Annotated in this window: 49 protein-coding genes and 1 pseudogene (1 of these 50 cut by a window edge); 34 read left to right on the top strand and 16 right to left on the bottom strand. The window is 58.7% G+C overall.

The annotated features are described in order from the left end of the window. Positions 1 to 105 precede the first annotated feature (105 nt). Together dcd and HMPREF1206_RS01195 are read left to right on the top strand one after the other, a co-directional pair. Positions 106 to 687, top strand: a complete 582-nt coding sequence (gene dcd / locus HMPREF1206_RS01200) for a dCTP deaminase (protein ID WP_042388964.1) — start codon at positions 106 to 108, stop codon at positions 685 to 687. 188 nt (positions 688 to 875) lie between these two features. Continuing rightward, positions 876 to 2,258: a UDP-glucose/GDP-mannose dehydrogenase family protein gene (locus HMPREF1206_RS01195; RefSeq protein WP_016421581.1), complete on the top strand. Its 1,383-nt coding sequence runs from the start codon at positions 876 to 878 to the stop codon at positions 2,256 to 2,258. Here the strand turns inward: HMPREF1206_RS01195 and HMPREF1206_RS01190 are convergent. The 3 genes from HMPREF1206_RS01190 to HMPREF1206_RS01180 all read right to left on the bottom strand — a co-directional run bounded on the left by HMPREF1206_RS01190 (position 2,255) and on the right by HMPREF1206_RS01180 (position 6,308). Continuing rightward, entirely contained in the window at positions 2,255 to 3,757 is a 1,503-nt protein-coding gene (locus HMPREF1206_RS01190) for a YibE/F family protein (protein WP_016421580.1), read from the bottom strand. The two genes, HMPREF1206_RS01195 and HMPREF1206_RS01190, sit on opposite strands and share 4 nt — an antisense overlap. A gap of 496 nt (positions 3,758 to 4,253) precedes the next feature. Beyond that, positions 4,254 to 5,624, bottom strand: a complete 1,371-nt coding sequence (locus tag HMPREF1206_RS01185; RefSeq protein ID WP_304412132.1) for a pyridoxal phosphate-dependent aminotransferase — start codon at positions 5,622 to 5,624, stop codon at positions 4,254 to 4,256. A 147-nt stretch (positions 5,625 to 5,771) separates the two neighbouring features. Continuing rightward, positions 5,772 to 6,308, bottom strand: a complete 537-nt coding sequence (locus HMPREF1206_RS01180; protein WP_016421578.1) for a YceI family protein — start codon at positions 6,306 to 6,308, stop codon at positions 5,772 to 5,774. Between the two features lie 138 nt (positions 6,309 to 6,446). Between HMPREF1206_RS01180 and HMPREF1206_RS01175 the strand changes: the two genes are divergently transcribed. After that, positions 6,447 to 7,571, top strand: a complete 1,125-nt coding sequence (locus HMPREF1206_RS01175) for a CE1758 family FMN-dependent luciferase-like monooxygenase (RefSeq protein WP_016421577.1) — start codon at positions 6,447 to 6,449, stop codon at positions 7,569 to 7,571. Then, positions 7,568 to 7,973 (top strand): annotated as a pseudogene (locus HMPREF1206_RS01170) (CE1759 family FMN reductase); the annotation flags it as partial. The gene HMPREF1206_RS01175 and the pseudogene HMPREF1206_RS01170, both read left to right, overlap by 4 nt. Here HMPREF1206_RS01170 and HMPREF1206_RS01165 read toward each other — a convergent pair. Further along, the gene (locus HMPREF1206_RS01165; protein WP_016421575.1) at positions 7,969 to 8,166 is read right to left on the bottom strand and encodes a hypothetical protein; all 198 of its coding nucleotides are present in this window, start codon (positions 8,164 to 8,166) and stop codon (positions 7,969 to 7,971) included. The pseudogene HMPREF1206_RS01170 and the gene HMPREF1206_RS01165 overlap by 5 nt on opposite strands. Positions 8,167 to 8,684: 518 nt before the next feature. Here HMPREF1206_RS01165 and HMPREF1206_RS01160 point away from each other — a divergent pair. The 3 genes from HMPREF1206_RS01160 to HMPREF1206_RS01150 are packed head-to-tail and all read left to right on the top strand — an operon-like array spanning position 8,685 to position 10,608. Further along, positions 8,685 to 9,278, top strand: a complete 594-nt coding sequence (locus tag HMPREF1206_RS01160) for a hypothetical protein (protein WP_016421574.1) — start codon at positions 8,685 to 8,687, stop codon at positions 9,276 to 9,278. A gap of 47 nt (positions 9,279 to 9,325) precedes the next feature. Then, entirely contained in the window at positions 9,326 to 10,000 is a 675-nt protein-coding gene (locus HMPREF1206_RS01155) for a hypothetical protein (RefSeq protein ID WP_016421573.1), read from the top strand. A gap of 8 nt (positions 10,001 to 10,008) precedes the next feature. Continuing rightward, positions 10,009 to 10,608 (top strand): hypothetical protein, encoded by a 600-nt coding sequence (locus tag HMPREF1206_RS01150; protein ID WP_016421572.1) that lies wholly within the window; start codon positions 10,009 to 10,011, stop codon positions 10,606 to 10,608. Between the two features lie 140 nt (positions 10,609 to 10,748). Here the strand turns inward: HMPREF1206_RS01150 and HMPREF1206_RS01145 are convergent, their stop codons facing one another. From HMPREF1206_RS01145 to HMPREF1206_RS01135, 3 genes are all read right to left on the bottom strand, one after another. Beyond that, a complete protein-coding gene (locus HMPREF1206_RS01145) occupies positions 10,749 to 11,402 on the bottom strand; it encodes a response regulator transcription factor (protein WP_016421571.1) in 654 nt (217 codons plus the stop codon). Between the two features lie 133 nt (positions 11,403 to 11,535). Continuing rightward, on the bottom strand, positions 11,536 to 12,642 hold the full coding sequence (locus tag HMPREF1206_RS01140) for a histidine kinase (RefSeq protein ID WP_222865557.1): 1,107 nt from the start codon (positions 12,640 to 12,642) through the stop codon (positions 11,536 to 11,538). Positions 12,643 to 12,905: 263 nt separating this feature from the next. Continuing rightward, entirely contained in the window at positions 12,906 to 16,310 is a 3,405-nt protein-coding gene (locus HMPREF1206_RS01135) for a heterodisulfide reductase-related iron-sulfur binding cluster (protein WP_016421569.1), read from the bottom strand. 790 nt (positions 16,311 to 17,100) lie between these two features. Between HMPREF1206_RS01135 and HMPREF1206_RS01130 the strand changes: the two genes are divergently transcribed. Beyond that, positions 17,101 to 17,709: a YdcF family protein gene (locus HMPREF1206_RS01130; RefSeq protein WP_016421568.1), complete on the top strand. Its 609-nt coding sequence runs from the start codon at positions 17,101 to 17,103 to the stop codon at positions 17,707 to 17,709. A 6-nt stretch (positions 17,710 to 17,715) separates the two neighbouring features. Here HMPREF1206_RS01130 and HMPREF1206_RS01125 read toward each other — a convergent pair whose 3' ends face one another. After that, positions 17,716 to 18,492, bottom strand: a complete 777-nt coding sequence (locus HMPREF1206_RS01125) for an enoyl-CoA hydratase (RefSeq protein WP_016421567.1) — start codon at positions 18,490 to 18,492, stop codon at positions 17,716 to 17,718. A gap of 381 nt (positions 18,493 to 18,873) precedes the next feature. Here HMPREF1206_RS01125 and HMPREF1206_RS01120 point away from each other — a divergent pair, with 381 nt between their 5' ends. Next, positions 18,874 to 19,932, top strand: coding sequence for a hypothetical protein (locus HMPREF1206_RS01120; RefSeq protein ID WP_016421566.1), 1,059 nt, complete (start codon positions 18,874 to 18,876; stop codon positions 19,930 to 19,932). A gap of 223 nt (positions 19,933 to 20,155) precedes the next feature. Here HMPREF1206_RS01120 and HMPREF1206_RS01115 read toward each other — a convergent pair whose 3' ends face one another. Then, a complete protein-coding gene (locus HMPREF1206_RS01115) occupies positions 20,156 to 20,887 on the bottom strand; it encodes a YcnI family protein (RefSeq protein WP_016421565.1) in 732 nt (243 codons plus the stop codon). 512 nt (positions 20,888 to 21,399) lie between these two features. On the opposite strand from HMPREF1206_RS01115, the gene dnaK reads away from it, so the two are divergent. The 4 genes from dnaK to HMPREF1206_RS01095 are packed head-to-tail and all read left to right on the top strand — an operon-like array spanning position 21,400 to position 25,498. Further along, positions 21,400 to 23,241 carry a molecular chaperone DnaK gene (dnaK, locus tag HMPREF1206_RS01110; RefSeq protein ID WP_016421564.1) on the top strand — a complete coding sequence of 614 codons (1,842 nt, stop codon included), beginning with the start codon at positions 21,400 to 21,402 and terminating at the stop codon, positions 23,239 to 23,241. 2 nt (positions 23,242 to 23,243) lie between these two features. Next, the gene (gene grpE, locus HMPREF1206_RS01105) at positions 23,244 to 23,831 is read left to right on the top strand and encodes a nucleotide exchange factor GrpE (protein ID WP_016421563.1); all 588 of its coding nucleotides are present in this window, start codon (positions 23,244 to 23,246) and stop codon (positions 23,829 to 23,831) included. 60 nt (positions 23,832 to 23,891) lie between these two features. Beyond that, positions 23,892 to 25,088, top strand: coding sequence for a molecular chaperone DnaJ (dnaJ, locus tag HMPREF1206_RS01100; protein WP_005511752.1), 1,197 nt, complete (start codon positions 23,892 to 23,894; stop codon positions 25,086 to 25,088). Beyond that, complete coding sequence (locus HMPREF1206_RS01095) at positions 25,088 to 25,498, top strand: heat shock protein transcriptional repressor HspR (protein WP_016421562.1); 411 nt, start codon at positions 25,088 to 25,090, stop codon at positions 25,496 to 25,498. Before dnaJ ends, HMPREF1206_RS01095 begins: the two co-directional genes overlap by 1 nt. 108 nt (positions 25,499 to 25,606) lie before the next feature. Here the strand turns inward: HMPREF1206_RS01095 and HMPREF1206_RS01090 are convergent, their stop codons facing one another. Both HMPREF1206_RS01090 and HMPREF1206_RS01085 read right to left on the bottom strand, forming a co-directional pair. Then, positions 25,607 to 27,169 (bottom strand): alpha/beta hydrolase, encoded by a 1,563-nt coding sequence (locus HMPREF1206_RS01090; RefSeq protein WP_016421561.1) that lies wholly within the window; start codon positions 27,167 to 27,169, stop codon positions 25,607 to 25,609. After that, positions 27,157 to 27,474, bottom strand: a complete 318-nt coding sequence (locus tag HMPREF1206_RS01085) for a hypothetical protein (RefSeq protein ID WP_016421560.1) — start codon at positions 27,472 to 27,474, stop codon at positions 27,157 to 27,159. The genes HMPREF1206_RS01090 and HMPREF1206_RS01085 overlap by 13 nt, the downstream gene beginning before the upstream one ends. 143 nt (positions 27,475 to 27,617) lie before the next feature. On the opposite strand from HMPREF1206_RS01085, the gene HMPREF1206_RS01080 reads away from it, so the two are divergent. The 3 genes from HMPREF1206_RS01080 to HMPREF1206_RS01070 all read left to right on the top strand — a co-directional run bounded on the left by HMPREF1206_RS01080 (position 27,618) and on the right by HMPREF1206_RS01070 (position 29,905). Then, entirely contained in the window at positions 27,618 to 28,466 is an 849-nt protein-coding gene (locus HMPREF1206_RS01080; protein WP_016421559.1) for a nitrilase-related carbon-nitrogen hydrolase, read from the top strand. Positions 28,467 to 28,565: 99 nt separating this feature from the next. Further along, positions 28,566 to 29,183, top strand: a complete 618-nt coding sequence (locus HMPREF1206_RS01075) for a trimeric intracellular cation channel family protein (RefSeq protein WP_016421558.1) — start codon at positions 28,566 to 28,568, stop codon at positions 29,181 to 29,183. 83 nt (positions 29,184 to 29,266) lie between these two features. Beyond that, positions 29,267 to 29,905, top strand: a complete 639-nt coding sequence (locus HMPREF1206_RS01070; protein WP_016421557.1) for a DedA family protein — start codon at positions 29,267 to 29,269, stop codon at positions 29,903 to 29,905. A 131-nt stretch (positions 29,906 to 30,036) separates the two neighbouring features. On the opposite strand, the gene HMPREF1206_RS01065 is transcribed toward HMPREF1206_RS01070, so the two are convergent. Beyond that, positions 30,037 to 30,924 (bottom strand): fructose bisphosphate aldolase, encoded by an 888-nt coding sequence (locus tag HMPREF1206_RS01065; protein ID WP_016421556.1) that lies wholly within the window; start codon positions 30,922 to 30,924, stop codon positions 30,037 to 30,039. 359 nt (positions 30,925 to 31,283) lie between these two features. Here HMPREF1206_RS01065 and clpB point away from each other — a divergent pair, with 359 nt between their 5' ends. From clpB to HMPREF1206_RS01010, 11 genes are all read left to right on the top strand, one after another. Next, on the top strand, positions 31,284 to 33,863 hold the full coding sequence (gene clpB / locus HMPREF1206_RS01060) for an ATP-dependent chaperone ClpB (RefSeq protein WP_016421555.1): 2,580 nt from the start codon (positions 31,284 to 31,286) through the stop codon (positions 33,861 to 33,863). Positions 33,864 to 34,049: 186 nt separating this feature from the next. Continuing rightward, entirely contained in the window at positions 34,050 to 34,697 is a 648-nt protein-coding gene (locus HMPREF1206_RS01055) for a GNAT family N-acetyltransferase (protein WP_016421554.1), read from the top strand. A 266-nt stretch (positions 34,698 to 34,963) separates the two neighbouring features. Beyond that, a complete protein-coding gene (locus HMPREF1206_RS01050; protein ID WP_016421553.1) occupies positions 34,964 to 36,502 on the top strand; it encodes an HNH endonuclease signature motif containing protein in 1,539 nt (512 codons plus the stop codon). Between the two features lie 265 nt (positions 36,503 to 36,767). Next, positions 36,768 to 37,598, top strand: a complete 831-nt coding sequence (locus HMPREF1206_RS01045; protein WP_016421551.1) for a sulfurtransferase — start codon at positions 36,768 to 36,770, stop codon at positions 37,596 to 37,598. Positions 37,599 to 37,786: 188 nt separating this feature from the next. Then, a complete protein-coding gene (locus HMPREF1206_RS01040) occupies positions 37,787 to 39,814 on the top strand; it encodes a hypothetical protein (RefSeq protein WP_016421550.1) in 2,028 nt (675 codons plus the stop codon). Positions 39,815 to 39,865: 51 nt separating this feature from the next. Continuing rightward, a complete protein-coding gene (gene pyrE / locus HMPREF1206_RS01035; protein ID WP_016421549.1) occupies positions 39,866 to 40,426 on the top strand; it encodes an orotate phosphoribosyltransferase in 561 nt (186 codons plus the stop codon). Positions 40,427 to 40,524: 98 nt separating this feature from the next. After that, a complete protein-coding gene (locus HMPREF1206_RS01030; RefSeq protein WP_016421548.1) occupies positions 40,525 to 41,370 on the top strand; it encodes a lysoplasmalogenase in 846 nt (281 codons plus the stop codon). Then, on the top strand, positions 41,357 to 42,028 hold the full coding sequence (locus HMPREF1206_RS01025; protein ID WP_016421547.1) for an RNA methyltransferase: 672 nt from the start codon (positions 41,357 to 41,359) through the stop codon (positions 42,026 to 42,028). The genes HMPREF1206_RS01030 and HMPREF1206_RS01025 overlap by 14 nt, the downstream gene beginning before the upstream one ends. A 69-nt stretch (positions 42,029 to 42,097) precedes the next feature. After that, the gene (locus HMPREF1206_RS01020) at positions 42,098 to 43,315 is read left to right on the top strand and encodes a glycoside hydrolase family 76 protein (RefSeq protein ID WP_016421546.1); all 1,218 of its coding nucleotides are present in this window, start codon (positions 42,098 to 42,100) and stop codon (positions 43,313 to 43,315) included. A 132-nt stretch (positions 43,316 to 43,447) separates the two neighbouring features. Further along, complete coding sequence (locus tag HMPREF1206_RS01015; protein ID WP_016421545.1) at positions 43,448 to 43,858, top strand: DUF3151 domain-containing protein; 411 nt, start codon at positions 43,448 to 43,450, stop codon at positions 43,856 to 43,858. Positions 43,859 to 43,955: 97 nt separating this feature from the next. Further along, the gene (locus HMPREF1206_RS01010; RefSeq protein WP_005510217.1) at positions 43,956 to 45,359 is read left to right on the top strand and encodes an aromatic acid exporter family protein; all 1,404 of its coding nucleotides are present in this window, start codon (positions 43,956 to 43,958) and stop codon (positions 45,357 to 45,359) included. 57 nt (positions 45,360 to 45,416) lie between these two features. Here the strand turns inward: HMPREF1206_RS01010 and HMPREF1206_RS01005 are convergent, their stop codons facing one another. Further along, positions 45,417 to 46,109, bottom strand: coding sequence for a DUF1707 domain-containing protein (locus tag HMPREF1206_RS01005; protein WP_016421544.1), 693 nt, complete (start codon positions 46,107 to 46,109; stop codon positions 45,417 to 45,419). A 134-nt stretch (positions 46,110 to 46,243) separates the two neighbouring features. Further along, entirely contained in the window at positions 46,244 to 47,188 is a 945-nt protein-coding gene (locus HMPREF1206_RS01000) for a hypothetical protein (RefSeq protein WP_231367155.1), read from the bottom strand. Between the two features lie 51 nt (positions 47,189 to 47,239). Here HMPREF1206_RS01000 and HMPREF1206_RS00995 point away from each other — a divergent pair, with 51 nt between their 5' ends. The 6 genes from HMPREF1206_RS00995 (at position 47,240) to purT (ending at position 54,101) form a co-directional block, all read left to right on the top strand. After that, positions 47,240 to 48,529, top strand: coding sequence for an adenylosuccinate synthase (locus tag HMPREF1206_RS00995; protein WP_016421542.1), 1,290 nt, complete (start codon positions 47,240 to 47,242; stop codon positions 48,527 to 48,529). A gap of 272 nt (positions 48,530 to 48,801) precedes the next feature. Beyond that, complete coding sequence (locus HMPREF1206_RS00990; protein ID WP_016421541.1) at positions 48,802 to 49,386, top strand: LppP/LprE family lipoprotein; 585 nt, start codon at positions 48,802 to 48,804, stop codon at positions 49,384 to 49,386. A gap of 162 nt (positions 49,387 to 49,548) precedes the next feature. After that, positions 49,549 to 50,187: an LppP/LprE family lipoprotein gene (locus HMPREF1206_RS00985; RefSeq protein ID WP_016421540.1), complete on the top strand. Its 639-nt coding sequence runs from the start codon at positions 49,549 to 49,551 to the stop codon at positions 50,185 to 50,187. A 192-nt stretch (positions 50,188 to 50,379) separates the two neighbouring features. Further along, entirely contained in the window at positions 50,380 to 51,636 is a 1,257-nt protein-coding gene (locus HMPREF1206_RS00980) for a glycerophosphodiester phosphodiesterase family protein (RefSeq protein WP_016421539.1), read from the top strand. 96 nt (positions 51,637 to 51,732) lie between these two features. Then, a complete protein-coding gene (locus tag HMPREF1206_RS00975) occupies positions 51,733 to 52,764 on the top strand; it encodes a nucleoside hydrolase (protein ID WP_016421538.1) in 1,032 nt (343 codons plus the stop codon). Positions 52,765 to 52,880: 116 nt separating this feature from the next. Continuing rightward, positions 52,881 to 54,101: a formate-dependent phosphoribosylglycinamide formyltransferase gene (gene purT, locus HMPREF1206_RS00970; protein ID WP_016421537.1), complete on the top strand. Its 1,221-nt coding sequence runs from the start codon at positions 52,881 to 52,883 to the stop codon at positions 54,099 to 54,101. A 91-nt stretch (positions 54,102 to 54,192) separates the two neighbouring features. On the opposite strand, the gene HMPREF1206_RS00965 is transcribed toward purT, so the two are convergent. Continuing rightward, on the bottom strand, positions 54,193 to 54,696 hold the full coding sequence (locus HMPREF1206_RS00965) for a phosphoribosyltransferase (protein ID WP_016421536.1): 504 nt from the start codon (positions 54,694 to 54,696) through the stop codon (positions 54,193 to 54,195). 64 nt (positions 54,697 to 54,760) lie between these two features. Continuing rightward, positions 54,761 to 56,266 carry an FAD-dependent oxidoreductase gene (locus HMPREF1206_RS00960; RefSeq protein WP_016421535.1) on the bottom strand — a complete coding sequence of 502 codons (1,506 nt, stop codon included), beginning with the start codon at positions 56,264 to 56,266 and terminating at the stop codon, positions 54,761 to 54,763. A gap of 252 nt (positions 56,267 to 56,518) precedes the next feature. On the opposite strand from HMPREF1206_RS00960, the gene HMPREF1206_RS00955 reads away from it, so the two are divergent. Beyond that, on the top strand, positions 56,519 to 57,275 hold the 5' portion of the coding sequence (locus HMPREF1206_RS00955) for a sulfite exporter TauE/SafE family protein (protein ID WP_016421534.1). 269 nt of this gene lie beyond the right edge of the window; only the first 757 of its 1,026 coding nucleotides appear in the window; the start codon lies at positions 56,519 to 56,521; its stop codon lies beyond the right edge, outside the window.

Here is a 57,275-nt window from a genome sequence, read left to right as displayed (position 1 = left end):
GATTCGCGTCGAAAAAATTGGTTGGCAGCCGTTCCACTGAATTTAGTGGGGTTTATCCTGCAACCGACACACGCTGTGCATTACAGAGCGGTTAAGCTGGTCTATGTGTTGCTCTCAGATCGTGATATTCGTGCCGCTATCGATGCCGAAGGCTCCGACCATCTCGGCATTGATCCTTTCGACCCGAAGATGATTCAGCCTTCGTCTATCGACGTGCGCCTGGATAAGTTCTTCCGAGTCTTCAACAACTCCCAATACACGCACATCGATCCGAAGCTGCCACAGGAAGAGCTGACATCCCCACACGAGGTTCCAGAAGGGCAGCCCTTCATTCTTCACCCGGGCGAGTTCGTCCTGGCATCGACCTTGGAGTACTTCACCATTCCGCCGAATTTGGCAGGCCGTCTGGAGGGGAAGTCCTCGCTGGGGCGTCTGGGCTTGGCAACGCACTCGACAGCCGGCTTTATTGACCCAGGATTTTCTGGCCACATCACGCTGGAGCTGTCCAACGTCGCAAACTTGCCCATTGCACTGTGGCCGAACATGAAGGTCGGCCAGCTGGCGTTGTTCAAGATGTCCTCGCCGGCGGAGGTGCCTTACGGTTCCGGCAAGCTCGGTTCGAAGTACCAGGGGCAGCGCGGTCCGACGCCGTCGCGTGCGTACCTCAACTTCCGTGATGAGGAATAAGACTTCGGGACCTCGGGACATAAATGAATTGCGAATAGCCCCGAGTGAATTCTCGGTGAAGAAACGGAAACAATTGTTCGATAAAGAGTTTTCGCAGGTGGAAAGCCTAAAGATGAGCCTTTAGTTCACACCATTTAAGGGTTAAATCGGCTTGAAGGCCTTTTATCTTTCGATAAATAATAGCCCTCATGCGTATTACGGTTATTGGTACGGGTTACCTTGGTGCCACTCACGCCGCAGCAATGGCGGAGTTGGGTCACGAGGTTCTCGGCGTAGATGTTGATCCCGCCAAGATTGAGGCATTGTCCGCAGGTCAAGTTCCTTTCTTCGAGCCTGGTTTGCCCGAACTGCTGAAGAAGCACGTTGAGTCGGGGCGTCTACGTTTCACCACTGACTACGACGAGGCCGTTGAATTTGCGAACGTCCACTTTGTAGGCGTGGGAACTCCGCAGATTAAGGGCTCTTACGCTGCTGACGTTCGCTATGTGGACGCCGCTGTAACCGAATTGGCTAAGCGCGTCGTCGGCAAGCACTTGGTGTTTGGTAAGTCCACTGTGCCCGTCGGTACCGCGCCGCGCCTACAGGAACTGGCTGCGGAGATAATCAGCGAGCGCGCCGCATCTGGTGATGAGCAGTTGAAGAACACCAGCCTCGAGATCGCCTGGAACCCGGAGTTCCTGCGTGAGGGCTTCGCGGTAAAGGACACCCTGGAGCCGGACCGTGTGGTGCTGGGTGTGCAGAAGCCGGGCATGATCCTCAATGGTGCAGGTCAGGAAGTTGAATCCATCGCAGAGGACGGCCTGCGCGAGTGCTTCGGCCCCATCATCGAGCGCGAGACGCCGTTCATCGTCGCGGACACCGCCACCGCAGAGCTGGTGAAGGTGTCGGCGAACGCATTCCTCGCCACCAAGATTTCCTTCATCAACGCGGTCTCCGAAATCTGTGAGGTCACAGGTGCGGATATCACTACGCTTGCCGACGCCATCGGTATGGACGCCCGAATTGGCCGCCGCTTCCTCAATGCGGGACTGGGCTTCGGTGGCGGTTGCCTGCCGAAGGATATCCGCGCATTCATGGCCCGCGCCGGTGAGCTGGGCGTTGACCAGGCGTTGACCTTCCTGCGCGAGGTCGATGCAATTAACATGCGTCGCCGTGAAAAGACCGTTGACCTGGTGCGTGGCAGCTTCGGCGGCTCGCTGCTCGGTCACACTGTGACTGTGTTGGGTGCGGCCTTTAAGCCAAACTCAGACGATGTGCGTGACTCTCCGGCGCTGTCGATTGCCGGTTCGCTGTCTCTGGCAGGCGCTTCGGTGAGTGTTTATGACCCGCAGGCCATGGAGAATGCCAAAAAGAATTTCCCAACCTTGGAGTACGCACCGAGCATCGAAGCAGCCCTGGAAGGCTCGGAGATGGTCGTCGTCGCCACCGAGTGGCAGCAGTTCCGCGAGATCGACCCGGTAGCTGCGAAGAAGCTGGTCAAGCGCGCAGCGGTTCTCGATGGCCGCAACTGCCTGCCAGCCGACGAGTGGCGTGCCGCAGGCTGGGACGTCACCTGCCTCGGTCGCGGCTAAATGCTTGCCGCTCTCGAGCGCTTCGGGAACTTCATGCCCTCCGGCGCCACGGTATAGGCGGCGATGAGGGTGGTAATCGGCACCGCGAGTACCAAGGCCACCGCACCGATGATGGAACGCAGCAGCTCAGTGGCCACCACGTCGGAGGTCAACGACTGCATTAGCGGCCGGTCGGAGACGCTTAACAAAATCGACAGCGGCAGTGCGGTGCCGAGGTACGCCAGTACCAGCGTGTAGACCATCGACGCGATGTGGTCGCGGCCGACGCGCATTGCCGAGCGGAAGACCTCCATAGGCCGCGACCGCGGAGCTGCTTCGTAGAGCTCCTGGACGGTCGAGGCCTGGGCGATGGTGACGTCGTTAAGCACACCCAACGCGCCAATGATGAAGCCCGCCAGAAGCAAGCCCGTGACGGAGACGTCAGGCAGGTAGAGCTGAATGAGCAGGTTGTCCTCATTGCCGAGACCACGCAGCTGCGACGTCGAGATCGCGAGGTTGGCCAAGCCCGCCGCCAGCACCATCGTGGTGAGCGTCCCCGCCAGCGCGGAAGCTGACTTCCAATTGATGCCATGCACGAGGAAGAGCACCGGGAAGAGAATCGCCGCGCCCGTCGTGATAGCCAAGGCCACCGGGTCGCCGCCGCGTAGCAACGCCGGAACGAGGAATCCCATCACTGCGGCCAGCGTGATGCCGAGACCGAGGAGGCTTAAGACACCGCGGGTCATGCCGACTAGGACGATGAGCAGCACCGCCGCGCCGAGCCACAACCAGATCGTCGTGGTGCGGTCCATGTCCAGGAAGGCGTAAGTGTTGCCGATGTCAGCGGTGTCGGCAACCTGATGAGGTGCGAGGTCGACGATGTTGGTGTCGGCAACGGGAGCAGCAGGGGCAGCGGGGGTGTCTGCACCGGGCTCAGACGCTGGTTCCTGCTCGGGTGCTGGAGCCGGTGGTGCTTCGGGAACATGTTCCGGAGCCGGTGCGGGAGTCTCTGGGGCTGGTGCAGGCGCATCCTCTGCGCCCTCAGGGGCAGGCGCGGGAATAATGCCGGGAGGTGGTGCCATCAACCCAGGATCCGGCACAACACCATTGTCAAAAGCTCCGGTACCAGCCGCGTTCGGACGGTGAATTGCCAAGACGACCTTGTCGCCCTCCTTCAGCTCAATCTCGCCGGGCAAGCCGGATGCCTCCAGCAGCGTCTTCTTGCCCTCGTCCGGGCCCGAGGTCAGTTCAATGACCGAGAGCTGGCACTTCGGCGCAGCTGAGTCGTTGAGAGAAGCCGTCAGCCCTGGTCGCGGCTGGTCGTCGAAGACACGACCGTTGTCAGGCGAATTGCACGCACCGACGCTGTGCTTTACGACGGATCCTTTGACCGTCTCTGCAGCTGACGTCTGTGACTGTAGGAATCCCGGCCCCGGACTCGGAGCCTCGCCCGATGGCCAGAGCCCAATCACTGCGAGGAAAGTCGCAATGCCAGCAACTGTAAGAACTGTGGCCAGCAAGCGACGTGCTCTTGTGGGGTTGTGTCGTGGTTTCGTCAGTTTTGATTCGGCTTGTGCAGGTGCGGTTTGCGGTGCCGGTGCTGGTTTTGAATGTGCGGCAGGTTCCGCATGTCGTGCTGGGGCAGCCGAGGTTTCAGAGTTGGGTTGATTCGCGGCATTGACAGCCCGGAACCGGCCGGTAGGGGAGCCGCTGTTCGAGTTCTTCAGTACGTCGAGATGCGCACCTATGTCGGAACCCGCCGAAACGCGAAAAGGTTGCTGGTTACCAGAGTTCATTGAATCTTTTGAATGCCTGCCCACTCTTAATAACCTAATCGCTGTGCCAGCACCGGAAGGCGTACCGCCATTCCGGCGCGCCGAGCCGGGGCTATCAGCGCTATGGCCCACCTATCGATGCAATACTCACTCATCGATGCGCTCCAGTGTGGCCATAAGTGAATAGCGCATCGATATGTGAGAAGGGCAGAACCAGCAGCGTGCGCAACCTTAAGTCCTGCTACTGCTTGTAGCTGGCCAGGAAGTTACCCAGGCGCTCGATGGCTTCCTTCAGGTCGCGTGCCCAGGGCAGCGTAACAATGCGGAAGTGATCCGGGGTCGGGTAGTTGAAGCCAGAGCCGCCGACCATCAGAATCTTCTCTTCACGCAGGATGTCGAGCATCAGCTTTTCGTCGTCGTGGATTTCGTAGACGTTTGGATCCAGCTTCGGGAATGCGTACATCGCGCCCATCGGCTTCACGCAGCTCACACCCGGAATTGAGGTCAGCCCCTCGTAGGCGACATTGCGCTGCTCCAGTAGGCGACCGCCCGGCAGGACGAGGTCGTTGATGGACTGGTAGCCGCCAAGCGCGACCTGAATGCCGTGCTGAGCAGGAACATTCGGGCACAGACGAGTACTGGCCAGCAGGTTGATGCCCTCGATGAAACCCTCTGCGTGGCGCTTCGGGCCAGTCAGCACCATCCAGCCCGCGCGGTAACCGGCCACGCGGTAGGTCTTGGACAGACCGTTGAAGGTGATGCAGAGCAGATCCGGAGCCAGCGAAGCAGTGGAAATATGCTGTGCATCATCGTAGAGGATACGGTCGTAGATTTCGTCGGAAAGCAGCAGGAGTGAGTGCTCACGAGCGATATCGACGATGGCTTCGAGTGTCTGGCGTGTGTAGACCGCGCCGGTCGGATTGTTCGGGTTGATGATGACAATCGCCTTCGTGCGATCCGTCACCTTCGAGCGAATGTCTTCGACATCCGGAGCCCAGTTATTCTCCTCATCACACGTGTAGTGGACGGCCTTACCGCCGGCGAGGGTGGTTGCTGCCGTCCAGAGCGGGTAATCCGGAGCTGGAATGAGGACCTCATCGCCCTCGTTGAGCAGCGCCTGCGTGGTGATGGAAATCAGCTCGGAGACGCCGTTGCCCAGCCAGACGTCGTTGACGTCGAAACGGGGGAAATCCGGGTCCATCTCATAGCGCGTGACGACGGCACGGCGTGCGGAGTAAATACCCTTGGACTCGGAGTAGCCCTGTGCGTGGGGGAGGGCCCGGACCATGTCCTGCACGATGGTGTCAGGTGCATCAAAGCCGAACTTCGCCGGATTGCCAGTGTTGAGCATCATGATGCGGTGGCCGTCGGCCTCCATCTGCTCGGCGAGAGTAGTCACCGGACCGCGAATGTCGTAGAGGACGTTCTGCAGCTTGGAGGATTGGTCCAGTGTCTTCAGCGGAGTGCGGCGAGGTGCCTTGATGTTTCCACGACGGGCGGCAACGCGGGCGGCGCGGGACTGCTCGGCCTGAGCGGCCTGCGCAGTCTGAGCGTCCTGCGTTGTCTCGTTGGTGGTTTCGGTGCCCTGGGAAGTGTCTTTACTGGAACTCACCTGTCTAAGCATGCCACTTTTTTGCTCCCGCACCATGCTTTTCTCACAGCGGGGGCAGATTAATTGCACATTGATTGCGCAAAAGCGCCCTGCATGAGGATGCAGGACGCTTTTCTGGGGTTCTGGCTGCTGGGTTCCGGCTGCTAGTTACTGCTTGACTGCGGAGCCGTCGATCTGCAGGGAAATCTCATTGCCAAGGAGCAGGCCGCCAGTCTTAATAGGAGCGTTGTAATCGATACCGAAATCGGTGCGGTCAATCTTGGTAGCTGCCTCGAAGCCAACGCGAGTCTGACCCCATGGGTCTTCAGCGGAGCCGAAAATGTCGACATCCAGGGTGACCGGCTTGGTAATACCGTTGATGGTCAGGTCGCCGGTAACGGTGGCCTTTTCTTCGCTCTGGAGCTCGATAGCGGTGGAAACGAACTCGAAGGTCGGGTTTTCGTCGGTGCCGAAGAAGTCCTTCGAGCGCAGGTGGTTGTCGCGCTCTTCATTGTTGGTGTTGATGGAGTTCGCCTGAATGGTCGCCTTTGCCGTGGAATTCTCCGGCTTGTCGGCATCAAAATTAATAACGGACTCAAACTCAGTGAACTGACCGTGGACCTTAGTGATCATAGCGTGACGAACGGTGAATCCAACGGTGGAGTGCTGTGCATCAAGAACGTAGTTACCAGACTGAAGAGCCATAGTGAATCTCCTAAAAGTTAAAAGTATCTCGAATGTTTCGAAGTATTTTTGTCCGCCGGAACCAACTCCCGGTGTTGACGTGTCAACTATAAGCCGGTGAGGGATGACGTGTCAACAAAAAGGTCTTAATATGGAGCCATGCAATTCGGAGTTTTTACAATTGGCGACGTCACAAAAGATCCCACGACCGGACAAATCCCTACTGAACATGAGCGAATTAAGGCAACTGTCGCGCTAGCGAAGAAGGCTGAAGAGGTTGGCCTCGATGTCTTTTCTACCGGCCAGCACCACAATCCACCGTTTGTGGCCCCGGCGAACCCGCCGATTCTGCTGGCAAACCTCGCAGCGCAGACCGAAAATCTGATTCTGTCGACCTCGACAACGCTGATTACCACCACCGACCCCGTGCGCATCGCCGAGGATTACGCCTACCTCCAGCACCTTTCCGAAGGCCGCATGGATCTCATGATGGGCCGCGGCAACACCGGGCCGGTTTATCCGTGGTTTGGCAAGGATATCCGCAAGGGGATTCCGCTGGCCATTGAGAATTACCACCTATTGCGCACCCTTTGGCGTGAGGAAAATGTGGATTGGCAAGGTCAATTCCGCACTCCGCTGCAGTCCTTTACGTCCACTCCGCGTCCGCTCGACGGGGTAGCGCCTTTCGTGTGGCATGGCTCAATCCGGTCCACCGAGATTGCTGAGCAGGCCGCCTTCTATGGGGACGGCTTCTTCCATAACCACATTTTCTGGAATATCGAGCACACCACAGCCATGGTCAATCTCTACCGCCAGCGCTTTGAGCACTACGGTCATGGTGCTGCTGATCAGGCAATTGTCGGACTTGGTGGGCAGGTCTTCGCCGCTGAGACGGAGAAGAAAGCCAAGGAAATTTTCCGCCCCTACTTCGACAATGCCCCGGTCTATGGACATGGGCCATCGTTGGAAGAATTCGAGAACATCACTCCACTGACCGTCGGCACGCCTGAGCAAATCATCGAACGTTACCTGGGCTATGCAGATGCCGTTGGTGACTACCAGCGCCAGCTTTTCCTCATCGATCACGCCGGCCTGCCGCTGGAGATGGCGTTGGAGCAGGTTGAGATCCTGGGAACCGAAATCGTTCCGGTCCTGCGTGAAGAGTTCGAGCGCCGCCGTCCGGCACACGTGCCCTCCGACCCGCCGACGCACGCCTCGCTCGTCGCCGAAGGCGCAGATTCCCCGCACCTGCTGGTCCGCCCGGCGGAAAGGAATCAGCAGTGAGAAAGCTTGTCGTAGTAAGCGCTGGCGTTTCCGACCCATCGACCACGCGCATCCTCGCGAATCGCATCGCGGAAGCTGTTGACGTGCAGGTCTCCAAGCGCGGCGAAGGTCTCGAGATCGAGTACATTGAGCTGCGCGAACTCGCTGTCAGTCTCGGCACTGTGATGTCCACAGGGCTTTACGACGAAAAATTGCGCACCGCCCTCGATACTGTCAGCTGTGCTGATGGGTTGATTGCCGCGACCCCAGTGTTCGCGGCATCCTACTCGGGGGCTTTTCAAGATGTTTTTCGACGCCCTGGATAAGGATGCGCTGACCTCCATGCCGGTCATTATTGCTGCGACGGCTGGCACAGCGCGGCATTCATTGGTGCTGGAGTATGCGATGCGTCCGCTGTTTAGCGGCACCACGGAAGGTTGTAGTAGTCGCAAGAGAAGGTATCGGAAAGAGCGTATTCCTTGACCTGTAGTTCATCGCTGCTGGTTGCGGTTGTCGGTGCAGCGGTAGCGGCAGCGGCCGGGGTGCCGGTCAGCGCGCCTAGGGAAAGTGCTGCGGATGCAATGGTGGTAGCAAGAACAGAAGAGCGTCGAAACATTAGGTAGTACTCCGAAAGATATCTGCCTCGGCAAAGTGTCAGGGCTTTGTGGACTGCCGGACTTCGCCAGTGATTAATAAAGAAATCATAACTATTTAATCAAGAGTGTGAAGCGTGAGGGGCCCTTCGTCTGCCCGCTCCCGGGGGTGGCCATTCGGCTACTCTATGGTGTCTTTATGTAGGTGGGGTAGTGGCCGAAATGTTGATTGCCCAATATCAAGTGGTCGACCAAGGCATTTTTGAATTGGTTCAAAAGGCGTAGTTCTAATGCGATTAAATTAATCGCTGAAATCTTATTGTGGCGCTCATAATCACTGGTCAAACGCTGTTATATACCGTATTTTCGCAAGGTAGAAATCGGTGGGATTCCATTTTTACTATGTGGATAATCGCTGTGGCCGTCGTAAAGCGAGTCGAAAATTTTCCATTACAAAAGGCTGAATTTCGACTTACCTTAGCAGGTGTTAGTTCAAGTATTTCCTTACGAGTTGCTCGTCACACCCTGAAAGGATTTCGCCGTGAAGAAGACCCTGCTCTCCGGCTCCATTGCAGCCCTGGTTACCATGTCCTCGCTGGCTGTCGCCCCGATGGCCGAAGCTGCCCCAGCCCCCACCCCGGGCACCGTCGGTGGCACTTGCTCCGTTGAAGGCCAGTCCGGCCAGTCTCTGAAGATCACCGGCTCGAAGTTCGAGGTCGAAGGTACCGCCACCGTCGCTAACTACGGCGATACCGACCTGCCGCTGACCCAGACCCTCAAGGAAGGCAAGACCAAGTCCTGGAACGTCGGCGGTTCGGTCGACTTCGACCTGCTCAAGCTCTTCCATGTCACCTTCAGCGCCGGCTACCAGTCCACTCAGACCTGGGAAGTTGGCCAGACCCTCGGCCCGTACCCGGTCAAGCCGGGCTACACCGGTGTTCTGGAGTATGGCTTCCTGAACCAGTCCTTCGAAGGCACTCACCTGACCTGCAAGGGTGGAAAGTGGATTGACGCAGGTCGTCCGTACTGGGGCACCATCCCGAAGGAGCGTCACATTCGCGTTTCCATGCGCGCCAACGAAGCTGATCGCTCCGTGGACGGTGCTGCTCCGCAGGTCAAGGAGTACGCCGTCTAAGACGGGCTGAGCCTCTTTAAGACCTCGAAGTAGAAGGAAGTTTCTCCATGTTGAGCCTGAAAAAGAAGGCCCTGGCCTGCGCGGTGATGGGTGCAAGTCTTCTTGCACCAGGCATCGTCGGACAGGTCGCGGCGACCCCGCTGACCCAGACCCCCGACCAGGATGAGCACCACACCGGTTTCACCAATACGGATAAATGTGACCCGGTCAAGGATGCCAAGCGTCACCCCTGGGAACAGTGGATTACCGACGAATGGGACCGCTACAACGGCACTAACTCATTCACCAACCGCACTGACCGCCCGATTCAGTACACCCTCGAGGTGACAGAGGGGGTCAACGAGTCCGTGAAGGCCATGAGCTCCGGAAATATGTGGGACGTGTTCCTCCACGGGGTGAAGAACAAGTACGGCATCGTCGAGGTCAGTCAGTGGTCGGTTGGCGACAAGCTGGGCCCGGTGACCGTCAACCCTGGTGAGACCGTTCGCGCAGACTACGGCGTGCACATGAAATCCTTTATTGGCCGTGTCCGCACCTGCGATCAGAAGACCGGCCTGTGGCGCGGTGAGCCCTACTTCGGTGAGTACAACGGCAAGGGGCCGTCGACTCGCTTCGTGGTCTGGCACAAGACCACCAAGGAGGGCGAGCACCGTCAGCAGTGGGCGCCTGTCAGCGGCAACTCCGGTGACGGCGGCCCGGCATCCGCCACGATTAACGACTAGGAGCAGTTATGAAAAAGCGTGTTGTCGCCATGTGCTTGACGACGGTCTTTGCGCTCGGACTCGGTGCTCCGACAGCGGTGGCCGCCCCGAATCCAGGAGCCGGTGAACCGTTCGCGCCGGAGGAGTGGGTACCAGTGCCCAAGCCGGCGGCAGTTGACCGCGGTCCGGCACCGGGAACCACTTGTGAAGCTCCGGGTTCGGTGGCTGAGTTCGTGGAAATCACCGGCTCTCGCTACGACGTTGAGGGCGTTGTTTCTACGAAGAATGACATCGGTGATGAGCCGATTCCGCTGACGCAGACCATCAAGGAGTCCAAGACCAAGAAGTGGTGGACCAATATCTCTGTCAGTGTGAAGGTCAGCAAGGAGCTCAACCGCAAGTACTCCTGGGAATACTCCCGAGAGATGGTTTGGAGCCTCGGGCAGAAGATCGGGCCATACGAAGTACGCAAGGGTGAAACTGGTCGTCTGAGCTGGGGATTCCTGGTTGACGAGTTCGCCGGACAGACTGTTCGCTGCAACGCCAACTCGAAGACGTGGGAGCCAATTGGGCGCACCTACTTCGGTGTGGCTCCGCGCGAGCGACATGTCGAGGTGACCATCCAGTAGTTACACAGTTCTCTCTCCACACTCAGCACGGGTAAAAGGGGCATATTCGCGAAAGTGAATATGCCCCTTTTTGCTATCCATCTCGGGCCTGCAAAGGCTCAATTCAGAGCCGCTAACCGGCCAAATCTCAGAGCCCCTGGTTATTCTGCGGCAGCGGATGCCGGCGGGTGGAAGCCTGCGTCTATTGCTTTCAGCGCCAGGTCCAGGCGAGAGGTAGCTCCAAACTTATTGAACATGCTGGAGAGGTGCTTCTTGATAGTGCCCGGCGACTTGCCGAGTTCCTTGGCGATGTCGTGGTTTGACTTACCGCGGCAGATCAGGCCGAGAACCTCTCGCTCGGCTTGAGTGATCTTGTACGAGGAAATGTTGCGGGACGGCAGGGTTTTAATCAGCCGAGTCGCAGAAATCGGTGAGATGACGGTGCCGCCCTGGAAAACATCTTCAACGGTGCCAATGACGGATTCCGGGCGGGCAGTTTTGAGAATGTAGCCATTTCCGCCGAGACTCAAGATTTTCAGCATTGTTTCATCGGTATCAAATGAGGTGATAGCGATGAATTTCGGTGGATTCTCCACCTTCTTAATGCGCTCAAGTAGCTCAACGCCGTCCATGTTAGGCATATGAATATCGGTCAAAACTACGTCAACGCCACCACGGGCAATAATGTTGAGAGCCTCGTGGCCATCGCTGGCTTCATCGACCACGGTGATATGCGGTGCCTTCTTGAAATAGGTTCGCAGCGTCGAGAGTACAAGTGGGTCGTCATCGACAATGAGAACCTTAATGTCAGACATCCGCGAACCTTTCATAGAAGTTATAAAAACCGAACAATATCTGTCATCGTGTGATATTACTACGCTAACCAGGACTTTTCGAGAGATATCTTCGTCACAGGCGGCTACTACATCAATCTTACGCTAGCGTAACCTACTGGTTGGTAGGTGGCATGTGGAGTTTGCAATTCCACACATTTCCTTCTCGTTCTGACGTGATGGAACCGTCCCACGGTCGCACTCGCCGATGCAGTGAGGAAAGCCCCAAACCGCTCGAGAGCATCGCCCGCGGCAGAAAATGCGGTAGCGCCTTCGATATCTGATTGCTGATGTCGAGCGTGAAGCCATCTTCCTCATTGCTCAGCGCCAGAATGTGAACGTTCGTTTGCGGTTCGCCGTACTTCTGAATGTTCGTGCAGAACTCCGACAGCGCCGGCGAGATAACCTCTGAAATCTGCGTCAAAGAGGGCTCGGTTTCAATCTTCGTGGCCAGCGAAACGTTAAACCCAGCTTCCTGCAGTTCATCCTTGGCCTGTTGGAGCACCTTGTTCATGCTGGGAACTCGCTCATCCTGGCCGATAGCTGAGGTCAAAGAACTCTCGTCGTCAGCTGATTTCAGCAATGAAAGCAACTGGCGAAGCTGTAGCAGGCCTTCTCGGGAGGTCTCTGCGATGTCCTCCAGGGATTCTTCAAGTTTTTCATCGGTCCCTTCTCGCTCGATGGCGAGCGCCTGCGCCAGCATGGTTACGCGAGTAAAGGACTTGGCAGTGGAGTCGTGCAGTACGGTCGCCAACTCAAGGCGTTGCTCTTCCAGAGCGCGGTTAGATTCAATCGTTGCCCGCCGGCGTTGTTCTTTGTAGCGACTGCGCATCATGCCGATGGCGTAGGCAATTACAAAAAGCAGTGTTGTCACAAAGGTCGCGACATGGTCACGTGCGAAAGTACTTGTGTTGACGTCGTAGTTTGAGATCACCAACAAGAGCAACGCAGTGATTCTCGCCGGCATCTTGTTGTTGTTAGCACGCATCACTTCCACGATGAGAAGCGCGCAGAAAATCTGCATTGGAGCCTGCTCTGTGGGAAGGAAAGTCAATGCCAAGAAATTCGCTGGGACAACCACCATGGCAAAAAGTGGCAGATAGGTCGCCACTGCAACAAGAATGACCTGAAGGCCACCGATAATGGTCGGCAACAACAGATCAGAGTTGCTCTCGCGGAAAATTAGCGCATCGAGAGCCGTGAGAACCAGCGCAATGACCATCTCCACTGACCCCGGAGTCCTCAGAAAGTCCCTTATCTGTGACAGCGATTTCTTAATCACTACGCCAAGACCTCTTTCCACACCACAACGCGGTCATCTCTAACGGGATGCAGTAATCAATATGCAGTAATCAATATATTGTCAGTGCGGTTGAGAGTGCCATTTGCATGATTAATGCCGTGGCGCAGGGGTCGTCGTAAAGCACAAAAAATCCGCCCGGGAAGAATAACCTCTCGGGCGGATTCTGGCTTACTTAGCGAGCGTTACTTACGTCGCGCCGATCCTGGCAGCGGAACTCCGTGCTGGTTGCGCGGAAGGTTCTTAGCGCTTGCCGACGGTGCCTGCGTCTCCTCGGCAGGAGCATCAGCGGCCTGCTCGGTGGAAGTAGCACCTTCCGCCGACTGCTGTTCGGTAACCTCTGGCTGAGCAGGAGCCTCCTCTGCCTCTGGCTGCGCCGGAGCCTCCTGAACTTCGGTTTCCTCGACTGCCGGGGCAGGGGCGCTAGCGACTGGCTTGGCCTTGCGTGCGCCACCTGGGATTGGAGCGCCCTTGCGTGCGCCGCCCGGAACCGGAGCACCGGATGCGGTCTTCGGCTGCTCAGCTGCTGGCTGCTCGGACTCGGTGGCCGCTACTTCAGCAGCGGCTTCCTCGGCGGGAGCGGTTTTCTCGGCCTTCGGCTTCGCGGCCGGAGCTGCCTTCTTAGCGCCACCCGGAACCGGAGCGCCCTTGCGTGCGCCACCCGGAATCGGAGCGCCCTTCGTTGCCTTCGGAGCCTCAGTCGGAGCTTCGGTTTCTGCAGCTGCTGGCTCTGCCTGCGCGGCCGGTTTAGCGGCCTTGGCGCCGCCCGGAACTGGAGCGCCCTTCTTGGCGCCGCCTGGAACCGGGGCACCGCCCTTGGCACCGCCTGGCTTCGGAGCGCCGCCCGGAGCTGGAGCACCCTTCTTGGCACCGCCTGGGGTCGGGGCGCCGCCCTTTGCACCACCTGGAACCGGTGCGCCGGCCTTGGCACCGCCTGGCTTCGGAGCGCCACCCGGAGCAGGAGCACCCTTCTTGGCGCCACCCGGAGTTGGTGCGCCGGCCTTGGCACCGCCTGGCTTTGGAGCACCACCTGGAGCTGGAGCGCCCTTCTTGGCACCACCTGGGGTCGGTGCGCCGCCCTTGGCGCCACCCGGCTTCGGAGCACCACCCGGCTTCGGAGCACCACCCGGCTTCGGAGCACCACCCGGCTTCGGAGCACCACCCTTGGCAGCAGCGCCTGCAGCAGCACCAGCAGCTGCGGCACCAGCGCCGGCAGCGGAAGCCTTCTCTGCCTTCTTCTTCTCGGCAGCCTCAGCCTTCTTGCGCTTAGCTTCCTCTTCCTCGAGGCGCTGACGCTCTTCCTCTTCAGCCTTCTTTGGATCGACCCAGCCACGCTCCGGCTGCTCAATCCACTCCGGTTCGCGTGCCTGCGGCAGCTCGCCGTCGACCTTCACGGAGTCGCGGAGCATCTGGGCGATGTCCAGGACCTCCGGCTTCTTCTCGTCGTCCTCGATGACGTTGTTGACGCCATCGTTCATCATCGTCTTACAGAACGGGCAGCCGATGGCAATTGCCTCAGCGCCGGTTCCGACAGCCTCTTCGGTGCGGTTTACGTTGATGCGCTGACCGATGGTCTCTTCCATCCACATGCGAGCGCCACCAGCACCACAGCAGAAGCCGGTGTTCTTATTACGAGGCATTTCGACGAGGTTGGCGCCGGACGCGCCAATCAGCTCACGCGGAGCCTCGAATATCTTGTTGTGGCGGCCCAGGAAGCATGGGTCGTGGTAGGTGACCTGGCGGCCCTGACCCGAAGCAACCGGCTGCAGGCGGTTAGCACGAACCAGCTTGTTCAGCAGCTGGGTGTGGTGGACAACTTCGTACTGTCCACCCAGCTCCGGGTACTCGTTCTTGAAGGTGTTGAAGCAGTGCGCACAGGTGACGACAATCTTGCGCTGCTTCGGCGGCACACCGTCGAAGACCTCGTCGAGCTGCTCGATGTTCTGCTCAGCCAACACCTGGAAGAGGAACTCGTTACCAGCACGGCGAGCGGAGTCGCCAGTACAACCCTCGGCCTGGGAGAGCACAGCGTACTTCACACCTGCGGTGTAAAGCATCTCTGCAACAGCCTTGGTGGTCTTCTTCGCATTGTCGTCGTAAGCACCGGCACAACCGACCCAGAACAGGTACTCGGTGTCGTCGAAGCTCTCGACATCCTCGCCCCAAATCGGGACAACGACGCCGTCCTTGCGGACCTCATTAATCCAGTCGGCACGAGTGGAAGCGTTCTGGCCCCACGGGTTGCCCTTGGTTTCAAGGTTCTTGAACAGGCCAGCCAGCTCGGTCGGGAAGTCCGACTCAACCAGAACCTGGTAACGACGCATATCGACGATGTGGTCGATGTGCTCAATGTCAACCGGGCACTGCTCCACACAGGCACCACAGTTGGTGCAGGACCACAGAACGTCCTGGTCGATGATGCCCTCATCGCCGTCGCCAACCAGTGGCTTGGTCAGGAGTGCTGCGCCAGCGCCTTCGCCCTCGCGAGCGGTTTCGATGGTCTCGCCAGCCAACAGGTACGGGGCAGAAGCGTAAGCGTGGTCACGCAGCTGGTTAACCAGCAGCTTCGGGGACAGCGGCTTGGAAGTGTTCCAGGCCGGGCACTGCTCCTGGCAGCGACCACACTCGGTACAAGAGGTGAAGTCCAGCAGAGCCTTCCAGGAGTGGTCGGTGACCACACCGGTACCCATGGAGTCAACCTCCGGGTCAGCCTCTTCCAGGTTCAGGATCTCGCCGTTAGAGGTCATCGGCTTAGCCCCAGCGAGGGCGTTGTAGCCATCAGCGTTGCGCTTGAGCAGGATGTTGGCGAACGCCAGGAAGCGGTGCCATGCGACACCCCAAGTGAGGTTGCGGCCAACAACGAAGAGCCAGACCATACCGGACAGCAGCTTAATCAGCGCGAAGATGGACACCATGACTTCGGAGGCCGGCAGAATCTGTGCGATACCACCGGTGACGAAGTTCGCCCAGGTCCAGACCTCGGCGCCAGTGTGACCGTGGTCGCCGTAGGTAGCCAGCTTGGCAGCCTTGACGAACATCATGCCCAGGCCCTCGATGAGGACGACGGCCTCAACGAAGTAGGCAGCCTTGGCGTTGGATCCGTAGAAGCGGCTCAGACGCTCCTTGCCCAGGTTGGTCTGGCGGACGAGAATCAGTGCCAGGATGCCCAGGGTGGTGCCCAGGCCGAGCAGTTCGTCGATGAAGTGCCAGGCCGTCAGATTCCTGAGGATTGGCCAACCACCGGCTGGCCAGAAGGTCTGAATGTACGCCTCGAACCACACTAGGGAACCGAGGAGGAAGCCCACCATGACGAACCAGTGAGCCACAGCAACGCCGGGCTTCTTGGCCATCTTGGTGTGACCGACGATCTCTCGGATCATGGTCCAAATACGGGTTCCCCATTCACCGGTGTGACCGTACGTCTTTTGGCCCACCATGATGGTCTTCACCATATGGGTGAATCCCTTAATAAAGATGAACCAGCAGGGCAGGGACAACAGGACGCCAATAACGCCGACTGCGACGGTGAATCCGGTAGATTCCGGAATCGCCGTGTCAGCCGTCGCCGCGGCGAGGTTGAGCACGCTCATAATGTTCCTTCTAGGCTGGCTCAGCCAGGGTGATGGCTGAGTGAAAATAGTTCTCTTGTGAGTTCTATCACGAGCCGCGGACGCTTACCTAACTAATGTGCAAAATAGTGCTGAATTCATCGATACACGGTGTAACCAGCGGTTATTTGACGAATTACGCAAAAAAATCGTTGTTTTATTCGAGAGGGTTTCGACGGGTTTTAACGCCTTCGCTTAACGACGGCGCGCGGCACTTTCGTCGTCACGCTTTTATGGGCGGAAGTGGCGGCGGCGTTGCGTGTATGTAGTTGTCGAGTGTTGCCGATTCGATGTTTTGCGGACGCATTGTGGGGGTAGTGCCGGAGTGTCGGGGCGGGACTGTGTCGCGAGACGGAGGGGGTGCTCGGTGGTGTGTTGGCCTTCGAAAATTGACTGAAGCAGACATGTATTCACATGCGTTACATTCTTAACATAAATAACAATAGTGACTTCTGTACCTGTGTTTTGGTGGATAATTTGCTATTGGATCCCGGGATTTGCTGGCAGTTAACGAAAAAGTCATTAAATGTAACTCACTTTTATGAATCCCAAGTGGATTTAAAAGCCTCTACGTCCGCAATTTACCTGGTACGCGGCGTGCTATTTTGGTGGCGAAGAGAGTGCCTGGCCACCCCCGCGTAATTCTTATGTAGGCGCCATTTTGTGTAGCGCCTAGTATTAGCAGCGTGATACTGCGGATTTATCCGCCTGATTCTAAATGGCATGTGGAGTGTGGATTTCTCCGTGCCACTTTTTCTTGAGAGGGACTTTAATGGCGCGATCTTTCCGTGCAATCGCTATGGCTGGAGCAGGCCTTATTCTTACTGCGAGTGCGGTCTTTGGCTCGGGTGTAGTGGCAAACGCCAATCCGGTCAGTGCGGTCGCAGTCAAGGCGTTCAATAGCTCGCTTGTGACTCCAGTGGTGGTGTCCCCGGTCGGACGTGCAGCTGCGGAGACTGCGTTACTTGATCCTCAGGTGCCGATTATTGTGCTCGGGGCCCGTCTTAATCCCGACTGCAGTGCTCCTGCTGTTTTGACGTCCCGATTGGAAACTGCACGTTCGCTGGCGCTGCGTCATCCGCTTAACCCGGTCGTCGTCACGGGTGGTCGTACTCAGCCGGGCTGCCAGACTGAGGCTGAGTACATGCGTGATGCGCTTGCATCTATGGGAGTGTGGAAGCGACGAATCACGATGGAAACAAACTCAGACTCCACCGTTGAAAACGCGGCAGGCACTGCATACCTTGCAGGATCGGGAGCCCGTGGCGTTCGTGCTGCTGTCATTGTGACTTCTCCAACGCACACACCGCGTGCACGAGACACCTATGCTGCCGCCGACAACTCGGCTCTGTGGCTGGCAGTCCCGTCGACTGTGAACTAGCAGTTTCTAGGAATTGGTGAAGTTTGCCTCGCGCTTTTCAGTGAAAGCGGCCATGCCTTCCTTCTGGTCATTGGAGGAGAACAGGGAGTGGAAGGTGCGACGCTCAAAGAGCAGTCCCTGCGACAGCGTCATTTCGTAGGCCTGGTTGATCTGTTCCTTAATCTGAGTAGTGGCTACCAGTGACTTCGACGCAATGGTGTCGGCGACCTTCAGGGCCTCGTCGAGAAGCGCCTCCGGCTCGACGACGCGGGCGACCAGACCTGCGCACTCAGCTTCCTCGGCACCCATCATGCGGCCGGTGAGGCACATCTCCATTGCCTTAGCCTTGCCGATTGCGCGGGTGAGACGCTGCGAGCCGCCCATGCCCGGAGAGATGCCGAGGTTAACCTCAGGCTGACCGAACTTGGCCTTAGCGCCAGCGATGATGAAGTCCGCCATCATAGCGACCTCGCAGCCACCGCCCAGGGCGTAGCCGTTGACGGCGGCGATAACTGGAGTTCGGACGGAAGTCAGAACATCCCAACGTGCGAACCAGTCAGAGACATACATCTCGGTGCCGGACTTGTCCGCCATCTCCTTAATGTCCGCACCTGCGGCAAACGCCTTCTCGGAGCCGGTGATGATAATCGCGCCGATTCCCGAGTCGTTGTCGAAAGCGGTGGCTGCTGCGCCGATCTCTTCCATGGTCTTGTGGTTCAGGGCGTTCAGTGCCTTCGGGCGGTTCAGGGTGATAATGCCGACGCGACCTCGGGTTTCGGTAAGGATGTTGGTGTACTCGGACATATTCGTGTCTCCAAAGCGGTAATAGAAATCAGGTTGTAAGCGAGGTTACCCGTGGGGCCGGATTTGGGTGGGGCTTTACGACGATTACATCGGTGCTTTCCTGGATGGGAAAGCGACGGCAGGGTAGGTCAGTGTGATCGGGAATCTGTGTTTGTGGCGTTTTGTGGCCGGAGCTGGGCTAACGACGTTATAAGAAAGTGCCGAAAACTTATTCACCTTTTGATGCCGAATGGAAGGTTTCTTCTTATACTTACGACGAAGCTAGCAGTCCAATCGCGACAAAAGCTCATCAAATGACCGAAAACCTACGTAAAAGTTTGCACTCGCGGGCATATGTGGGTCCATCGATCGAAATGACTTAAGCGTCACAGGAGTATTGATATGAATCCGGAAATGGAGACACGCTCGCTTACATCATCGAGTGTCGGTTTGGTTACCGAGGGAAGCGGTAAGAGGGGCAAGTCATTCAAGCGACGAGTTTGGGCTTCCACAATCGCGGCTTTGCTGGCAGTGGGGTTGAGTGCATGCGATGCAGATTCTTTGAAAAACGCTATGGGGGTCGGAGAAAGTTCTTCAACATCAACTTCGCAGGAAGAAAGTGCAGGGCAGTCTCAGGGGGATGACAGCCAATCTTCGACTAGTGCGCCCAGTTCGGGGATGGAAAAACCCGATGATAGTTCCGATAAATCGGACACCGGTTCAGCGGAATCGGGCACCGATGTTGAGGGAATGGGTGATGGTTCGACCAAACTGGAGCCTAGTAATCCAGAGAATGAGAAAATCTACCGCAATAGTCAAGGATGGGAGTTCCTCGAAAACTCAGCGCTTATTGCGCCGGGAGCTCGTTTTCTTGTGAAGGGGGCTGGTGATTCGACTTCATCCTGTTCCTTTGCGTGGTGGGTGTACAACAAGGATGAACCCCAGCGGCACTACATCACAAGTGCTGGGCACTGCGGGAATAAGGGAGACAGCGTATACGTAGAGGATGAAAAAGGGAAGTTCTATAAAGTCGGACAATTTGTCTGGAGGTCGTTTGACCTGGAGGCTAAGAACAACCCGACAGATCATGCATTGATTGAGTTGACTGTTAACCCTAAGAATGTTTACGGCACTCCCATGCTTAAGGGGGCGGAGTTAGCTGGCTGGGCAAGTCCTCAATGGCTCGAGCAAGAACAACCTCGCGTTTGCCGTCTTGGGTACCGTAGTGGGCTTTCATGTGGCCCCTACAAAGAGACTGTGGGGAGTTACATGTTCGGATTCGGAAATATTTCGGACCATGGCGATTCTGGCGGGGCAGTTTGGGCTGTGGATCCAGAAGACCCAAACCGGATTTATGCAGTGGGGATGACAAGTTACGGCTTCCCTCATGACGCAATTTCAAATGGTGCTGCAGCTCTATCTCCGTTGATTAAGCAGTTTAATTTGACCATTCTCCAGTGACTCGCGCGCTAGGTTGAGCTGCTCTTGATGGGTTGGACCGGAGGTCCGGCAGCTTTCTAGCGGAGGGTGTTTGGTCGCGGAATGACGAAAGGGTCTGGTTCCAATTAGCTATCGGAAACCAGACCCTTGAATCCTTATTCGCTTAGAAAACCGTTTCAAAACCTCAATGGTTCGTCCGTGCCGGGTAAAGGCGGGAAAACTGTTCAAGAAATGTCAAAGCGATTTAACCTCGCTTACGCAGTGAAATCACCAATGCGGCAATACCGGTCAGTGCGCCCACGAGGCCGAGTCCCAGGCCCCAGCCACCAAGCGTGCTGCTTGAGTCCTCGCTGGTAGTAGCTGCGGAATGCTCCACGTTGCCCGAGTGGTTATCGCCGTGCTCTGTCTCGCCGGTGCCATGACTGTGGCTGTGGTCGTGACCGTGGCTATGTTCATCGTCTGCCGACTTCTCAATCAGCTCCACGGTTGGAACCGGGTAATCGCTATCGTGGTCCTTTTCAGCCCAGTTCATCGAACCCTTTTCACAGGTTTGCAGCGTCGGCACCTCAACCGTCGACGGCTTTGCATTATCAGCCACCTTCACGCTGAGCGTCAGAGAATCCTTCAGGTCCGACGGCAGTGGAGTCTTTGCGGTGTAGATGACCTTCTGCACCTTTTCATTCTCGCCAGAGCCGGTCGACTCCTTCGTGACATCCCAGTTCGCGTTCATGTTCGGCGTAACCTTTTCGAACTCCTCCGGGATGGTGAACTCGACCTTCGTCGTCGGCGAACCGTCGCAGCCATGGCCGACCCCGAAAGCCAGATCTGCGTAGCCGCCAATCGGGGCAGACGACGGGGTTGCATGCACATGTGCGGATGCAATGGCAGGGAAGGCGAGGGTTAGTGCGGCGCTTGCCGACGCTACTGCGAGCCCACGGAAAAAGGGGAAATGGTGTCGCTGTGCATTCTGAGGCACGAAAAACTCCTAAATAAGTGGGATGAATTCTTGGCTCAATCGCCCCGTAAATGGGGAGGATTTAGACATGTATTAGTGGAGCCGCCAGAGCTGATTCGGTGTCAGGCCATGGGGTAACAAGGGCATGGCCTGTTGATGAGCCGGTGGCTGCAAAACACGTCAGGGGATTAGTCGGTTCGCTTTGCAGGAAAGTTCCCAGGGCTAGTGCTAAGAAATTCCCCCTGGAGGCCGAAGACAGGATTTTGTATAGAAAATTGCGCTGTCGGCTACCGCGAGTAGCTTTAGAACATAGTTTTACAAAAATCTTTTATCGAGTTGACCTGGGGTGATGGAGGTTTTTCTAGAAAAGTTGAGTTGGGTGGGAATAACTTTGCCCCATAGTCCGTTGCACAGCATGACAAACATTGAGTCGGACACACTCAAGTTTGCTTGACAGATTTTCTACGGCAATGCAGACTTGAGCGCGTAAGACTTAAGGGCAATTCTTTTACTCTTCTAGAAAGGTGTTCATCATGGGACGCGCTGTTGGTATTGACTTGGGTACGACGAACTCCTGTGTCTCCGTCCTCGAGGGCGGCGAGGCTCAGGTGATTGCGAACGCTGAGGGTTCGCGCACCACTCCGTCGGTGGTTGCATTTGCAAAGAATGGTGAGGTCCTGGTTGGCCAGTCCGCTAAGAACCAGGCTGTCACTAACGTTGATCGCACTATTCGTTCGGTCAAGCGCCACATGGGTACTGACTGGAGCATCGAGATCGATGACAAGAAGTACACTCCGCAGGAGATTTCCGCTCGTACGCTGATGAAGCTGAAGCGCGACGCTGAGTCTTACCTGGGTGACGACGTCACTGATGCGGTTATTACCGTTCCGGCTTACTTCAACGACGCTGAGCGTCAGGCAACCAAGGAAGCAGGTCAGATTGCTGGCCTGAACGTCCTGCGCATTGTCAATGAGCCGACTGCTGCTGCACTTGCTTACGGTCTGGAGAAGTCCGACAAGGAGCAGACCATTCTGGTCTTCGACCTCGGTGGCGGTACCTTCGACGTCTCCCTGCTGGAGATTGGCGACGGTGTTGTTGAGGTTCGCGCAACTGCGGGTGACAACAAGCTCGGTGGCGATGACTGGGATCAGCGCATCGTTGACTGGTTGGTTGAGAAGTTCCAGTCCAGCAACGGCATTGACCTGACCAAGGACAAGATGGCTCTGCAGCGTCTGCGTGAGGCTGCTGAGAAGGCCAAGATTGAGCTGTCCTCCTCGCAGCAGGCATCTATCAACCTGCCGTACATCACCGTTGATGCTGACAAGAACCCGCTGTTCCTGGACGAGACCCTGTCCCGTACTGAGTTCCAGCGCATCACCTCTGATTTGCTTGACCGCACTCGTAAGCCGTTCCAGCAGGTCATTGCTGACGCTGATGTTCCGGTTTCCGACATTGACCACGTCGTGCTGGTCGGTGGTTCCACCCGTATGCCGGCAGTCTCTGAGCTGGTCAAGGAACTGACCGGTGGTCGTGAGCCGAACAAGGGCGTTAACCCGGACGAGGTTGTCGCAGTTGGTGCTGCTCTGCAGGCCGGCGTTCTGCGCGGTGAGGTCAAGGACGTGCTGCTGCTCGACGTCACCCCGCTGTCGCTGGGTATTGAGACCAAGGGCGGTGTCATGACCAAGCTGATCGAGCGCAACACCACAATCCCGACCAAGCGTTCGGAGACCTTCACCACTGCTGAAGACAACCAGCCGAGCGTCCAGATTCAGGTCTTCCAGGGTGAGCGCGAGATGGCTGCTGCCAACAAGCTGCTGGGCTCGTTCGAGCTGGGCGGAATCGCTCCGGCACCGCGTGGTGTCCCTCAGATTGAGGTCACCTTCGACATCGACGCCAACGGCATTGTCCACGTCACCGCTAAGGACAAGGGCACTGGTAAGGAAAACACGATCACCATCCAGGACGGCTCCGGCCTCTCCAAGGAGGAGATCGACCAGATGATCAAGGACGCTGAGAAGCACGCTGACGAGGACAAGAAGCGCCGCGAGGAGCAGGAAGTCCGCAACTCGGCTGAGTCCATGGCTTACCAGACCCGCAAGTTCGCATCGGAGAACGAGGACAAGGTTTCCCAGGACATCCGCGACCGCGTTGAAGAGGCTGCCAAGGAAGTCGACGAGGCTCTGAAGGGCTCCGACATCGAGGCCATCAAGTCCGCCGTCGAGAAGCTGTCCACCGAGAGCCAGGAGATGGGTAAGGCTATCTACGAGGCTCAGGCAGCTGAGGGTGCAACCGCAGCCGAGGGCGCTGAGGCCGCTGACGCTGACGACAACGTCGTTGACGCTGAGGTCGTCGACGAGGACGAGAAGGACAAGTAAGAATGACTGACCAGGATCAGGGAAACCAGCCCACCCCGGAGGAGCCGGCCAACCTGGCCGATCAGGTCAACGAGGTCTTCGAGCAGGCCAAGCTTGACGACGACGTGGAGCCGGCGACCGAAGGTGCCGCCGGCGACACCGCCGCGGAGGAAGCTGCAGACCCAGTTGCAGCCATCCAGCGTGAGTTGGATGAGCGCACGGAGGACCTGCAGCGCCTGTCGGCGGAGTTCGCAAACTACCGTCGTCGAGTTGACCGAGACCGTGAAGCCGAGCGCGTACAGGCGAAGGCAAAGCTGGCTGGAGAACTGCTGGTTTTGGCTGATGACCTCGACCGGGCTGAAGAGCACGGCGACTTGGCAGACGGCACCCCGCTGAAGGCTTTCGCGGATAAATTCCGTGGCGTGCTGACCGCACAGGGTGTTGAGGAATTTGGTGCCGCAGGAGAGGAGTTCAACCCGGACATCCACGAGGCTGTCCAGGATCTCTCCGAAGGGGATGACAAGGTTCTAGCCAATGTGCTGCGCAAGGGCTACCGAATTAATGACCGTGTCATTCGTACGGCGATGGTAATCATCGGCGATCCGCAGTAGCGGAGACACAAGTGACGCAGATTTCTTTGAATTAGTTTTTCTGAAAGGAGGAGATGCACCATGACTCAACGGGAATGGGCAGATAAGGACTATTACGCTGACTTGGGCGTCTCTAAGTCTGCGTCACTCGACGAGATTAAAAAGGCCTACCGCAAGTTAGCCCGGGAGAACCACCCGGATAAGAACCCGGGTAACAAGGCCGCTGAAGATAAGTTCAAGCGAATCTCCGAGGCATACTCGGTGGTCGGTGACGAGGACAAGCGCCGCGAATACGATGAGCTGCGTGCAGCTCTCGCAGGTGGTTTCCGATTCCCCGGTGCCGCAGGTGCCGGCGGAGCCGGTGCTGCCGGTGCACGTGGATTCGACTTCGACGTGTCGGATCTCTTCGGCGGAGGTGCCGGATTCGGTGGCAATGCTGGTGGTGCAGGTGGCCTAGGTGATTTCCTGGGCGGCTTCGTAAACCGCAATGGTGGCGCTGGTGCTGCCGGGCGGCAGAAGGCCCGCCGTGGTGCGGATGTGGAGACAGAGATTACGCTCGATTTCCGCGAGGCTGCCCAAGGTGTCACCATCCCGCTGCAGCTCACCAACCCGTCGCCATGCACGAACTGCAATGGTTCGGGTGCAGCGCCGGGAACCTCACCGGTGACGTGTACCACCTGTCATGGTTCGGGATATGTCAAGGAGCAAAAGGGGGCCTTCGGCTTCTCCAGTCCGTGTGCGGACTGTGGTGGCCAGGGCACTCGTATCGAGAACCCTTGCTCGCAGTGTAACGGCACCGGTGTGACCACCCGCCGTCGTACCATCACCGTTCGCGTCCCCGCAGGTGTGGTGGACGGCCAGAAGGTCCGTCTTGCGGGCCAAGGTGAAGCGGGACTGCGGGGGCGTCCGGCCGGTGACCTCTTTGTCACCGTTCATGTTCGCCCGGATGAAGTCTTCACCCGCAGCGGCAACGACCTTGAGGTCACGGTGCCCGTGAGCTTCGGCGAGCTCGCACTCGGCGGCACCATTACCGTGCCGACGTTGGGTGACAAGATTCGCGTGCGTGTCCCGGCTGGCACAGCCGATGGCCGAACACTGCGTGTGCGCGGTCGAGGAATCCCGAAGCGCAATGGCACTCCGGGTGACCTGCTGGTAACCGTGCGTGTGAAGGTGCCGACCAATTTGGACGACAATGCCACTTCGGCATTGCGCTCCTACGTCGAAGCGGAACGTGCCAGCGGGTTCAATCCTCGTGAGGGTTGGGCAGGTGCGAAATAATGTCCGACAACACTGAGGTCTATGTCATATCCGTAGCCGCGAATCTCGCGGGCATGCATGCGCAGACGCTGCGTAATTATGACCGACTCGGGTTGGTAACTCCGCAGCGAACCTCCGGCGGAGGTCGGCGCTACACCAAACGCGATGTGGCGCTGCTGCGTGAGATTCAGCGTCTGAGTCAGGAAGACGGCGTCAACCTGGCCGGTATTAAGGCCATCATCGACCTGACTGAGCGGGTGGATTCGCTTGAGCAGGAAAATGCAGAACTGCGAGAGCAGCTCTATCAAGCAAAGGCACAGGCTCGTCGTTCGCGAGGCGAACTGGTCCACGTCCCACGCTCTACGGCAGTGGTGATGTGGGAGCCGCGCACACGACGCCGGCACAAAGACAACCGCGGTGGGGAAAGGTAATCCCACACGGCTGAGTGAACGGACTAACCAGCGTCGCCTGGTTAGTCCGTTTTCTTTTGGCTTGTTAATTTGGGCCGTGGATTCGCAACCGCTGATCTGAGAGACCGGTCAGCTGTCAGTTAGCCACCGGTTGGCCTCGCGGGTGAAAACTTCGTCGTCAAAGTAGTGTTCGATGTGTGGGTTGCCCTGGATGTGCCGATACTTTTGAGGAATATCCTGCACGGGAGTGACCATGAATTCGGCCAAGTCTCGCATGGACAGGCCACGCTCACTCAGGTTGAGTGCGTACGCGCCGAAATCCTTATCCGCTGGGTTTTTCCCATGAATCCCCAGTTCGGCAGGAATACGAATGGGGTCCATCGGGGACGTCGCCACTGCCACACGGTGGCTATTTTCATCTTCGGGTCGGACTGTTCCGTCCGGCTTGAGTAGTTTCATGTCGTTTGCGCGCTCCAGTCCGGGGCCAACACCTGGCGGAGCTATGAGCAGCACCCTATCCGCGTAGAGGCCACTACCAAGGGAAGCCTGCGAGACCACCGTCGCCCCATAGCTATAGCCGGCGACAACGTGCCGCTGAGTAGAAGACGTGCCGTGGCTAGTAAGGCCACCGGCGATCGCAGTGTCACCACTATCGACGCCACCGGAACGCTCAATCAAACCAGCTTGCAAGTGCTGCAGGCGCTCAGCGGCAAAATTGTGATACTCGGTGCGTATGGCCTCACGGAGGTCGGGCGGCGCGTCATAGGAAAACAACACCACCGCCACATCCTCCGGATCGTCACCGGCGGCGTGGAAGGTCGCGGCTACGCGCTCGAACTGCCTGCTAGCGTCCTCCGCGCTAGAGCTGGTGCCGGGGACGAGAGTAATCACAGTCGATGCTCGCTCAACGTCACCGAACGCAATCGCAGAATGTCCAGGCGAGGACTCCAATAGTTGTCCAGGAGGCAGCCCCAAAGCCCGGGCGCGAGCGGACATGGCAGCGTCTATCTCCGATAGCGGTCTACTCGAATACGCCCCAGTCAATCCGCTCCCAACTTCCAAGTCCCAACCACCGTCAAGCCCTCTGTCTGCAGGGTTGCCAGCACCGCTGCCAGCCTGCGATGGCTGCAATCTGCCCGCGCCGCTAACTCCGCTTGTCACCAGTGGGGAAAGAGCTGAGATTGCGCCCGCCGCCTTCTCATCGAATCGGTTGAGCTCGGCCAAAGCCGACTGAATCCGGAGCTGCGAGGTTGCACGCCATTCGGCCATGGTGAAAGGCCCGGAAGGAATTTTGGGATGAACGAGGCTGCGCGCAATCGTAGAAAGCATGCCCTCCGGCGGAGTCACCGCACCAGAAACCAGGTTCACCTGAAACCCCAGGTTGGTTGCCTGGTTTACCGCGTCGGTGAGTTCGCGGATGACGTCGTTAAGCATGGCGGCGGTGTCGCTGCAGCAGGCGGCGAGACGTTCGAGCGCGACGCTGCTCCGGCGCAGACGCGTGGAGCTGTGGGTGACAGAAACCTCGGCGGCGCTGCGGTTGTCGCCGGCGAAGTCGTCCTCTGAGAGCGCGTTGAGTGCGGCCTGGGAACTGTCGGCGGAATCGGTGAGGGCGCGCGCCCCGGAACGCAGTGCCCGGGCAAGCGTCTCCAGCGAATCCACACGCCACAGCAGCGCTTCGCCTACCGTGACCATGACAGCTTTTCCAAGGCGGCGGACTGGTCATGCTCGTGCGCGAGAGCGCTGACAGCGAGGGCATCGGCAGCCTGCGCAATAACGTCGATGTTTGTGCACGCAGCAAGCAATGATTCCGACCACTTCCCACAGGTAGTGGAGGCAGCGGGGACGATCCGTGAGCCGGGCAGGGCAGAGGTGAGCTCGGCGCTTCCCGGGGCAGCTGCGACGATGGTGGAAAGACCATCAATACGAGTGGAAATCTGCTGGTAGGAACGACTTAAGGCGGATAGTTGAGCTGGGTTGACTGTGATGTGTTCGGCCATGTTTTTGATTCTGCTGGGTGGCGAAAGGCAGCGGAAGACCATCTTCAGCGAACTGTGGATAACTCTGAGCGGAAGCAACGCAGGAAGCCGCGCTGTGGATAACTTCAGGGCGGTCAATCCGGGGTAGTCGGTAGCATTTAGGCATGCGTATTGCATTGGCTCAGTTGGAATTGTCAGCGTCGGTTGAAGAGAATCTGGACGCGGTGAAGGTGACTATCGCGCGGGCAGCACAGGACAACGCCGATTTGGTGGTTTTCCCCGAGGCCACGATGAAGGCGTTCAATTCCGGTCGCCTGGATGTCGTGGCGGAGTCCAGCAGCGATAGGTTCGTAGCGGAGGTCTCGCAGGCCGCTCACGATGCCGGAATCAGCGTGGTGGTCGGCATGTTCCGGCCGGCAGATGAAGTGGAGCGCGACGGTAAGACGATGCACCGCGTCTTCAATTCGCTGCTTCTGGCTTGGCGTGATGAGGACGGCCCCGGTGTCGAGTTCTACGACAAACTCCACCTCTTCGACGCTTTTGGGTTTCGCGAATCGGATACTGTCGCGCCGGGCAACGCGCACGTGGTCTGTGATGTCCCGCTTGCCGACGGATCGTCGGTCGCCCTCGGTCTTGCGACATGCTTTGACATCAGGTTCCCGGAGCAATTCATTCAACTGGCCAACCTGGGCGCAGAGGTCATCGCGCTGCCTGCATCGTGGAATGACGGCCCGGGCAAGGTAAGGCAGTGGCAGACGCTGGTGTCGGCACGCGCACTGGATAGCACTTGTGTGATTGCGGCAGTCGATGCAGCCCGGCCTGGTGGGGCGAAGGCCGCGGGGAAAGATGAGGGGCCGACCGGCGCGGGGCACTCCATGTTGGTCAATGCGGACGGCGGAGTTATTGCCTCGGCGGGCTACGACCCGCAGTTGCTTGTGGCCGATGCGGATATAGCGGAGGTGGAGCGGATTCGTCGCTCGATTCCGGTGCTGGAAATTCGCGATCAGGGCTAGCCGGGAAGCAATGAAGCGGGCCGAGTCGAGGGGGCGAAGATTGCGGGATATTAGCCTATAGTTCTACCGATTCGGGCGAAGTCCTTTATATTTCTTATCATGCTGCTCCACATCCTCTGGGTCATCGGAATTACGGCCGAAGGCGTCACCGGCGCACTAGCGGCCGGTCGAATGCGCATGGATCTCTTTGGAGTTTCAACAATTGCGTGCATGACTGCTATCGGCGGCGGTACCCTGCGCGATGTCATTCTCGGTCACTATCCGTTGGTGTGGGTTGCAAGCCCACAATATTTGCTGGTTATTGTCGGTGCAGCACTGATCACGGTGCTGTTGGCCGACTTCCTGATGAAGCACTTCCGGGTCGTGTTCTTGGTCGCTGACGCAATCGGTTTGTCGGCGTTTTCCATCATTGGTGCCCGCGTGGCCATGGAAATGGGGCACGGCGTCATCATCGCTATTGTCGGCGCCGTTCTTACCGGTGCGTTTGGAGGTGTGCTCCGCGACCTGATGTGTGACCGCGTCCCGCTGGTGTTTCAAAAGGAGCTCTATGCCTCCATCGCAGTCGTCGCGGCGACGCTTTACTACGTGCTCGACATGGTTGGCCTGCACGAGAACATCAACATCATCTGTGCGGTGCTGTCCGCACTGTTCATTCGACTAGCGGCGCTTTGGCGTGGCTGGTCGCTGCCGGTATTTGACTATCAGGGGCGCGATTAAAACACAGTACCCAGAAAAACTCTCAGCAAAATACTCTAATTAGCTCAGCAGAATCGATAGTTGTTGCTGAAAAGATTGCCGTTATGGATTTTTCTGGATTCCTCTCCGGTATCGGAGACCCCGAAGCTCTACTCCAGGGGTTTGGCCCTTGGGTGCTTGCGGGGCTTGGACTCATCATCTTTATTGAGTCCGGTGTGCTCTTTCCTTTTCTGCCCGGTGACTCGCTGTTGGTCACTGCTGCCGTCTTAAGGTCAGAGCTAGATGTCCACACCTGGCAGGTGCTGGTTATCGGTATTATTGCCGCGGTGCTGGGTGATCAAGTCGGTTACTTCTTAGGCCACTCCTTCGGCCGCAAACTGTTCAGCGACAATGCCAAGGTGCTCCGAACTAATCGGCTGGAAGCGGCCGAGAAGTTCTTTGCCAAGTACGGACCACTGTCGTTGGTGCTGGGGCGATTTGTTCCCATTGTGCGCACCTACGTTCCGCTGGCGGCGGGCACTGCGAATATGCCCTACGGAAAGTTCATCGGCTGGAATGTCACCGGTGCGATTGGCTGGGTCGCCAGTATGGTCGCTGTTGGTGTGCTGCTGGGCAACATTCCGGGAATCACCAGTTCCATCGACAAGATCATGTTGCTGGTCATTGCAATTTCCGTGCTACCGGTTGTCATTGGTGGTGTGAATGCGCGTCGTAAAGCAGCTGTTGCGAAGCGCTCGGTGTAGGACGGTGCTGTCGTAAGGGCAGAGGCGCCGACAGAAAAACTCCCGCACCAAGAAAACCTGGTGCGGGAGTTTTTAATTGCGCTAGCGACTACCTAGAGGTGCGCACAAGCGCAGATGCACAGCGCGGACGATTAGGAAATCGAAGCCTCGTAGATGCCCTTGACGGACTCAGCCATAGTTGCGTTGAACTCTTCGTCGGACTGCTGAGCGGACAGGCCCTCAGACAGTGCACGGGAGAAGGAAGCAATCATGCCGTGGTTGCGGGACAGGCGCTCGTTGGCGTCCTCGCGCTCGTAGCCACCGGACAGGGCGACAACGCGCATGACCTTCGGGTGCTCAATCAGCGGCTTGTACAGGTCATCCTTGGTCGGGATGGAAACCTTGATCATGACCTTCTGGTCATCAGCCAGGTCATCCAGGCCGGCGAGCAGCTCGCGCAGGACGATGTCCTCAGCCTCTGCCTTGTCAGCAGCGTTGATGTCGACTTCCGGCTCCAGGATCGGAACCAGACCGTGGGACAGAACCTGCTTGCCGAACTCGAACTGCTGGGCAATGTTGGCCTTGATGCCCTCTTCGTTTGCCTCGGCAATGAAGGAACGCATCTTGGTGCCGAAGATGCCCTTAGCGACAGCGCGCTCCAGCAGCTCATCCAGGCCCGGGCACGGCTTCATAAGCTGAACGCCGTTTTCCTTGTCTGCCAGGCCCTTGTCAGTCTTCAGGAACGGGACGATGCCCTTCTTTTCCCACAGGTACTGAGCGGTCGGGATTCCCTCAATGTCGCGATCCATGGTCTGCTCGAAGAGAATCGCGCCAATAATCTGCTCAGAGTTGAAGGACGGGGAAGTGATGATGCGGGTACGCATCTGGTGAACCAGGTCGAACATTTCATCTTCGTTCGAGTACTGATCCTCGTTGATGCCGTACAGGCGCAGAGCCTTCGGGGTAGATCCACCGGACTGGTCGAGAGCGGCGATGAAGCCCTTGCCCTCAGTCATCTGACGTGCCTGCTCGATGTTCATTCGAGTCCTTTCGTGAGAATGAAGGAATGTCACCTACCAGGGTAACCAAAACAGTATGAGTGCGCTGTCCACCCATCACTCACATGGGGGAAGTTGAATCCGGCGGGAGTGTGCTGGTGAGGACGTCGGGCGGTGTGTCGGAGTGTGTTCGCACGTGGTTTCTGGAGCTTTCCAACGTTTTCTAGTGCTTTCCGGCGCGCTACTACGCTTAACGACGCTGCTGAGCTCAATCCTTTTTGCTATAGGTGTGGTGTGAATCACGGTCGGAAATTGAAAAACTTGAAGTTGAGTGGAACAGACTCAAGGCTGAGTGCGTTATGGGTAGTGAATGACAAAGTTGAGTCAAAGGGGCGCAAGTTATGAGTTTTACACCAACAACTAAGACTGGAGAAGTTCTCCAGGAAGCTATGAAGGCCGCGACCAGCGCGGGTAACCCGGATATCCGGCCTGGGCACATTCTGGTAGCACTGCTGGAGCAAAAGGAGGGTATTGCGGCTCCACTGCTTGAAGCAGCGGGCGTTAATCCTTCCGGGGTTTTGACCCGCGCTAAGGAGTTGGTCGCGGGGTACCCGTCGGCAAGCGGGGCGAATATGGCGAACCCGCAGTTTAATAGGGACGCTGTTAATGCACTGAACGCCGCCGAGGAGCTGGCGGGGGAGCTTGGAGATGAGTATGTCTCCACGGAAATTCTGCTTATCGGTGTAGCAACTGGCCAGTCGGAGGCGGCAAATGTACTGCAATCGGCGGGTGCTACTGCCGAGGCGTTAAAGGGTGCGCTGACTAGCGTGCGTGGATCGAGGAAGGTAACAACGGAGAATCCGGAAGAGCAGTACCAGGCTCTGGAAAAGTATGCGACGGACTTAACCGCGCGGGCACGTGAGGGCAAGATTGACCCAGTTATTGGCCGCGATGCGGAGATTCGTCGCGTGGTACAGGTCTTGAGTCGTCGTACCAAGAACAATCCTGTGCTCATTGGTGAGCCGGGCGTTGGTAAGACGGCCATTGTAGAGGGGCTGGCACGACGCATTGTTGCAGGTGATGTGCCGGAATCTCTGAAGGGCAAGACGCTGATGAGCCTGGATCTGGGCTCTATGGTCGCCGGTGCGAAGTATCGCGGTGAGTTCGAGGAGCGCCTGAAGGCGGTTCTGGACGAGATTAAGGAATCCGACGGTCAGATTATTACCTTCATCGATGAGATTCACACCATCGTTGGCGCTGGCGCCACGGGTGATGGCTCGATGGATGCGGGCAATATGATTAAGCCGATGCTGGCTCGTGGTGAGCTGCGTCTGGTCGGTGCGACGACCCTGGATGAGTACCGCAAGTACATCGAGAAGGATGCTGCGCTGGAGCGTCGTTTCCAGCAGGTCTTTGTCGGTGAGCCGAGCGTTGAGGACGCCATTGGTATTCTGCGTGGCCTGAAAGAACGCTATGAGGTCCACCACGGTGTTCGCATCCAGGACTCCGCGCTAGTGGCTGCAGCAACGCTGTCGGACCGCTACATCACATCCCGCTTCCTGCCGGATAAGGCTATCGACCTGGTTGATGAGGCCGCATCGCGTCTGCGTATGGAGATTGACTCCTCACCGGAGGAAATCGACTCCGCAGAACGCATCGTGCGCCGCCTCGAAATCGAGGAAATGGCCCTGGAGAAGGAAACTGACATCGCGTCGAAGGAACGCCTGGACAAGCTCCGTGAGGAACTTGCAGATGAGCGCGAGAAGCTCAACGCTCTGAAGACTCGCTGGCAGAACGAGAAGTCCTCGATTGATGATGTCCGCTCCGTCCGCGAAGAGCTCGATGCCCTGCGCACTGAGTCCGAAAAGGCTGAGCGCGAAGGTGACTACGGCCGTGTCGCAGAGCTGCGCTACGGGCGCATCCCTGAGTTGGAGAAGAAGCTGGAGGCCGCCGAGGAATCGGTCGCTGACGCAGAGGAAAACTCCATGCTCAAGGAGGAGGTCACACCTCAGGAAGTCGCTGAAGTTGTCTCCGCCTGGACGGGTATCCCGGCTGGCAAGATGATGCAGGGTGAGACCGAGAAGCTGCTCGAAATGGAGCTTAACCTCGGCCGTCGCGTTGTTGGTCAGACTGCCGCTGTGGAGGCTGTCTCCGATGCTGTCCGCCGTTCGCGTGCGGGTGTTGCCGATCCGAACCGTCCGACTGGTTCCTTCCTGTTCCTCGGTCCAACTGGCGTTGGTAAGACAGAGCTGGCCAAGGCGCTGGCGGAGTTCCTCTTCGACGATGAGCGTGCGATGGTGCGCATCGATATGTCCGAGTACGGCGAGAAGCACTCTGTCGCTCGTCTGATTGGTGCTCCTCCTGGATACGTCGGCTACGACGCTGGCGGTCAGCTCACCGAGGCTGTTCGTCGCCGTCCGTACACCGTCGTGCTTTTCGACGAGGTCGAGAAGGCTCACCCGGACGTGTTCGATGTGCTCCTGCAGGTGCTCGATGAGGGTCGCCTGACCGATGGTCAGGGCCGAACCGTGGACTTCCGAAACACGATTCTGATTCTGACCTCCAACCTCGGTGCTGGTGGTACGCATGAGCAGATCATGGATGCGGTCAAGATGGCCTTCAAGCCGGAGTTCATCAACCGTCTCGACGATGTAGTGATCTTCGATCCGCTGACCTCCGAGCAGCTGCGCGGCATTGTGGACATTCAGGTTCGCAACATGGCAGAACGCCTGGAGGCACGTCGTCTGGTGCTGGATGTCTCCGATGAGGCACTGGATTGGCTGTCGGAGCGCGGCTACGACCCGGCCTACGGCGCCCGTCCGTTGCGTCGTCTGGTGCAGAAGGCAATCGGCGATGAGCTGGCACGTCGACTGCTCGCTGGTGATGTTCGCGATGGCGACCGCGTAGAGGTCACGGTTGCTGACGATGGCGAGTCGCTGAAGGTTGTCGGCTATGACGAGGATGGCGTAGCCCGAATCTAGGGCGCCTGATACTCAGGGCGATAACTGCTGAGCAGGCTGTCTGTTTGTTGGGGCGGTTTGAGAGAGTTTTCTCCTGAACCGCCCCTTTTTTGTGCCTTTATTGTCCGGGTTTATGTGTCTTGTGACCGACCGTGTGGGCTTGTTGCATTCCGGTCAGTCTGGAGTGCGCCGGTATAGTGCGCAAATATGACTAACTTTCAGTGGCGACCAGCGACAGACTCCGACCTCCCCTTCATTGCCTGGATGGACGAACTAACGGAAACATTCGGAGATGAAAGTCAGCCACTGCCGGAAGATTATGTAGTCACGAGGCGTCAATACGTCGACCAGTGGGACGCGAGTCAGGGCGGGGTTATCCTTTTCGCCACTTCGCTTGACGACGCTGACCTCGAGTCGCTCAGTAGCGACATGACCCGCACTGACCCATTTGAACCGAGGGTTTCTCGCGAGGCTACCTACAGTGCGGCCGCCATTAAGAAGGAATGGTTGGAGCGCGGGGATTCGTCGTCAAGCGAAGAGCACGAGAGCTATGAAGTGCCGGTGGGGGCGGCCTGGCTGCGTACGTTTACGCAGGACGATCCGGGGTACGGATTTGTGGAAAATGGGATTCCTGAGGTAGCGATTGCGCTGCGTCCGGGCGTTGTCGGGCGCAGGCTGTCGCAGCCGATGATTGCAGGACTCCTTGAGTATGCGCGTGAGCTGGGGTATCCGGGGGTTAGTCTGGCTGTCCATGATGCCAACCCGCGGGCGGCGAAAGCCTATGTGAAGGCGGGATTTGAGCTAGTGGGGCGCTCGAGCTTCCCGGACCACGATGTGATGGTGGTGCGGTTTTAGGTTTTCGGCGTGCAGTTTTTGGTGGGGGCTGCGCGGGTTGGTGGGGGCTGCGCGGGTGGTGAGGGACTGCGCGAGTTGGTGGGGTTTTCAGGGCGGATGGTGGGGTGTTTAGGCGCTGGAAGCGAGGCAGCGTTTCGGAAAAAGGTTCGAAAAAGTTGACTTAGGGGGTTGTGGTGTGTCGAATGGGTGTGCGATAATGTGGGGGAGGGAAATTAGTTAGTCCATTTGGGGATTCGGATTGCTAGCGTTTTAAAAGGGGTGGGGAAATGTCTACACCATCGGCGTCAAACGGCGGTGGACCGCTTTCGACATCGCAGGTTTTAGATGCGGTTGCGCAGTTTGAAGCTCTGTCGACAGTCATCGTGGAGAACTTCGAAGTACTTGCACCGGATCATGCGCACGATGCATATAAGTCGATTGAGAAAGCGCGAAAACGACTCGCAGTAATTGATGCGACTTATGTGGAGACTATGAAGGGGCGGATGCCCAGCGCGGAGCACCGAAGGATCGCGTGGCTAGCGCAGGAGATGCGAATCTCGCGAGCAGAAGCGAGGCAGCGTATCAATGTCGTCGGACGTCTGAGTAGGAATGTTGATCCGTTTGCTCCGGCGAATGAGGATGTGCGAATGCCGAACCTTCGTCAGAAAGTTGAGGAAGGTGTTGTCGGTGCGGATGCTGTTGCGAAGATTGACAAAGCCGTTCGGGAGCTGCCGGCAACGGAGCATGCACAGCTGTCTAGGCTGCTGGACAAGCACATTTCAGATTTAGTGGACAAAATCCGTGTTGATGATCTCAATAAATTGCCGAACCGCCTGCGGGCGATGTTGGGGGTTGATGACCCGTATACGGATGAGGACCGCGCTCGGAAACGAAGTCTAAAAATCGGTGCTCAGGGGCCGGACGGCATGAGCCGGTTGAGCGGTGTGGTTACGCCTTCGTTTGCGGCGGTGCTCAAAAGGCTGCAGGCAGATCATGCGCGGCCTGGTGGGTTACTCGAAGAAGGCGCCGATGACCAGCGGAATCCGGAGCAGCGTTTCCATGATGCCGTGGAAGCGGCGGTGAACGGGGGCTTTCAACCAGGCGGTGAGCTTCAGCCGGCGCGGGGGACGACATCGGTGGTCACCGTCGCGCATATCGCAGATGTGGCAGCGTTAGCTGGAGTCTCCCTGCCTGAGGGGAAAGATTTTGTACTTCCTGGATCGGGCAAAGCGGTCTCAGACGCGGGAGTGCGAATTTCCATTAGTCAGGCCGTGCAACAGATGGTTGATAGAAATTCGTTCCTCCAAGTATTGGGGAATGAGGGGCAGACCTTGTATTTTGGTCGGTCCCGCAGGCTGGGGACTTTGCCGCAGTATCTGGCCCTTCTTGGAGAGGAAGGAGGTTCCTCCGCGCCGGGCATGGGCACTCCGGGAGCTATGTGCGATGTTCACCATGTGCAGTCGTGGGCTTCCGGTGGTGGCACTGACCTGGATAATCTCACGTTGGTGGATCCGGGTACGCATCGAAAGATCGACGATGCTCGATGTAATGAAAATACTTGGTGGACGCTCCGGCCGGATGAGGTGGCGGAGATTCTAGGAACTGACGAAGGGGACGGGGTTAGCGGGGAGTGTGAGCAGGCCTCTACTGATCGTGTGGTCTGGGTGCCCCCGAAAGACGAGGAAGGAAACCGGAAAGCGGAATCCAATGAGGACCCCGATACGTTCGATAGCCCGGGGCGCTGGTTGCGTCGTAAAGCGCGAGAGAAACGGGCGGGGGACACAGTGGATGGCAATGACGAGATGGGGCCGGATCCCGGTGGGTAGTCGGATTGGGAGACCGAGGCCTGGCTTAGAGGCTGATCTTCCGTTTCGTAGTCAGCTTTGTGTTAATAAAGCGGTTGAGGAAAGGGGGGTGCCGATGCTGGCGGCATAGTGCAGCAGTTTTTCTGCGGTGGCACAGCCGATTCCATGGCCTGTGCCTGAGATGAAAACGGCCAGGTGAGCAGCGTCTTCATGCACCTTCCCAAGCTCCTAGTTTTAATAACGTACATATCGCGCTACCAAGTCAATCGATTTAGAATCCGGAATTATGACAACATCCATCTCGGTACAAGAGCTTCGTGACAAGATTGCCGGCGGCGGTCGTATCGTCGTCGTTGACGCACGCTGGTCGCGTGCTAAAAAACCATATGACTCCTACGCCACGGCTCACATCCCACTGGCCGTGTTCTGTGATCCCGAGTTGGACCTAGCAGGTGTTCCAAGCCGAGAAGCTGGTCGCAACCCGTTGCCGGATATCGAGCGTGTGCGCGATGCCGTCCGTCGATGGGGAGTCCGCTCGGAGCATCTCGTGATCGTCTACGACGCGGGCGATGGACTGTTCGCGTCACGTGCTTGGTGGATTCTGCGCTGGGCAGGTTTGGAGAATGTGCGTGTCCTCACCGGTGGGTTAGCTGCTTGGGAAGCAGATGGAAACGAGACTGCCTTCGGGCCCGGAAATCTGCCGCGGCCTGGAACGATTGCGGTGAGTGAAGGCAATATGCCTGTTGCCAGCCTCGATGACGTGCGCACCTGGTCTGAGCGTGGAATTTTGGTGGATGCGCGTGAGCCCAGCCGTTTTGAAGGTCGTAGTGAGCGCGTCGATCTGCAGGCAGGTCACATCCCGGGTGCCGTGAACCTGGCGGCTCGCAGTCTGCAAAATGCCGACGGCTCCTTCCTGCCTGTTGAGCAGCTCCGTGAGCGCTTTGCCTCCGTCGGTATCGAAGACGGTCGCAATGTAGCGGTCTACTCCGGTTCCGGTCTTCATTCCTCGCTGTTCATTCAGGCTATGGAAGAAGCGGGCATCACGGGCGCCGCTCTGTATGTCGGCGGCTGGTCCCAGTGGGCTGGCGATCCGAGCCTGCCTATCGTCCGCTTCTAAGCGGGCCCGGGCCAGGGCGACCGCCCCAGGGCCCCTGATGTGCCGTCCATGTGGCTTTTGCCCCTCGCCCTTTACCGTCCTAGAGAGTCCTGAACGCTCTCGCCTCGGGCATTGGTATTGCGCCAGACGGGGGACGGCATCTTGTCGCTGACCAAATAGAACGGCTTCTGGCTTAAGCTAGGAGATTAATGATTCCCCTAGTATTCACCCTCGCAGCGATTCTCATCATCGCCGCAGTCGCGCTGTTCGTTGTCGACCGCCGCCGTCGCAGCACAAGTGAGACTGCTGTGGCGTCTCCGTCATCGCCATCGCTTTACGACGAGCCCTCGGACTCCACCGGCGAAGTAACCGGTGTGGCGGCAGAAGATGTTGTGTCCGAACAGTCGGATTCTTCGGGGCAAGGCCGCCCCGAGACAGCTTCTGTGGCGAGACCGAACGTCGCAGCTGATGCTGACTCTGACTCTGAGGTTGTCGCTGAGACTGATGGTGCCGCTGAAGTTGACTCTGAAACTGAGGTTTCGACGACAGAACTGGGGACTTCAGCTGTAGAAATAATGCCGACGGAGCCTGAATCTGTCTTGAGAATCGAGCCGGCGGCCACTGCTGAAATGCCCGAAGCAACAGAAGACGCGGGTGCTCCCGAAACATCGGAAGCAGCAGCTGATCTGAATGCGGGAACGGACGTGACTCTCCGAAGCGGCGCGGAGTCTGGCACAGAATCTGGCGCAGGGCCTGGCGCGGAGCCAGCTGAGTCGGTGACTGCTGAAGATACCGATACCACGGATGAGCCCGAGACAGGTTTAGTGGACAACACCAGTGCCATAGATGCCAACAGCACCACTGCTCCTGACGCTCGCATTGGAACTGTTGACGGTGCAGAATCCGAAGCTGCGTCCGGCGTAAAAGCCGAGACTGACGAAGTGCCGCAATCATCCGATCGTGCGGCGCGCACCCAGGCCACCCCGCCCACTGAGTCCACCCAGCCCGCGCAACCGCAGCGCGCCCAGCAGCAGTCAGTGGCCCCTGTCCGTCGACGTATCAGCGGTCGCCGTGTGCGTCACTTGCGGAAAGCCTGGGCGCAGGAACGTAATTCTGTCTATAACCGTGTGGACCATGAGCTGCCGTCGTACTGGCAGCGTACGCCGGACGGCGATGCCAAGGCCGTGGTCTCCGGTTTCGCTTTTGGCCGGGAAATGCACCTCGCCGATGTCGGCGGCATCACCACCATCGCCATCCGCCGTTCTGTATCCAGCGATGAGGTTTTCGAGTTGCGCCGCAGCGGCGGCACGACGCTGCCTCACGTAGCTACCGAAGCCGGCCTGGTAGTCGCAGCTACCGACCCAGAGCTCATTCATCGCATTTTCGACGACCGTGCAACCCGCATGCTTGCCGACGTGCACCCGGCCATTACCCGCATGTGGTCCGAAAACTCCTGGTCCTTGGCTCAGCTGATTGATAATTCGGTGCCAGAGGACTGGGACGGTGCACTGGCATCGCTGTCGGACTTCTCCGACATTGCGCGCAGGTTGCCACCGGCGGAAGGCGAAACCGTCGCTCCGGACACTAATCAGTGGGATCCCACTCGTTTGCAGCTCACCGAGCAGTCCGTTGACTCTGGTTCCTTGATTTCGGATGGAACCGGGCGTGGGCACTTGCACGCGGTACCAGATCAGCGTCGCAACGGTTCTGCTAACCACGAATCGCAGGATCACAGCTCACAGAACGGGCATGCCCAGAGTCACAGCGCGCAGAATAGCAAGGGCGAAGAGCCGCTGGACGTTGAGGAAATTGTTTACGCAGATTCTCCTTCGTCCTCGTCCGCTGCTACCGCGGATGCAACCACGGATGATTCGCAGTGGTCGTCGCAAAGCAATGCACAACCCACGGTGGTGCAGGCGATTGACGGTTCGTCGTGGCGTCCTACGCGGGATATACCGCTGGATCCGACGGCCCTGCCTTCGCGGTCGACGGCACGAAAGATGGGTGCAAACGTTGGCGAGTCGGAGGACATTGGAGATTCTGGCCAGCAGATTCCTGCGCTTGGGGAGGACCCCGAACATAGCCGGATGCGCTCGAGCCAGGGGCGTGTGGTGCGATCAAATGTGAAGCCCGCCAGTATTTTTACCGACGCCGCCCCAGACCTCGACAGCAGCGACGACCCCACCGAATCTGTATCCGAGGACAAGGGCGCAACCCCTGATTCCGCGGACGAGTAGAACCAGACATATCCTTGAGCACACAGTCGTTTATTTAGGAGACAACCTCAGATGAGCATCCACACGAGCAATGTCAATCAGGAGAAGCTGCAGCGTTTGGCCGAGTTGGTCAAGGAGCTGGCGGTTGTTCATGGCAAGGTCACGCTGTCGTCTGGACGTGAGGCTGACTACTACGTTGACCTGCGCCGCGCCACCCTACATCATGAGGCCTCGCGCCTGATTGGTTCTCTGCTACGAGAGCTCACTGGAGACTGGGACTACGCGCACGTCGGTGGTCTGACGCTTGGCGCGGATCCGGTGGCTACCTCTGTCATGCACGCCGAAGGGCGTCCAATTGATGCCTTTGTGGTGCGTAAGGAAGCCAAGAAGCACGGCATGCAGCGCCGCATCGAGGGGCCGGACATTGTGGGCAAGAAGGTCCTGGTTGTGGAGGACACCACCACGACGGGCAACTCGCCGCTGACTGCCGTCGCTGCCCTACGTGAGGCCGGTGCTGAGGTTGTCGGTGTAGCCACTGTGGTTGACCGCGCGACGGGTGCCGACGAGGTCATCAAGGCTGAAGGCCTGGAGTACCGTTATCTGCTCGGTTTGGATGACTTGGGTCTGGCCTAAGAATCTGAGCGCTAGAGCTTTCGCCGAGCCTCACCCAGCTCGCCGAGCCTCACCCAGCTCACCGCCCCAACGCAGTCCCACGAAAGAGGAACATCCCCATGACCACCAAGCGCGCAGGACTCCTGTCCAAGCTCACCACGACCAAACTTCCCGGCACAAAGGAAACCGTCGCTGACATGTTTGTGCGTCGCACGGGCGAGGGCCTCGGCGCACTCGTCGGTATCGCCAGCGCGAGCTCCGACACCCGCCGTGCCCCAGAACGTGCCGGCTACATCGCCGCCAGTGCGGTCAACGTTGTCTCCAGTGCCTTCGGCTGGGAGACTCCACGTCGAGTTTCCAAGACTGTCCTCATGCCACTGTTGGCGGCTAATGTTTGGCGCCGTCGCCACGAGACGTCTCGCTTTACGACGACCACCCTGCTCATCGGCCTCGCCGGCGGTTGGTTGGGCGACTTGATTCTCATGCCGAATAAGCCGAACCTGAACCGCGGTTCTGTGCCGTTCGCAGTTAACCAGGTTGCCTACCACGTGCTGCTGTGGCGTGCCGGAGCTCGGATTAGCGCGCTGCGTGCTGCCATTCGCTTCCCACTGTGGGCTGGTTCGGTACCGCTGGTCGGTGCTGTAAAGCCCGAGGCGCTGCCCGCTGCTGTTGGCTACGGTCCGCTGCTGGCTGTGACCTCCGCACTGGCCGATGACCCGGCGCTTCTGGAGGGTGCCGGTGCTGTCGGTACTGATGAGCAGACCGGCCTGCCGATTGCCGATGCCGCCTACGGCCTCGGCCACGGTGGCAACCTGTTCCTCGTCTCCGACACGCTACTGATGGCTCGAAAGATGTTTGCGGAGGAGGGCGTCGTCGGCAAGCTTCTGAATGCGGCAGTGATGGACACCTACACCGTGGCGCAGTTGTTCCTGGTCGAGGGGCTGTTGGCTCTTGACCGCGCCTGAGCCCGGGAAGGGGCCGACGGAATGGTTTGAGGCCCGTGTCGGGTTGGGGCCGTGGGAGCAGGAGCACCCGAACGAACCCCGACCGACCGGCCCAGAATACGATGAGCAGCTTCTGGATGAGGGCGACCGACGTAATGTCGTCGATGCTTACCGCTACTGGACGATGGAGGCTATCGTCGCGGAGCTGGATAAGCGTCGTCATCCGTTGCACATCGCCATCGAGAATTTTGAGAATGACTCCAACATTGGCACCGTGGTACGCACCGCAAATGCCTTCCTGGTGGAGGCCGTGCACATCGTGGGGCGCAAGCGTTGGAATCGTCGCGGCGCGATGGTGACTGACCGCTACCAGCACTTGCTGCACCACGAGACGGTGTCGGAGGTCATTAGCTGGGCGCGCGAGCATGATTTGGCTGTCGTGGCCGTGGACAATGTGCCGGGCTCCGTACCCATCGAAACCGTTGAGTTGCCCGAGCGTTGTCTTTTGCTCTTCGGCCAGGAGGGGCCGGGAGTGACTGAAGAAGCACAGCAGTCGGCGGATTTGACGGTGTCGATTGCCCAATTTGGCTCGACGCGTTCGATAAATGCGGGGGTAGCGGCGGGTATTGCCATGCACTCTTGGATTCGTACTCATGCAGATATCACCGCGGCCTGGTAATTGTCTGCTTAGGTGTTTTATTTCGAAGGCTGTTTTAGAGCTGTTTCACAGCCGTTTTAAGGAGAGCCAGTGGTTCTAAAAATGTCGCGTCCGGAGGCCGAAACGTGGGCCTATCGTGCGGACGTGGCTGAACAGGCGATTCGCAACCGTCATGCGGCGAAGCTGTGGGGTCTTCCGGGCACGAATTTGGCAATGGCTTCCTGGCCCGCGCCGCTGCGACATAAGGTCTTCATCAACTGGCATTACTGGTGGCAGGCGCAGTATCTCGACTGCCTGGTAGACGCAGCCAAGCGCGTGCCTTCTAAGGAGAAGTACCGCGCTATCCGCCAGACCACTCGGGGTATCCGCATTCGCAACCTCACGCTGCTGACCAAGAACAAGTACTACGACGATCGCGCGTGGATGGCGTTGGCGCTCGGGCGTGCCGACGCGGTCCTCGGCGCATCGGTGCCCAAGAAGACGACAGCACGGCTGATTTCATGCTTGGGTGATGGTCGGCAGGAGTCCACGGGTGTGCTGCCGTGGCGTGAGCAGGACCTCTTCTTCAACGTTCCCTCGAACGGTCCTGCAGCCATCGCTCTGGCCCGGGCTGGTCGTATCAAGGAGGCAGAGGAACTTATCGATTGGGTTTACGCCAACCTCCTGGCGGACTCAGGGCTGCTCTACGACGGCATTCGCTTGTCCATGGCAGGTGCCGTCGTACAGAAGGGCATGTTTACGTACAACCAGGGTGTCATGATTGGCGCTTGCCTCGAAGTGGGACTTGCGCTTCGGGCGCACGGCCAGCGTGAACAGGCGACGAAGTATTTCACGCGCGTGCAAAACCTCATCCACGCGGTGGCAAAGGATTTGGCGACCACCGACAATGTCATCGCCGGTGCCGGTGGCGGCGATGGTGGTCTGTTCAACGGCATCCTCGTGCGATACCTCGCCGATGCGGCGGTGCGTTTGCCTGGAGACAATCGCATGAATCGCGCGGCGGCCCGCATTGCTCGCCGACTGGTTCTGGCGTCGGGGGAGAAGTGCTGGTACCACCGCCTCGAGGTTGATGGCCTGCCGCTTTTCCCCGCAGATTGGAACGACAATGCTCAGTTCCCACAGGGCGGTTCGGTTGCGCAATCAGTCGGTGGCGCGGTTCGCGGTTCGGCGATTAAGGAGCGTGACCTCTCTGTCCAGCTGTCGGGTTGGATGCTGATGGAAGCGTGCGCCCGAGTGGCCGATTTTGTTGCGACCAAGCTGAAAAATGGTGAGTCGTTGGATTCGACGAAGCCGAGCTGCCCGGAGTAGTCGGGGAACGCTAGTTGGTCGTCATCTGGCGCTTGCCGACGTCGCACCACCACGCTGTGCCCGCCGTTGCCAACAGAGAGTCACATACTGAGCCCCTGCCATCGCCACGTGATGCCTGGCACAATAGGACGCATGAAACTCAATGACATGATGGCTCCTGCTCCCGTGAAGCTCCCCGTTCTTGACGAGGCCGTTGCTGCCCGCAACGGTGGCGCAAGCCCGGAGGCCGTGGTTCGCGCATGCCCGCGCGATTCCCAGGCTTGGGCGGATTTGGCTGAAAGCGCCTTGTCCGAGGGCCAGGAGATTCAGGCCTATGCCTTCGCTCGCACTGGTTACCACCGCGGTCTGGACCTGCTGCGTGGAAACGGCTGGAAGGGGTTCGGAGCCATTCCGTGGGAGCACGAGCCGAATCGTGGTGTGCTCCGCGCCTTCGCAGCGTTGGCTAAGGCTGCTAAGGCTATCGGCGAGGATGATGAATTCGATCGCATGATGGCGTTGCTGCGTGACAGTGATGAATCCGCGTTGCCAGAACTGGGTCTTTAATCGCGCATAGAGATTCAGCGGGCACATAAGAGTGCACAACAGCACAACGGGTACATAAAAAGCGCACAGTTTTTTACATGAGGATGGTGACTTCGGCATGGCTGGCATAGCTGGTGGGGAAGATAAGGATGCCGCAGCTGCCAGGAATCTAGAGGACCTTGCTCCCGCGCATGTCGACGACCTCGTCGAAGCTAAGGAAACGCAATTCGTCGAGGATAATCCGCGCCCGGATTTCCAAGATTTTCGCAATACGTACCTACATCCGGCCTCCCGCGCAGCAAACAAGCTGCGTCAGAAAGTGAGGCCCCGCACGCGTTTCCTCCATGCGATTGACCGTGTGCGCTCCCGTTGGATGCTCATTGTCCAAGCCACGTTAGCCGCTGGGTTGGCCTACTGGTTCGCACTTGAGGTACTGGGGCACCCCAACCCGTTCTTCGCGCCGATGGCCGCTTTCATCAGCCTCAACGTGATGACCGCAGGTCCTCGCCTAAAGCACTCTGTGGAGTTGGTGCTCGGCGCCTCGTTGGGAGTCGGCATTGGTGATGTGATTATCTCCATCCTCGGCTCGGGTATCTGGCAGCTGACTGTCGGTGTGTTCGTCGCCATGGTCATTGGCGTGTTTGTCGGTCGAGGACCGCTTGTGGTCAACCAAGCGGCATCTTCAGCCGTGCTCATCGCCACCATTATTCCGCCGGGCACCGCCGGTTCTTATTACCGAATGATCGATGCTCTCGTCGGTGGTGTGGTGGGCATTATTGTGCTCATGATATTGCCGCGAAGCCCGCTGGCGGGTGCTCGCCGCAAGGTGGCCAAGGTCCTCGACATGGGTGCAGACGTACTTTATGACATCGGCATCGGCATGAAAGAGGGCGACACCGATCGCATCCGCACCGCACTGAGCGTGGTGCGCTCCATGCAGGCGCAGGTCTCGCTGATGGACCGCACTGTCGCCGACGCGGGCGAGCAGGTCCGTATCTCGCCGTTGCTCTGGCGCTCTCGGGATAGAATCCACTCGCTGTCGCGCATGGTACATCCCGTCGACAACGCCATGCGCAACATCCGTGTGCTCGCGCGTCGCGCTATCACCGCACGTGAGGATCACATCGACTTCTCGTCCGAACTGTGCGCACTTGTTCTCGGCGTGTCTGAAGGTACGCGCCTGGTCAGTCATGTGCTTGACGACGAAGCCGCCGTGCGCCGAATCCCAGAGTGGGGCGAGTTGCCTTTCGAATCCGGCGACATCGCTATCGCTCAGCTTTCCGAGGGATCCGGAGAGGTCAAGCTTGAAGACGTGGTTCGGTACTTGCGTCGTCTAGCGGCGAAAATGCACCCGCGCGTGATCGAGGACGCAACGCTGTCGGAACAGGTTGTGTTTGCGCAGTCCCGCTCCTTGGTGGTGGACCTGTTGCAGGTGTGTGGCCTGTCCAGACGTTCAGCTGTGGCAACGCTGCCGCCGACGACGCCGTTCCCAGCAATGCCGCCGGAGGTATGGGACGAGTAGCCGGTGAGACGTGGGCGAGTAGTGGCTCGCCAGGCGCACTTGCTACTGCAGCATGCTCTAGTGCGGTACGCGCTTGACCTCGACGCCGCCGAAAGCGACGAAGCCGCGCACAATAATCTTCGGAGCCTGTCCTGCGCCAGGAGCAGGAAGGTTGCGTCCCGGCTTTCCAGTAACATCCGTGCCTCCGAAGATGGGCAGCACGTCGACATCAACTTGGTAGTGGTCGGGGACAATGACGTCGACTCCACCGAAGGCGCAGCCAATGTTGACGACAGTGGTTTCCGCGGTAAGGATGGCCTCGCGGAAATCCAAGCCAGTCCCGCCGAAGGCCGCCACCGTGGTGTGCGTGGGAGCGCACGTCCAAGGGCCTCTCTTGTCGGTGCCGCCAAAGATGCCGATGGAGAGCTTCGAACCAGTTGCCGCGGCGGAGCTATCAATCCGGGCTGGTTGATGATTGCTGGCTGCATTCGGTGCCACTGAATGGTGCTCGTCCGGGACGCTGTGCAGGTTCGGGCGCAGGTTAGGGTTTGGGTGCGCATGTGGAGTCGGCTCGGCCAGGTTCGCGGGCAGCGACAAGTCCTGTGTCAATGTGGGCAACTCATCAATGTACGTTGCCTTTTGGGCTTTCTCGGTGCGCTCCTGCAGTTCCGCAAAGTCAATCTGGCCATCGCGGAATGCCCATTCCAAGCGTTCCAGCGCAGTGTGGCGGGCTTGGTCGCCAGCGCGTAGCCGTGGGGTGTTGTCAGTCATGATGCTGTCCTATCGAGGCAGTGGCGGGCAGGGGCTTTAACACCCAAATGTTATCTGTACTCGAGCTATCGCGCAGGCCACTTTCGCGCAAGCCACTTTCTCACGGGCAGACCGTGGCTATTGCCCCGACGCAGTTAGTGCACAATCTGCAAGTCGCGAAGGTGTCGGTACAGAGTTGTCTTCTCTCGCGGCTTTCGAGACTCGACTCCATCGCGCACATATCGGAAGCCCAGGCCACCAACTTGAACTGCCCGACCCGTCATCGGACGGTGTAGCTCGCGGGACGGGGCTTCTTTCGCTTTACGACGGCCACCGCGCCCCAATCCGAGTCGGCTCAGCAGGCCTTTGTTGCCTCCATCCTCGTTACCGATTTCCGCTTCCGGAGCCGGAACTTCGGCCGCAACGATGCCCGGGGCGTCGGGGGTAGGGCGAATCTGCAGGCCGGTGGATGTGCCGGAGAACATCTGATGCTCGTCGACATAGACCTCGCCAGTAAACCCGTTTGCCGAGGACACTCCGGTAATTCCCGGCTCTGTCAGTAGGGCGTAACCAACAATTGCGTGGCCGGTGTCATCGCGAATCAGCGGCACTGGCGTCGTCGGGCGTGTGAGCGCGGTCGCCGCATCGAGCCCTTCTCCTCCTTCGATGCCCCAGTTTTTGGCCGCGGTCGACGGTGCGGTGGGGACATGTGCCACTTCAATCCACAGGAGGTTCTTGCGCATCAGGTAGGTTGCCACGGTAGCCAGTGCCGCGTCGGTGCCAACGACCACAATTCGTAACGGCTCGCTCGGCTTTTGCGGAGCGGGTTGCGGAGCGCCTAAGTGGTCGACTTTCTTCTGCTTGGAGATTTCCTCCGGCGTCGGAGCTGTATCGACAGGCAGTACGTCCTTGGCCAGGTCGTCGATGAAAGCCAGCTCCTTGCGGGTGGGGATCATCGCGACGTCGTGAAGCGCATAGGCGGGTGGTGCCGGAGTAGCTGGTGCTGATGGTGTGGACGGTGCTGATGTAGACCATGATTGGCGGAGCAATTGGGGAAACGCGGGTACATCGGGGCCACACTGCAGCACAACAATACGCATAGGACTACACTCTAATGCGTCGTCTGCAATCCCAGGAGTTGAAGTAGGACTATGGCCGCAATCATTATCGTCGGTGCCCAGTGGGGCGACGAGGGCAAGGGCAAAGCAACCGATATTCTCGGTGGCCGCGTCGACTACGTCGTCAAGCCCAACGGTGGCAATAACGCCGGCCACACCGTTGTCGTCGGCGGTGAGAAGTACGAGCTGAAGCTGCTTCCGGCGGGTGTGCTGTCGGAAAACGCTGTGCCGATTATCGGTAACGGCTGTGTGGTCAACCTCGAGGCGCTTTTCGACGAGATTGATGGCCTCGAAGCTCGCGGTGCAAAAGCCTCCCGCCTGCGCGTTTCCGGCAATGCCCACATGGTTGCTCCGTACCACCAGACGCTGGACCGCGTGACCGAGCGCTTCCTGGGTAAGCGCGCTATCGGCACCACTGGCCGCGGTATCGGCCCGACGTATGCCGACAAGGTCGGCCGTACGGGCTTGCGTGTCCAGGACATTCTGGATGAGTCGATTCTGCGCCAGAAGATTGAGTCTTCGCTGGCTCAGAAGAACCAGATTCTGGTCAAGCTGTACAACCGCCGCGCTATCGACCCGGATGAAGTCTTTGATTACTTCATGGGCTTCGCCGATCGTCTGCGCCCGATGATTATCGACTCGGAGTTTGAGCTCAATCAGGCTTTGGATGCCGGCAAGCACGTCCTCATGGAGGGCGGCCAGGCCACCATGCTCGACGTCGACCACGGCACCTACCCGTTCGTGACCTCCTCGAACCCAACCGCTGGTGGTGCCTGCGTGGGCACCGGCATCGGCCCGACGAAGATCACTTCGGTGCTGGGCATCATGAAGGCCTACACCACCCGCGTCGGTGCTGGCCCGTTCCCGACGGAGCTGTTCGACAAGTGGGGCGAGTACCTGCAGACCACCGGCGGTGAGGTCGGAGTCAACACCGGCCGTAAGCGCCGCTGTGGTTGGTACGACTCGGTGCTGGCTCGCTACGCCGCGCGCGTCAACGGTTTCACGGATCTGTTCATCACCAAGCTGGATGTCCTGACTGGTATCGGCGAGATTCCGATTTGTGTCGCTTACGACGTTGATGGCGTGCGTCACGACGAAATGCCACTCACCCAGTCGGAGTTCCACCACGCTGTCCCGATTTACGAGACCATGCCTGCATGGGACGAAGACATCACTGGCTGCCGCACCTTCGATGAGCTGCCGGACAAGGCCAAGGATTACCTGAACCGCCTGGAGGAGCTCTCCGGCGCTCGCATTTCCTACATCGGTGTTGGCCCGGGTCGTGACCAGACCATCGTTGTCCACGATGTGCTGGACAACTAGCGCTGGGCAACTAGCGCTGGGTACTTAGCCTGGGGGGCAGTGGCGAACTAGCCGGAAAATAGTCCGGCTTTCGACCCGGCTTTATCGAACTGTTAGATAAAAAATCTTCGGTGTCGAAACTGCTGGCTGCTGTAAAAAAGAACATTTGCTAACCACGAGAAGGCTCTGGGAATTGTCAGTTGACACTGGCATCCCAGAGTCATTTTTGTATCGTAGGCCTCACCGCGTGGTCCAACGACAGAAGTCCAAACGACAGAAGGCGTGTGGTTTTCATGCAAAACACAGGACACCGAGTACAACGACTGGCAAGTTCCGCCGTACTTTCCGGCGCGATGGTTTTCTCCGCAGTAGGTGGAGCCGTTGCAGCTCCCGCGGCTCAGGCGGAACCGGCCCCAGTGCCGGCACCGGCTCCGGCGAAGGCAGATAGCTGTACCCCGAACCCGGCAGCACCTGAAATCCAGGAGGCCCTGGATAAGGTCAACAGGGAGCGTCCGAACAACCATGATGGGTGGAAGTACACTGGCACCTCCAACTTCAGCCCGTGTAGCGATTTGAGCTTTGCTCTCGCAGATCAGGCCAAGCAGGGCAACGCTCAGTCCTCCACTGTGCTGTTGATGTTCCACAAGGGTGAGTTCATTGGTACGGACTCTGACCGGCCTCAGCACATCAACAAGGTGACGCCGACCCCTGATGGTAAGAACATCTCGGTCATCTACCACGACTGGGAGGCCCAGGAGGCCGCAGGTGCGCCGAACGCTGATGCGGCCAAGTTCACCTCTAATGTTCACTTCTTCTGGAACGGCGATCACGTCGTCCACGAGGGCAAGATTCCCGGCGGGGCGAAGCCCGCTTCCTAAGGACTCCCGAGAATTTTCGAGAGCTTTCGAGAATTCTTGGACACTCCCGGGGTCTCTTGAATTTTCCCAAGTAAACTCAATTCAGAGTCGGACATGAGAAAGTAATGCTCCGTCGTAGCTCAGTGCTTGAGAAAACTTGAGAGAACAGAAGAGGTTCCAGCCATGAGTGGTCATTCAGTTCGTCGCGGGTCGATGCTGGTTAGCGCGGCGGTCGCAGGTGTAGTGGCTTTGTCCGGTTGCTCCACTGATGAGACCGCAGCACCGACCTCTGCTTCTCAGGTAGATCAAGAAACGACGACCATCACTACGACCACCACTGTCGAGGATGACAGTGAAAGTGCAGATACCCCCAATCCGGATGTCGATGACAACGACCCCGATGGGGGTTCTTCTGCGCCAACCCAGGAAGAGGCTTTCGAAGAAGCGGTTGCCGACCTGAACTCAATGGAAGGTGGCAATGGCAGCGGTTGGACAGTCACGGACGATACGAACTGGGATACCACCAGCGAGTTGACCTTTGCCTCAGCAGTACAGAATGAAATTACGCATTCAACTACCGCTGGTGCAGTGCTGCTGTTTCATAAGGGCGAGTACGTGGGGACCGCCGGTGGTCCGCAGACAATCAACTCGGTCGAGGGTGATGGCAAAACTGTGACCGTCAATTTCTTCGATGTCAATAAAATGATCGAAGACGGCGGTGCCTTCGCCTTTAAAGACCAGTACAACGCTCCCGTTACGTACTCCTGGGATGGGGCAGAGGTTGCTCAAGAAGGCGAGATTCCAAAGGCAGAGGGGAATTAAACGCTCACCCCGCACTCTCTCCAGATGCGAGTGCTGTCAGGCCGTTTTAAAGTAGTGGCGCACCACACAGTTTTCACCCAGATTTCTGTGTTCTGTAAACCTCCGACGGTAGTTTGTCGACACTGTGTTGTCGGTACTGCGCCGTCGCTATGAAGTCGCTAATACTACGCCCAAAGAGGAAAATCACCGGCCATGTCTTCTCGCAACTCATCTGACTCCATGTTTGACGAACGGACCAAGCAGAGCGAGCAGCCTCAGAATTCACGCGTCCACGGCACGCGCCGCGCAATCGCGGCCATCGCTATGGGCGCGTTTGCTATTTCTCCTATTGCAGCCTGCAGCAATGATGCAGACAACGACGCGGCGTCGTCGTCAAGCAGTGCAAGCGCGGTCAGCACTACGTCGAGCGAAGAGAAGACCTTTGAAAAGCAGCAGGTCGCTGAGCTGAATGCGGCCGCGAATGTGCGGCCGGCTGCGATGGCTAAGCTGCCGGAGGGTTTTGATCTGCAGTCACACCGTGGTGGTCGCGGTGAGTGGACGGAGGAGTCCAAGCAGGCGATGATCAACTCGTTGGAGCTGGGCGTTACGACGTTGGAGCTGGACATCGTCCTGACGAAGGATGGCGTGCCTATGGTCTGGCACGATCCGGAAATCCAAGATGACAAGTGCTCGGACACCGAGCCAGTGACGGAGGGGGATCCGCAGTACCCGTACGTCGGCAAGCTCGTACATGATCTCACCTATGAGCAGGTACAAACCCTGGTCTGCGACAAGAAGCTCGAGGACTTCCCGGATGCGGAGCCAATCAAGGGCAATAGGATGATGACCCTGCCGGAGCTGTTCGAGCTGACTAAGGACAACCAGGACATCCACTTCAACATTGAGACCAAGATCGAGGGCGAAAAGCGCGCTGACTCGGCAGAACCGCAGGAGTTCGTCGATGTGATTCTCGACGAGATTGACCGCGCGGGTGTGGCTGATCGTGTGATGATTCAATCCTTCGATTGGCGCTCGTTGCCGCTGGTCGCGGAACGGAACCCGGAGATTCCGCTGGTCATGCTGTGGGACGAAACCACCTGGAAGAAGGATTCTCCTTGGATCGGCGATGTCAATTACGACGAGGTCGATGGCGACATCATCGAGGCCGCCAAGCAGCTCGGCGTGCAGGTGCTCTCACCGACGCACAGCATTCCTTACGGCAAGACACCGTCGGATTCTGACTACCACCCGGTCGCCACGCCGGAGCTGATTTCCCGCGCACACGAGGCCGGCATGAAGGTGGTGCCGTGGACGGTGAACGAAAAGGAGACCATGCGCGAGCAGATTGCCGCTGGTGTCGATGGCATCATCACCGACTACCCGACGCGACTGCGCGAGGTCTTGGCCGAGCTGAATATGCCGCTGCCAGAGCCCGCTCCGGTGGGTGATGCAGCGATGTCGACGAACTAGTAAACCCGGCTAGCACCAGCGAAAACTCGTCTGTATCCCTGTTTTGCCCGTGTTTAGCTCTGCGGGCTGAGCGTGTTTCGTGTCACACTTGACCTTATGACGCGTTTGAAAGTGCTTGCCGACGTTGACACGGGTATCGATGACAGTCTTGCTCTCGTCTACCTCGCGGGGTTGCATACCGCAGGCGAGATCGAGCTGGTGGGTGTGACCTGCGCAGGTGGTAACACCACTGCGGCATGGTCCGCTCGCAACACCAAGTACATGTTGAATCTCTGCGGTTGTCCGGAGGTTCCGGTTGTCAGCGGTTTCGAGGGGCCCGCTGACCGTGAACTGACCACCACGCCTGAGACTCATGGCCCGTACGGGCTGGGCTACAACCTGGCACCACCGGCCGTCATCTACGAACCGGGGCGCTCAGGAGCGGCGGATCCGCTGGCGCTGTGGCGACGAGTCATCGAGCAGGCACGGTCGACGGGGGAGAAGGTGCACCTGCTGGTCACTGGCCCTATGACCACCTACGTGGCCGCTTTGAAGAAATACCCAGAACTCATGCGGGAGCTCGACGGCGTGACCATTATGGGCGGTGCTGTGGACTACCACGGTAACGTCACCGAGTTTGCGGAATGGAACTTCTGGGTCGACCCCACCGCGGTCACCGAGGTGTTCGGCACCGCAGGTGCTGTGGCCGTCGAGCGCCCGGAGGATGCCGTGCGCAGCATCGCCACCGCCGCAGGCGCGCCGGTGCCGACGCTGGTTCCGCTCAACGTTACCGAGACCATCACCATTAGTGATACTGAGATTGAGTCCTGGCGCGATGCCGGTATGAACCCGGAGCTGTTGCGCGTTCTGCGTCGCTCGCTGAAGTTCTACTTTGAGTTCCACCAGGGTGTTGGAGTCGGTTATAAGGCGCAGGTCCATGACCTCTTCGCTGCGATGGTGGCCGTCGGTGCGGTGACCGGGGAAGTGGAGAAGATGCGTCTCGTGGGCGTCGATAAGCGAACCTTTGCAGATGAGCCAGCACGCCGCGGCCAGGTGGTGGAAGATCCTGCCGGTTCGGTGGCGAATGTTGTCCTGGCCGCTGACCGTGAGGTGGCGCTGGCTGAGTTTCAGCGGGTGTTCCCGCGCTAGGTTCCCGCCCGTGCCCGCCGCGGTGAATCAGCTCGCTGTCGTATGCTGGAGGCAATCAATTTAACAGCTGCTGGTTGCGCAGCGTATGTGCCGTAGACGAAAGCGAATTTATCTCGATGTTCACCCCTGAAGTCACCGGAACCCCGTACCAGCCGGGAGCAACGCGAGTGCTGCTGCTCGGCTCTGGCGAGCTCGGCAAGGAGGTGACCATTGCTTTCCAGCGTCTTGGCGTTGAGGTGCACGCTGCCGATCGCTACGAGCATGCACCGGCACACCAGGTAGCTCACCACGCCTACGTGTTGAATATGTCGGACCCCAGCGCACTGCGGGACCTGATTCTCCAGGTCAAGCCCCACTTCATCGTCCCTGAGATTGAGGCCCTGGCAACCGAGGTGCTGGCAGAGGTTGAGGAAGATGAGACGCTGGATGTCACCGTTATTCCGACCACACGGGCGACTCAGCTGACCATGAACCGAGAGGGTATTCGCCGCCTGGCTGCGGAAGAGGTTGGGCTGCCGACTTCCCGCTATCACTTCGCCTCCAGCTTTGATGAGTTCACCGCAGCTGTTGATGAGATTGGCTTCCCATGCGTGGTCAAGCCGGTCATGAGTTCCTCGGGCAAGGGACAGTCCACGCTGCGTTCGCCGGAAGATGTCCAGGCCGCGTGGGATTACGCCATGAGTGGCGGTCGCGTCGAGTCCGGTCGCGTCATCGTGGAGGGCTTCGTCGATTTCGACTATGAGATTACGCTGCTGACCGTGCGCTCCGTTGATCCGGAGACCGGCGAGGGGGCAACGTGGTTCTGTGAGCCCATCGGCCACCGTCAGCAGGATGGTGACTACGTTGAGTCCTGGCAACCGGCTGCCATGAGCGAAAACGCCCTGGACAATGCTCGCTCTGTCGCCGCGCGCATCACCAACGCGCTGGGCGGCCGCGGTATCTTCGGCGTCGAGCTGTTCGTCCGAGGCGATGAGGTGTGGTTCTCCGAGGTCAGCCCGCGCCCGCATGACACCGGCATGGTCACCATGGGCACCCAGCGTTTCTCTGAGTTCGAGCTGCACGCGCGTGCAGTGTTGGGTCTGCCTATCGACGTCACGCTGGTGTCCCCGGGAGCCTCCGCTGTGGTCTACGGCGGTGCTGACATCGAGCAGCCGGGCTACACCGGGCTGACGGAGGCCATGGCTATTCCGGAGACTGATATTCGTATCTTTGGTAAGCCGGTCGCTGGCCCGCGTCGCCGCATGGGCGTTGCTGTTTCAACCGCGGATTCTGTCGATGCTGCTCGTGAGCGTGCATCGGAGGCGGCATCAAAGATTAAGGTCGTCGAACTGGGCTAGTTCGACGACCTAGTGTGCGCTGCGGTACGGCCATAACCGGCCCCGCAGCGCACTTTTTTGTTTGCCCGCTATGGTGCGTAAGCTACTTGATCTACTTGGACTTCTGTACCGGTGGCTCGGCCGACCAGGGGAAGACGATCCAGTCATCGGTGTGCTTCCAGACATAGTCCGGTGCAATCTCCGAGCGGGACTTGCCGTAGAGCACAGCGGAGCGTACTTCCGCACCGTGGGTCTTAAGCAGATCGAGCACCAGGTGCAGCGTGCGACCGGAGTCTGCGACATCGTCAACGACCAGCAGACGGCGGTCGGAAATCGACTCGATGTCCAGCAGCGGTTCCAACAAAACCGGATCCGGTAGGGTCTCCGCCACGTCGGTGTAGAACTCGACGTTAATGGCGTCAGAGAGCTTGACGCCCATGGTGTAGCTGAGTGCACCTGCAGGTAGAAGACCACCGCGGGCCACGGCGATAATGATCTCCGGCTCGTAGCCCGAATCGACAATCTGCTGTGCCAGTTCACGGGAGGCGACGCCGAAGCCTTCCCAGGTCAGAACTTCCTTGACGTCCAGGTTGGATGAGTCTGCATGATAAGCCATGTATTAACTCTAATCCGAAGACCGACTGACGTGCACAATCAACTGCCCGGTTAGACCCGATGCGCTAGCTGGCGACAGTCTCCACAACCGCTTCGTGTACAGCTTCGGCCACGTCATCGGCATCTGGCTGCTTTGCGACGACCGTGGAGGCCGCAACCATGTCGGCCCACTCGACCAGCTTCTTGCGCTCGCGGCCTTCGGCTTCGCCCGCTGCACGTTCGGCGGCGTCGAGTGCGTGCCAGCCCTCCCAGGTGGTGACCTGGAGGCCCTTGTTGGCCAGGAACTCGTCGACGTCGTTATGCGTGGGCTTTGCAGGTGCGACCAGGCGGCCTGCCTCCCAGTCGGCGATGAGGTTGCCGACAGTTTCGTTGGCGTCGCCCTTGGTGTTACCGATTAGCCCGACCGGGCCACGGCGAATCCAGCCGGTGGTGTACAGACCCTGGATGTGGTTGCCGTCGACGTCGTCAAGCACGCGTCCGCCGGCATCTGGGATGGTGTGGGTGCCGGTGTCGAACGGTACGCCGGTGACTGCGTCGGAGCGGTAGCCGACTGCACGGTAGACCGCACCGACCGGCCATTCGGTGAACGTGCCAGTGCCACGGACGCCACCCTCGCCGTCGAGTTCAGTGCGTTCGGTGCGGATAGCGCTGACGTGCTGTACTCCATCCTCACCGGTCTCGCCGATGATTTCGACCGGGGACTCGAAGAAGTGGATGAAGAGCTTGTGCGGGGCGCCCTTTGGCTCGCGGATGGCGTAGTTTTCCAGAATCGTACAGACCTGATCGGTGATCTTGGACTCACGACGAGACGTTTCGGAGGCGGCATCGTACTGGATGTCCTCCGGATTCACGACAACCTCAATGGTGTCGGAGTGGTCCAATTCCTTCAGCTCCAGTGGAGTGAACTTTGCCTGGGCCGGGCCGCGGCGGCCGAAGACGTGAATTTCGCGGGCGGCATTCTTTGCCAGGCCAGCGTAGACGTTGTCGGCGATTTCGGTGACGTGCAGCTCATCGGCAGTCTTGGCGAGAATGCGGGCGACGTCGAGGCCCACGTTGCCGACACCGACCACGGCCACGGACTCAGCGGAGAGTTCCCAATCGCGGGCGAACTCCGGGTGGGAGTCGTAGAAACCTACGAACTCACCCGCGCCGTAGTGCTCCGGCAGGTCGGCGCCCGGGATATTCAGATCGCGGTCGCCGGTCGCGCCAGTGGCGAAGATGATGGCGTCGTAGAACTGGCGCAGTTCATCGACGCTGACCTGCTTACCGACGTCCACGTTGCCCAGAAGTCGGACCTGCGGCTTGTCCAGCACTCGGTGGAGGGACTTAATGATGCCCTTGATTCGCGGGTGGTCTGGCGCAACGCCGTAGCGGATGAGGCCGAACGGCACTGGAAGGCGCTCGTAGAGGTCGATGGCGACGTCGCGGCCGGACTTCATCAGCGCGTCGGAGGCGTAGATACCGGCCGGGCCCGAGCCGACCACGGCTACACGCAGTGGGGTGGTGGAGTTGGCGAGATCGGGCAGTGAGGAAGCGGCCGCGTTCTGGGCTGCAGTCTGGTCGTTGGTCATTGGGTGGAATCCTTTTTCTACGTTTTCTTTGTCGCGATTGCTTATCGTAGACCAATCGGTCTATGCTTGCTGAAACAGAATATAGACAAACTGGTCTACAAAAAGCAAACACAAAACACCGCAAGAATCACTGCTTTGGCTTGAGAGGGTTTTGCTGCGTATTGCTTCTGCTGAACGAGGTCTAAAAGAGCTTGTCGTGCGGACGTCGTGGCAACGGCAGGCTCTGGTTGGGTAAGCGGGGAAGGGCTTGTCATGGAAAAACTCATAGTCTTCGTGCTAATCGGCCTTGGCGCGCAATTAGTCGATGGCACTCTGGGTATGGCATTCGGTGTCACTGCCACTTCACTTTTTATTGTTGCTGGTAGTAGTGCTGCCACCGCGTCGGCGGTAGTTCACGTAGCGGAGGTGGGCACGACGCTGGCCTCTGGTATTTCGCACTGGCGATTCGGCAATGTCGACTGGCGGCGCGCACTGAGCCTTGGTGTGCCGGGCGCTATCGGTGCCTTTGGTGGTGCGACCTTTTTGTCCAATCTGGATGGTGATGCCGCGACGCCTGTGACCTCGACAATCTTGCTTTTTCTCGGCCTGTGGGTGATTATCCGCTTCGCCTTCCTGGCTAATGTTAAGCGCAAGAAAAAGACCTGGGGAGCGAAGAAGCTCGCTCCGCTGGGGCTCTTTGGTGGTCTGCTCGATTCCACTGGTGGCGGCGGTTGGGGGCCTGTCACGACCTCTACGTTGCTCGGCGCTGAAGCTGATCAGCCGCGGAAGATTATCGGCACTGTCTCTGCGGCGGAATTTCTTGTCGCTTCAGCTGCTGTGCTGGGCTTTTTGCCCAAGCTGCGGGAGGAATTCACTCAGCATGCCGCACCGGTAATTGGTTTGCTGTGTGGCGGTGTAATTGCCGCGCCTTTGGCTGCGTACCTGGTGGGGCGCATTAATCCGCGCCTGCTTGGAATTGTGATCGGCGGCGTGTTGGTGGGGCTGAATATTCGCACTCTGTTCTCGCCGC

The organism is Corynebacterium sp. HFH0082 (genome assembly GCF_000411235.1).
In the GTDB taxonomy this organism is placed as follows: domain Bacteria; phylum Actinomycetota; class Actinomycetes; order Mycobacteriales; family Mycobacteriaceae; genus Corynebacterium; species Corynebacterium jeikeium_D.
This window is presented reverse-complemented; position numbering and strand designations above follow the sequence as displayed.

Excerpts from the sequence above, each read along its gene's own strand:
- HMPREF1206_RS01005 (WP_016421544.1), bottom strand. The coding sequence starts at position 46,109 with ATGACTGACAACACCCCACGGCTACGCGCTGGCGACCAAGCCCGCCAC.
- HMPREF1206_RS01195 (WP_016421581.1), top strand. The coding sequence starts at position 876 with ATGCGTATTACGGTTATTGGTACGGGTTACCTTGGTGCCACTCACGCC.
- HMPREF1206_RS01010 (WP_005510217.1), top strand. The coding sequence starts at position 43,956 with ATGGCTGGCATAGCTGGTGGGGAAGATAAGGATGCCGCAGCTGCCAGG.
- HMPREF1206_RS01065 (WP_016421556.1), bottom strand. The coding sequence starts at position 30,924 with ATGAACATCGAGCAGGCACGTCAGATGACTGAGGGCAAGGGCTTCATC.
- pyrE (WP_016421549.1), top strand. The coding sequence starts at position 39,866 with ATGAGCATCCACACGAGCAATGTCAATCAGGAGAAGCTGCAGCGTTTG.
- HMPREF1206_RS01085 (WP_016421560.1), bottom strand. The coding sequence starts at position 27,474 with ATGGCCGAACACATCACAGTCAACCCAGCTCAACTATCCGCCTTAAGT.
- dnaK (WP_016421564.1), top strand. The coding sequence starts at position 21,400 with ATGGGACGCGCTGTTGGTATTGACTTGGGTACGACGAACTCCTGTGTC.
- purT (WP_016421537.1), top strand. The coding sequence starts at position 52,881 with ATGTTCACCCCTGAAGTCACCGGAACCCCGTACCAGCCGGGAGCAACG.
- HMPREF1206_RS01050 (WP_016421553.1), top strand. The coding sequence starts at position 34,964 with ATGTCTACACCATCGGCGTCAAACGGCGGTGGACCGCTTTCGACATCG.
- HMPREF1206_RS01055 (WP_016421554.1), top strand. The coding sequence starts at position 34,050 with ATGACTAACTTTCAGTGGCGACCAGCGACAGACTCCGACCTCCCCTTC.
- HMPREF1206_RS01130 (WP_016421568.1), top strand. The coding sequence starts at position 17,101 with ATGGCGCGATCTTTCCGTGCAATCGCTATGGCTGGAGCAGGCCTTATT.
- HMPREF1206_RS01075 (WP_016421558.1), top strand. The coding sequence starts at position 28,566 with ATGCTGCTCCACATCCTCTGGGTCATCGGAATTACGGCCGAAGGCGTC.
- HMPREF1206_RS01135 (WP_016421569.1), bottom strand. The coding sequence starts at position 16,310 with ATGAGCGTGCTCAACCTCGCCGCGGCGACGGCTGACACGGCGATTCCG.
- HMPREF1206_RS01125 (WP_016421567.1), bottom strand. The coding sequence starts at position 18,492 with ATGTCCGAGTACACCAACATCCTTACCGAAACCCGAGGTCGCGTCGGC.
- HMPREF1206_RS00965 (WP_016421536.1), bottom strand. The coding sequence starts at position 54,696 with ATGGCTTATCATGCAGACTCATCCAACCTGGACGTCAAGGAAGTTCTG.
- HMPREF1206_RS01165 (WP_016421575.1), bottom strand. The coding sequence starts at position 8,166 with ATGTTTCGACGCTCTTCTGTTCTTGCTACCACCATTGCATCCGCAGCA.
- HMPREF1206_RS01175 (WP_016421577.1), top strand. The coding sequence starts at position 6,447 with ATGCAATTCGGAGTTTTTACAATTGGCGACGTCACAAAAGATCCCACG.
- HMPREF1206_RS01040 (WP_016421550.1), top strand. The coding sequence starts at position 37,787 with ATGATTCCCCTAGTATTCACCCTCGCAGCGATTCTCATCATCGCCGCA.
- HMPREF1206_RS00960 (WP_016421535.1), bottom strand. The coding sequence starts at position 56,266 with ATGACCAACGACCAGACTGCAGCCCAGAACGCGGCCGCTTCCTCACTG.
- HMPREF1206_RS01095 (WP_016421562.1), top strand. The coding sequence starts at position 25,088 with ATGTCCGACAACACTGAGGTCTATGTCATATCCGTAGCCGCGAATCTC.
- HMPREF1206_RS01150 (WP_016421572.1), top strand. The coding sequence starts at position 10,009 with ATGAAAAAGCGTGTTGTCGCCATGTGCTTGACGACGGTCTTTGCGCTC.
- HMPREF1206_RS01030 (WP_016421548.1), top strand. The coding sequence starts at position 40,525 with ATGACCACCAAGCGCGCAGGACTCCTGTCCAAGCTCACCACGACCAAA.
- HMPREF1206_RS01155 (WP_016421573.1), top strand. The coding sequence starts at position 9,326 with ATGTTGAGCCTGAAAAAGAAGGCCCTGGCCTGCGCGGTGATGGGTGCA.
- HMPREF1206_RS01045 (WP_016421551.1), top strand. The coding sequence starts at position 36,768 with ATGACAACATCCATCTCGGTACAAGAGCTTCGTGACAAGATTGCCGGC.
- HMPREF1206_RS00990 (WP_016421541.1), top strand. The coding sequence starts at position 48,802 with ATGCAAAACACAGGACACCGAGTACAACGACTGGCAAGTTCCGCCGTA.
- HMPREF1206_RS01120 (WP_016421566.1), top strand. The coding sequence starts at position 18,874 with ATGAATCCGGAAATGGAGACACGCTCGCTTACATCATCGAGTGTCGGT.
- HMPREF1206_RS01090 (WP_016421561.1), bottom strand. The coding sequence starts at position 27,169 with ATGGTCACGGTAGGCGAAGCGCTGCTGTGGCGTGTGGATTCGCTGGAG.
- HMPREF1206_RS01070 (WP_016421557.1), top strand. The coding sequence starts at position 29,267 with ATGGATTTTTCTGGATTCCTCTCCGGTATCGGAGACCCCGAAGCTCTA.
- HMPREF1206_RS00985 (WP_016421540.1), top strand. The coding sequence starts at position 49,549 with ATGAGTGGTCATTCAGTTCGTCGCGGGTCGATGCTGGTTAGCGCGGCG.
- HMPREF1206_RS01000 (WP_231367155.1), bottom strand. The coding sequence starts at position 47,188 with ATGCGTATTGTTGTGCTGCAGTGTGGCCCCGATGTACCCGCGTTTCCC.
- clpB (WP_016421555.1), top strand. The coding sequence starts at position 31,284 with ATGAGTTTTACACCAACAACTAAGACTGGAGAAGTTCTCCAGGAAGCT.
- HMPREF1206_RS01180 (WP_016421578.1), bottom strand. The coding sequence starts at position 6,308 with ATGGCTCTTCAGTCTGGTAACTACGTTCTTGATGCACAGCACTCCACC.
- HMPREF1206_RS00975 (WP_016421538.1), top strand. The coding sequence starts at position 51,733 with ATGACGCGTTTGAAAGTGCTTGCCGACGTTGACACGGGTATCGATGAC.
- HMPREF1206_RS01080 (WP_016421559.1), top strand. The coding sequence starts at position 27,618 with ATGCGTATTGCATTGGCTCAGTTGGAATTGTCAGCGTCGGTTGAAGAG.
- HMPREF1206_RS01140 (WP_222865557.1), bottom strand. The coding sequence starts at position 12,642 with ATGGTCATTGCGCTGGTTCTCACGGCTCTCGATGCGCTAATTTTCCGC.
- grpE (WP_016421563.1), top strand. The coding sequence starts at position 23,244 with ATGACTGACCAGGATCAGGGAAACCAGCCCACCCCGGAGGAGCCGGCC.
- HMPREF1206_RS01145 (WP_016421571.1), bottom strand. The coding sequence starts at position 11,402 with ATGTCTGACATTAAGGTTCTCATTGTCGATGACGACCCACTTGTACTC.
- HMPREF1206_RS00980 (WP_016421539.1), top strand. The coding sequence starts at position 50,380 with ATGTCTTCTCGCAACTCATCTGACTCCATGTTTGACGAACGGACCAAG.
- HMPREF1206_RS00995 (WP_016421542.1), top strand. The coding sequence starts at position 47,240 with ATGGCCGCAATCATTATCGTCGGTGCCCAGTGGGGCGACGAGGGCAAG.
- HMPREF1206_RS01015 (WP_016421545.1), top strand. The coding sequence starts at position 43,448 with ATGAAACTCAATGACATGATGGCTCCTGCTCCCGTGAAGCTCCCCGTT.
- dnaJ (WP_005511752.1), top strand. The coding sequence starts at position 23,892 with ATGACTCAACGGGAATGGGCAGATAAGGACTATTACGCTGACTTGGGC.